General features: G+C 64.8%; 52 protein-coding genes (2 of these 52 running past the window's edge). 42 read left to right on the forward strand and 10 right to left on the reverse strand.

The window, feature by feature from the left end:
- The 15 genes from trpS to BRA1417_RS0103845 all read left to right on the forward strand — a co-directional run.
- A protein-coding gene (gene trpS / locus BRA1417_RS0103775) for a tryptophan--tRNA ligase (RefSeq protein WP_027514676.1) crosses the window boundary here: on the forward strand, positions 1-1,048 show its 3' portion. Its footprint begins 5 nt before the window's first position; the window shows 1,048 of its 1,053 coding nt (coding positions 6-1,053); its start codon lies off the left edge, out of view; the stop codon is at positions 1,046-1,048.
- Between the two features lie 106 nt (positions 1,049-1,154).
- Positions 1,155-1,649 (forward strand): universal stress protein, encoded by a 495-nt coding sequence (locus BRA1417_RS0103780; RefSeq protein ID WP_007598307.1) that lies wholly within the window; start codon positions 1,155-1,157, stop codon positions 1,647-1,649.
- Positions 1,650-1,821: 172 nt separating this feature from the next.
- On the forward strand, positions 1,822-2,391 hold the full coding sequence (locus tag BRA1417_RS0103785; RefSeq protein WP_027514677.1) for a NifU family protein: 570 nt from the start codon (positions 1,822-1,824) through the stop codon (positions 2,389-2,391).
- Between the two features lie 85 nt (positions 2,392-2,476).
- The gene (tsaB, locus tag BRA1417_RS0103790) at positions 2,477-3,172 is read left to right on the forward strand and encodes a tRNA (adenosine(37)-N6)-threonylcarbamoyltransferase complex dimerization subunit type 1 TsaB (protein WP_027514678.1); all 696 of its coding nucleotides are present in this window, start codon (positions 2,477-2,479) and stop codon (positions 3,170-3,172) included.
- Entirely contained in the window at positions 3,169-3,654 is a 486-nt protein-coding gene (rimI, locus tag BRA1417_RS0103795) for a ribosomal protein S18-alanine N-acetyltransferase (RefSeq protein WP_027514679.1), read from the forward strand. The genes tsaB and rimI overlap by 4 nt, the downstream gene beginning before the upstream one ends.
- A gap of 38 nt (positions 3,655-3,692) precedes the next feature.
- Positions 3,693-4,148 carry a Fur family transcriptional regulator gene (locus BRA1417_RS0103800; protein WP_007598312.1) on the forward strand — a complete coding sequence of 152 codons (456 nt, stop codon included), beginning with the start codon at positions 3,693-3,695 and terminating at the stop codon, positions 4,146-4,148.
- Positions 4,149-4,829 (forward strand): HAD family hydrolase, encoded by a 681-nt coding sequence (locus BRA1417_RS0103805; protein WP_027514680.1) that lies wholly within the window; start codon positions 4,149-4,151, stop codon positions 4,827-4,829.
- A 191-nt stretch (positions 4,830-5,020) separates the two neighbouring features.
- Complete coding sequence (gene miaB, locus BRA1417_RS0103810) at positions 5,021-6,409, forward strand: tRNA (N6-isopentenyl adenosine(37)-C2)-methylthiotransferase MiaB (protein ID WP_027514681.1); 1,389 nt, start codon at positions 5,021-5,023, stop codon at positions 6,407-6,409.
- Positions 6,410-6,413: 4 nt separating this feature from the next.
- Entirely contained in the window at positions 6,414-7,472 is a 1,059-nt protein-coding gene (locus tag BRA1417_RS0103815) for a PhoH family protein (protein ID WP_081747794.1), read from the forward strand.
- Positions 7,473-7,533: 61 nt separating this feature from the next.
- On the forward strand, positions 7,534-8,043 hold the full coding sequence (gene ybeY / locus BRA1417_RS0103820; protein WP_018455806.1) for an rRNA maturation RNase YbeY: 510 nt from the start codon (positions 7,534-7,536) through the stop codon (positions 8,041-8,043).
- A 1-nt stretch (position 8,044) separates the two neighbouring features.
- Positions 8,045-9,163 carry a hemolysin family protein gene (locus tag BRA1417_RS0103825; protein ID WP_027514682.1) on the forward strand — a complete coding sequence of 373 codons (1,119 nt, stop codon included), beginning with the start codon at positions 8,045-8,047 and terminating at the stop codon, positions 9,161-9,163.
- On the forward strand, positions 9,160-10,773 hold the full coding sequence (gene lnt / locus BRA1417_RS0103830; RefSeq protein ID WP_027514683.1) for an apolipoprotein N-acyltransferase: 1,614 nt from the start codon (positions 9,160-9,162) through the stop codon (positions 10,771-10,773). The genes BRA1417_RS0103825 and lnt overlap by 4 nt, the downstream gene beginning before the upstream one ends.
- Positions 10,774-10,983: 210 nt before the next feature.
- Complete coding sequence (locus BRA1417_RS0103835; RefSeq protein ID WP_007598327.1) at positions 10,984-11,397, forward strand: helix-turn-helix domain-containing protein; 414 nt, start codon at positions 10,984-10,986, stop codon at positions 11,395-11,397.
- 85 nt (positions 11,398-11,482) lie between these two features.
- Positions 11,483-12,640, forward strand: coding sequence for a M20 family metallopeptidase (locus BRA1417_RS0103840; protein ID WP_027514684.1), 1,158 nt, complete (start codon positions 11,483-11,485; stop codon positions 12,638-12,640).
- Positions 12,637-13,347 (forward strand): tRNA (guanine(46)-N(7))-methyltransferase TrmB, encoded by a 711-nt coding sequence (locus tag BRA1417_RS0103845; RefSeq protein WP_027514685.1) that lies wholly within the window; start codon positions 12,637-12,639, stop codon positions 13,345-13,347. Before BRA1417_RS0103840 ends, BRA1417_RS0103845 begins: the two co-directional genes overlap by 4 nt.
- Here the strand turns inward: BRA1417_RS0103845 and BRA1417_RS0103850 are convergent.
- Positions 13,344-14,426, reverse strand: coding sequence for a DUF2336 domain-containing protein (locus BRA1417_RS0103850; protein WP_027514686.1), 1,083 nt, complete (start codon positions 14,424-14,426; stop codon positions 13,344-13,346). The genes BRA1417_RS0103845 and BRA1417_RS0103850 overlap by 4 nt on opposite strands.
- A 364-nt stretch (positions 14,427-14,790) precedes the next feature.
- Between BRA1417_RS0103850 and rimP the strand changes: the two genes are divergently transcribed.
- From rimP to pnp, 8 genes are all read left to right on the forward strand, one after another.
- Positions 14,791-15,570, forward strand: a complete 780-nt coding sequence (gene rimP, locus BRA1417_RS0103855; protein ID WP_027514687.1) for a ribosome maturation factor RimP — start codon at positions 14,791-14,793, stop codon at positions 15,568-15,570.
- Between the two features lie 2 nt (positions 15,571-15,572).
- Positions 15,573-17,183 carry a transcription termination factor NusA gene (gene nusA, locus BRA1417_RS0103860; RefSeq protein ID WP_027514688.1) on the forward strand — a complete coding sequence of 537 codons (1,611 nt, stop codon included), beginning with the start codon at positions 15,573-15,575 and terminating at the stop codon, positions 17,181-17,183.
- Between the two features lie 22 nt (positions 17,184-17,205).
- Entirely contained in the window at positions 17,206-17,889 is a 684-nt protein-coding gene (locus BRA1417_RS0103865; protein ID WP_027514689.1) for an RNA-binding protein, read from the forward strand.
- A 70-nt stretch (positions 17,890-17,959) separates the two neighbouring features.
- Positions 17,960-20,662 (forward strand): translation initiation factor IF-2, encoded by a 2,703-nt coding sequence (gene infB / locus BRA1417_RS0103870; RefSeq protein ID WP_027514690.1) that lies wholly within the window; start codon positions 17,960-17,962, stop codon positions 20,660-20,662.
- 157 nt (positions 20,663-20,819) lie between these two features.
- Complete coding sequence (gene rbfA / locus BRA1417_RS0103875) at positions 20,820-21,251, forward strand: 30S ribosome-binding factor RbfA (RefSeq protein WP_027514691.1); 432 nt, start codon at positions 20,820-20,822, stop codon at positions 21,249-21,251.
- Positions 21,248-22,366: a tRNA pseudouridine(55) synthase TruB gene (truB, locus tag BRA1417_RS0103880; RefSeq protein ID WP_027514692.1), complete on the forward strand. Its 1,119-nt coding sequence runs from the start codon at positions 21,248-21,250 to the stop codon at positions 22,364-22,366. The genes rbfA and truB overlap by 4 nt, the downstream gene beginning before the upstream one ends.
- A gap of 3 nt (positions 22,367-22,369) precedes the next feature.
- A complete protein-coding gene (rpsO, locus tag BRA1417_RS0103885; RefSeq protein WP_007598346.1) occupies positions 22,370-22,639 on the forward strand; it encodes a 30S ribosomal protein S15 in 270 nt (89 codons plus the stop codon).
- Between the two features lie 462 nt (positions 22,640-23,101).
- On the forward strand, positions 23,102-25,255 hold the full coding sequence (gene pnp / locus BRA1417_RS0103890; RefSeq protein ID WP_007598347.1) for a polyribonucleotide nucleotidyltransferase: 2,154 nt from the start codon (positions 23,102-23,104) through the stop codon (positions 25,253-25,255).
- 76 nt (positions 25,256-25,331) lie between these two features.
- Here the strand turns inward: pnp and katG are convergent, their stop codons facing one another.
- On the reverse strand, positions 25,332-27,500 hold the full coding sequence (gene katG, locus BRA1417_RS0103895) for a catalase/peroxidase HPI (protein WP_027514693.1): 2,169 nt from the start codon (positions 27,498-27,500) through the stop codon (positions 25,332-25,334).
- A 114-nt stretch (positions 27,501-27,614) separates the two neighbouring features.
- Between katG and BRA1417_RS0103900 the strand changes: the two genes are divergently transcribed.
- The 5 genes from BRA1417_RS0103900 (at position 27,615) to BRA1417_RS39490 (ending at position 30,891) form a co-directional block, all read left to right on the forward strand.
- Complete coding sequence (locus tag BRA1417_RS0103900; RefSeq protein WP_027514694.1) at positions 27,615-28,541, forward strand: hydrogen peroxide-inducible genes activator; 927 nt, start codon at positions 27,615-27,617, stop codon at positions 28,539-28,541.
- A 7-nt stretch (positions 28,542-28,548) separates the two neighbouring features.
- The gene (locus tag BRA1417_RS0103905; RefSeq protein ID WP_027514695.1) at positions 28,549-29,013 is read left to right on the forward strand and encodes a GNAT family N-acetyltransferase; all 465 of its coding nucleotides are present in this window, start codon (positions 28,549-28,551) and stop codon (positions 29,011-29,013) included.
- 211 nt (positions 29,014-29,224) lie between these two features.
- On the forward strand, positions 29,225-29,941 hold the full coding sequence (locus tag BRA1417_RS0103910) for a hypothetical protein (protein WP_245286137.1): 717 nt from the start codon (positions 29,225-29,227) through the stop codon (positions 29,939-29,941).
- Between the two features lie 72 nt (positions 29,942-30,013).
- On the forward strand, positions 30,014-30,409 hold the full coding sequence (locus tag BRA1417_RS45275) for a hypothetical protein (RefSeq protein WP_245286138.1): 396 nt from the start codon (positions 30,014-30,016) through the stop codon (positions 30,407-30,409).
- Between the two features lie 8 nt (positions 30,410-30,417).
- Positions 30,418-30,891, forward strand: coding sequence for a hypothetical protein (locus BRA1417_RS39490; protein ID WP_245286139.1), 474 nt, complete (start codon positions 30,418-30,420; stop codon positions 30,889-30,891).
- An 88-nt stretch (positions 30,892-30,979) separates the two neighbouring features.
- Here BRA1417_RS39490 and fabI read toward each other — a convergent pair whose 3' ends face one another.
- The 3 genes from fabI to fabA all read right to left on the reverse strand — a co-directional run bounded on the left by fabI (position 30,980) and on the right by fabA (position 33,739).
- Positions 30,980-31,780 (reverse strand): enoyl-ACP reductase FabI, encoded by an 801-nt coding sequence (gene fabI / locus BRA1417_RS0103920; protein WP_027514697.1) that lies wholly within the window; start codon positions 31,778-31,780, stop codon positions 30,980-30,982.
- Between the two features lie 174 nt (positions 31,781-31,954).
- Complete coding sequence (gene fabB / locus BRA1417_RS0103925) at positions 31,955-33,178, reverse strand: beta-ketoacyl-ACP synthase I (RefSeq protein WP_026233025.1); 1,224 nt, start codon at positions 33,176-33,178, stop codon at positions 31,955-31,957.
- A gap of 39 nt (positions 33,179-33,217) precedes the next feature.
- Positions 33,218-33,739 carry a bifunctional 3-hydroxydecanoyl-ACP dehydratase/trans-2-decenoyl-ACP isomerase gene (fabA, locus tag BRA1417_RS0103930; protein WP_007603915.1) on the reverse strand — a complete coding sequence of 174 codons (522 nt, stop codon included), beginning with the start codon at positions 33,737-33,739 and terminating at the stop codon, positions 33,218-33,220.
- Between the two features lie 354 nt (positions 33,740-34,093).
- On the opposite strand from fabA, the gene irrA reads away from it, so the two are divergent.
- Positions 34,094-34,585, forward strand: coding sequence for an iron response transcriptional regulator IrrA (gene irrA, locus BRA1417_RS0103935; protein ID WP_018455787.1), 492 nt, complete (start codon positions 34,094-34,096; stop codon positions 34,583-34,585).
- A gap of 108 nt (positions 34,586-34,693) precedes the next feature.
- Here the strand turns inward: irrA and BRA1417_RS0103940 are convergent, their stop codons facing one another.
- A complete protein-coding gene (locus tag BRA1417_RS0103940; protein ID WP_007603917.1) occupies positions 34,694-35,224 on the reverse strand; it encodes an SH3 domain-containing protein in 531 nt (176 codons plus the stop codon).
- A gap of 325 nt (positions 35,225-35,549) precedes the next feature.
- Here BRA1417_RS0103940 and BRA1417_RS0103945 point away from each other — a divergent pair, with 325 nt between their 5' ends.
- On the forward strand, positions 35,550-36,551 hold the full coding sequence (locus tag BRA1417_RS0103945) for a D-glycerate dehydrogenase (RefSeq protein ID WP_027514698.1): 1,002 nt from the start codon (positions 35,550-35,552) through the stop codon (positions 36,549-36,551).
- A gap of 133 nt (positions 36,552-36,684) precedes the next feature.
- Here BRA1417_RS0103945 and BRA1417_RS0103950 read toward each other — a convergent pair whose 3' ends face one another.
- Positions 36,685-37,596 carry a LysR family transcriptional regulator gene (locus tag BRA1417_RS0103950; protein WP_027514699.1) on the reverse strand — a complete coding sequence of 304 codons (912 nt, stop codon included), beginning with the start codon at positions 37,594-37,596 and terminating at the stop codon, positions 36,685-36,687.
- A 115-nt stretch (positions 37,597-37,711) separates the two neighbouring features.
- Between BRA1417_RS0103950 and BRA1417_RS0103955 the strand changes: the two genes are divergently transcribed.
- A complete protein-coding gene (locus BRA1417_RS0103955; protein ID WP_027514700.1) occupies positions 37,712-38,719 on the forward strand; it encodes an aldo/keto reductase in 1,008 nt (335 codons plus the stop codon).
- Between the two features lie 9 nt (positions 38,720-38,728).
- Here the strand turns inward: BRA1417_RS0103955 and BRA1417_RS0103960 are convergent, their stop codons facing one another.
- Positions 38,729-39,532, reverse strand: coding sequence for a molybdopterin-synthase adenylyltransferase MoeB (locus BRA1417_RS0103960; protein WP_027514701.1), 804 nt, complete (start codon positions 39,530-39,532; stop codon positions 38,729-38,731).
- Between the two features lie 235 nt (positions 39,533-39,767).
- Between BRA1417_RS0103960 and BRA1417_RS0103965 the strand changes: the two genes are divergently transcribed.
- Positions 39,768-41,123 (forward strand): serine protease, encoded by a 1,356-nt coding sequence (locus tag BRA1417_RS0103965; RefSeq protein WP_027514702.1) that lies wholly within the window; start codon positions 39,768-39,770, stop codon positions 41,121-41,123.
- A 55-nt stretch (positions 41,124-41,178) separates the two neighbouring features.
- Here BRA1417_RS0103965 and ggt read toward each other — a convergent pair whose 3' ends face one another.
- Positions 41,179-42,858, reverse strand: coding sequence for a gamma-glutamyltransferase (gene ggt, locus BRA1417_RS0103970; RefSeq protein ID WP_027514703.1), 1,680 nt, complete (start codon positions 42,856-42,858; stop codon positions 41,179-41,181).
- Positions 42,859-43,095: 237 nt separating this feature from the next.
- Here ggt and BRA1417_RS0103975 point away from each other — a divergent pair, with 237 nt between their 5' ends.
- A complete protein-coding gene (locus BRA1417_RS0103975) occupies positions 43,096-43,839 on the forward strand; it encodes a ParA family protein (RefSeq protein WP_027514704.1) in 744 nt (247 codons plus the stop codon).
- A 273-nt stretch (positions 43,840-44,112) separates the two neighbouring features.
- Here the strand turns inward: BRA1417_RS0103975 and mutM are convergent, their stop codons facing one another.
- Positions 44,113-44,994 carry a bifunctional DNA-formamidopyrimidine glycosylase/DNA-(apurinic or apyrimidinic site) lyase gene (gene mutM / locus BRA1417_RS0103980; protein WP_027514705.1) on the reverse strand — a complete coding sequence of 294 codons (882 nt, stop codon included), beginning with the start codon at positions 44,992-44,994 and terminating at the stop codon, positions 44,113-44,115.
- An 81-nt stretch (positions 44,995-45,075) separates the two neighbouring features.
- On the opposite strand from mutM, the gene ubiE reads away from it, so the two are divergent.
- The 9 genes from ubiE to addB all read left to right on the forward strand — a co-directional run.
- Positions 45,076-45,837, forward strand: coding sequence for a bifunctional demethylmenaquinone methyltransferase/2-methoxy-6-polyprenyl-1,4-benzoquinol methylase UbiE (gene ubiE / locus BRA1417_RS0103985; RefSeq protein WP_027514706.1), 762 nt, complete (start codon positions 45,076-45,078; stop codon positions 45,835-45,837).
- Positions 45,834-47,408, forward strand: a complete 1,575-nt coding sequence (gene ubiB, locus BRA1417_RS0103990; protein WP_027514707.1) for a 2-polyprenylphenol 6-hydroxylase — start codon at positions 45,834-45,836, stop codon at positions 47,406-47,408. The genes ubiE and ubiB overlap by 4 nt, the downstream gene beginning before the upstream one ends.
- 56 nt (positions 47,409-47,464) lie before the next feature.
- A complete protein-coding gene (gene coaBC / locus BRA1417_RS0103995; RefSeq protein WP_027514708.1) occupies positions 47,465-48,943 on the forward strand; it encodes a bifunctional phosphopantothenoylcysteine decarboxylase/phosphopantothenate--cysteine ligase CoaBC in 1,479 nt (492 codons plus the stop codon).
- Positions 48,940-49,398: a dUTP diphosphatase gene (gene dut, locus BRA1417_RS0104000; protein WP_027514709.1), complete on the forward strand. Its 459-nt coding sequence runs from the start codon at positions 48,940-48,942 to the stop codon at positions 49,396-49,398. Before coaBC ends, dut begins: the two co-directional genes overlap by 4 nt.
- Before the next feature lie 366 nt (positions 49,399-49,764).
- Positions 49,765-52,281 (forward strand): PAS domain-containing sensor histidine kinase, encoded by a 2,517-nt coding sequence (locus BRA1417_RS0104005; protein ID WP_027514710.1) that lies wholly within the window; start codon positions 49,765-49,767, stop codon positions 52,279-52,281.
- Positions 52,278-53,810: a tRNA (adenosine(37)-N6)-threonylcarbamoyltransferase complex ATPase subunit type 1 TsaE gene (gene tsaE / locus BRA1417_RS0104010; RefSeq protein ID WP_027514711.1), complete on the forward strand. Its 1,533-nt coding sequence runs from the start codon at positions 52,278-52,280 to the stop codon at positions 53,808-53,810. The genes BRA1417_RS0104005 and tsaE overlap by 4 nt, the downstream gene beginning before the upstream one ends.
- A gap of 116 nt (positions 53,811-53,926) precedes the next feature.
- On the forward strand, positions 53,927-54,244 hold the full coding sequence (locus BRA1417_RS0104015; protein ID WP_018455771.1) for a PilZ domain-containing protein: 318 nt from the start codon (positions 53,927-53,929) through the stop codon (positions 54,242-54,244).
- A 124-nt stretch (positions 54,245-54,368) separates the two neighbouring features.
- Positions 54,369-55,091, forward strand: coding sequence for a nucleotidyltransferase family protein (locus BRA1417_RS0104020; protein WP_027514712.1), 723 nt, complete (start codon positions 54,369-54,371; stop codon positions 55,089-55,091).
- A gap of 212 nt (positions 55,092-55,303) precedes the next feature.
- Positions 55,304-57,088: the 5' portion of a double-strand break repair protein AddB gene (gene addB, locus BRA1417_RS0104025; RefSeq protein ID WP_027514713.1), read on the forward strand. Its footprint extends 1,362 nt past the window's final position; the window shows 1,785 of its 3,147 coding nt (coding positions 1-1,785); the start codon lies at positions 55,304-55,306; the stop codon falls past the right edge of the window.

The raw sequence follows: 57,088 nt of genomic DNA on the forward strand, positions 1-57,088 counted from the left end.
ATTCGTTGAACGGGTTTTTTCGGGCGTCCAGCCGACGGGCAATCTGCACCTCGGCAATTATCTCGGCGCGATCGTCAACTTCGTGAAGATGCAGGAAACCCACAACTGCATCTATTGCGTCGTCGACATGCACGCGATCACGCAGGGCGTGGACGTCTGGGGTGGACCGGTCGAGCTCGCGCGCAATACCCGCGAGGTGACCGCGGCGTTCATCGCCAGCGGCATCGACCCGAGCAAGCACATCGTGTTCAACCAGAGCCAGGTCTCGGGCCACGCCGAGCTCGCCTGGATCTTCAACTGCGTCGCGCGCATGGGCTGGCTGGGCCGCATGACCCAGTTCAAGGAGAAGGCCGGCAAGGACCGCGAGAACGCGTCCGTCGGGCTGTTCGACTATCCCGTGCTGATGGCGGCCGACATTCTGCTCTACCGCGCCACCCACGTGCCGGTGGGCGAGGACCAGAAGCAGCATCTCGAGCTGTCGCGCGACATCGCGCAGAAGTTCAACAACGACTTCGCCGACTCGATCCGCAGCCAGGGCGCCAATGACGGCCTGTTCTTCCCGTTGCCGGAACCCTTGATCACGGGCCCGGCGACGCGCGTGATGAGCTTGCGCGACGGCACCAAGAAGATGTCGAAGTCGGACGCGTCGGACAATTCGCGCATCAATCTGACCGACGACGCCGACACCATCGCGCAGAAGGTGCGCAAGGCCAAGACCGACCCGGAGCCGCTGCCGACCGAAGAGAAGGGTCTGGAAGCGCGCCCCGAGGCCGACAATCTCGTCGGCATCTTCGCCGCGCTCTCCGGCCGCTCGAAGGCGGACGTGCTCAGGGATTTCGGCGGCGGCCAGTTCTCCAGCTTCAAGAATGCGCTGGTGGATTTGTGCGTCACCAAACTCGCGCCGATCGCCGGCGAGATGAAGCGCCTCGTCGCCGACCCCGGCCATATCGACGCGATCCTGAACGACGGCGCCGACCGCGCGCGTGTGATCGCCGACGAGACCATGAAGCTCTCGAAGGACATCGTCGGCTTCATTCGCCGGCGCTGAGGCGCGCTCGCGAAACCGCGGCCGACGCCACGCGCCGGCCGCTTCTGCTCTCCCCAAGCACGACGGAGTGTGGCAGCATGTCAGCCGTGCACATTCCGGGATATGCATGACCAGCAAGCGACTTTGCTTCGAGCCGGGTCACAAGCCCAAATGCCTCGTCATCGTCGACGACACCGCCGAATGGGATCGCGCGGTCTATTACGCCAGCCGCTGGGCGATCCGCGCCGGCGGCGGCGTGGTGATGCTCCGCATCATCGAGCCCGAGCAGCAGAGCCAGGAATGGCTGGGGGTCGCCGACATCATGCGCGCCGAAGCGCAGGAGGCGGCGGAAGCCGCGCTCGACCGTGCCGCCGGCCGCGCCAACGGCATCGCCGCGATCACGCCGGAACGGGTGATCCGCGAGGGCGCCGCCATGGAACAGCTGCTGGCGGTGATCGACGAGGACCCCGACATCGCCATGCTGGTGCTCGCCGCGAACCCGGGCGCGGAAGGCCCGGGGCCGCTGGTCTCGCTGCTCGCGCACGCGCTGGGCACGTTCCCCGTGCCGGTGACGGTCATTTCCGGCGCGCTGAGCGACCAGAGCGTGGATTCGCTGTCCTAGACCGCTGCTCTTCACCTCGCCTCGTTGGCCGGGAGAGGGATAAGCGGACACCCTAACCCGCTGATTTGACAGGTGAACAGCCAACTTACCCCTTGACCGTGCGTTCGCCGTCGCCATCTGCTAGTGGATAGAGCACGCGCCGGCCTTGAACCGGCGACGTCTGGAGAAAACCATGTTCATTCAAACCGAAGCCACTCCCAATCCCGCCACGCTGAAGTTCATTCCCGGCCGCGTCGTGGTCGACGGCGGACCGATGGAATTTGCGAGCCGCGAATCGGCTGCACGCTCGCCGCTTGCCGAAAAGCTGTTCGAGGTCCCCGGTGTCACCGGCGTGTTCTACGGATCGGACTTCATCACCGTGACCAAGGCGAACGGTGAATGGCAACAGCTCAAGCCCGCGATCCTCGGCGCCATCATGGAGCACTACATGTCCGGCGCGCCGCTGCTCGCCGACGGTGCTGCCGCGAGCGATGTCGATCTCAACGACGAAGACGAATTCTTCGACGAGGCCGATGCCGAGACGGTCGACATGATCAAGGATCTGATCGAGACCCGTGTGCGCCCGGCGGTCGCCAGTGACGGCGGCGACATCACTTTCCGCGGCTTCAAGGACGGTATCGTCTATCTCAACATGAAGGGCTCCTGCGCCGGCTGCCCGTCATCGACCGCGACGCTCCAGCACGGCATCCAGAACCTGCTCAAGCACTTCGTCCCCGACGTGGTCGAAGTCCGGCCGATGTAGGCTGGGGCCGCAAAGGCGTGGATGGCCGGGACAAGCCCGGCCATGATGGCGAGCATTCCATGACGGATGGTGCTACGATCGCTCCATGCTGATCCTTGCCATCGATACCGCGCTGGAAGCGTGCGCGGTTGCCGTTCTCGACACCGATTCAGGCCAGCTCCTCGCACAGGAGCAGCTTCTGATGAAGCGCGGCCACGCCGAAGCGCTGATGCCGATGATCGCGCGCGTGATGCAGTCAGCCGATCTCGCCTTCACCGTGCTCGACCGCATCGCGGTCACCATGGGCCCCGGAAGTTTCACCGGCCTGCGTGTCGGCATTTCGGCGGCCCGCGGCCTTGCACTTGCTGCGAAGCGGCCCGCCGTCGGCCTGACCACCTTGTCGGCCTATGCCGCCGCCGTCGTCGGCCAGAGCGGAGCGGCACCGGTGATCTCGGCGATCGACGCGCGGCATGACCACGTCTATTTCCAGATCGTGGCCGGTGACGGCAGTCAGCTGGTGCGGCCGGGGGTCGCTCCCATCGACGAAGCGATCGCGGCTTCGCAATTCGGCGCGCCGCATCTGGTCGGAAATGCCGCAAAGATCCTCGCCGAGCGCTGGCCGAAAGATATGCCGCAGCCGGTCGCGGTGGACGCGCAGCCCGCGCCCGACATCGGCTGGGTCGCATGGCTTGGCGCCGCGGCCGATCCCGCGACAAATCCGGCGCGGCCGTTCTACCTGCGAGCGCCCGACGCAAAGCCGCCCGCACAACTGCCGCTTGCAGCACAAGTCGCAAGCTCATGATGCAATGGTTCTCGGAATGGTGGCGCGGCGGGACGCCCGTCGTCGAGCCGGCTGTCGCGCGCGACGTCGCACGGCTCGCGCAGCTCCACGGCGCCTCTTTCGCGCGCGGTTGGGGCGAAGGCGAGTTCGAAAGCATGCTCAGCGAGCGCAACACGCTGGTGCACCGGTTGCGCCTCGGCCGCAAGATCGTCGGCTTCGCGGTGTCGCGGATCGGTGCGGACGAAGCGGAGATCCTCTCGATCGCGGTCGACCAGGACCATCGCGGCCGCGGCCTCTCTCGCACGCTGCTGATGACCCATCTCGGCCACCTGGCCGGCCGCGGCGTGCGCACAATATTTCTCGAAGTCGAGGAAAATAACCAGCCGGCGCGGCGGCTCTACGACCGAACCGGATTCATGGTGGTCGGACGCCGCGAACGCTACTATAAGCAGCCGAACGGGGAACAATTGAACGCACTTCTGATGCGACGTGACTTGTCGTAACATTGATGGCAGAAAGCGCCCCGTCAGGCGGACATCACATGACTGGTCTTAAACCTTCCCCCGCTTCCAAGGCATCCGGCATCGAGGCGCGCTGTGCCGCCACCGGCATGCGCATGACCGAGCAGCGCCGCGTCATCGCCCGCGTGCTCGCGGAGGCGGTCGATCATCCCGATGTCGAGGAACTGTACCGCCGCTGTGTCGCCGTCGACGACAAGATCTCGATCTCGACCGTGTATCGCACCGTCAAACTGTTCGAGGATGCGGGCATCATCGAGCGCCATGACTTCCGCGAAGGCCGCGCGCGCTACGAGCAGATGCGCGACAGCCATCACGACCACCTCATCAACCTGCGCGACGGCAAGGTGATCGAGTTCACCTCCGAGGAGATCGAGAAGCTGCAGGCGGAGATCGCGCGCAAGCTAGGTTACAAGCTGGTCGATCATCGGCTCGAACTCTATTGCGTCCCGCTCGACGACGACAAACCCACAAGTTAAGTGGCGATCGATCTCGTCATCTTCGATTGCGACGGCGTGCTCGTGGACAGCGAGGTGATCTCCTGTCGCGCGCATGCTGATGTGCTGTCCAGACACGGCTATCCGATCACGTCGGAGCAGGTGCTGGTCCGCTTTCTCGGCGTATCCGAGAAAGACGCACGGCGAATGGTCGAACAGGAGATCGGCCGCAATCTTCCCGACGATCTCGAGAGCCAAGTGAATGCGGCGACGCTGCAATTCTATGCCAGCGATTTGCAGCCGATCACCCATGTGGCCGCAGCGATTGGCGCAATCGATTTGCCCAAATGCGTTGCGTCGAGCGGCACGCCGGAGAAGATCCACCACGGCCTGACCTGCGCCGGTCTCTACGAGCTGCTCGCTCCGAACATCTTTTCCGCGAGCCAGGTTGCACGCGGCAAGCCCGCGCCCGATCTTTTTCTGTTCGCCGCCGTGCAGATGAAAGTCGCGCCGGAGCGGTGCCTCGTGATCGAGGACAGCGTCCCCGGGGTGACCGGCGCGCATGCCGCCGGGATGACCGTGCTGGGCTTTCACGGTGGCAGCCATTGCCCGCCAGGCCACGCGGAAAGACTACGGGCCGCCGGGGCCGGATTGACATTCGACGATATGCGGCAATTGCCGGAGCTGGTCCGGCGCGTCGCGGCGGAGACCCTGGCGGGCTGAATCCCTCCTCTCGGCGTCATTCCGGGGCGATGCGCCAGCATGGACCCGGGATCTCGGGCCAAAACCTCTGGATTCCGGGTTCGCGACTGCGTCGCGCCCCGGAATGACGACCGAAAAGACCCCCAATCGCTGGATTTCCGCGGCCCCAGCCTATATCTGAGGGCGGTCCTCCCACCTCATTCCCGGGTTCCATGACGCCGCCGCGCAAGCTGCACATCAAATCATATGGCTGCCAGATGAACGTCTACGATGCCCAGCGCATGGTGGACACGCTGGCCCCGGAAGGATTCGTGGAGACGGCCAGCGCTGACGACGCCGATCTCGTCGTCCTCAATACCTGTCATATCCGCGAGAAGGCCTCGGAAAAGGTCTATTCGGAGCTCGGCCGCCTGCGCGTCGCCAAGGACGCCGCCGCGCGCGACGGGCGCACCATGCAGATCGCGGTCGCGGGGTGCGTGGCACAGGCGGAAGGCGAGGAGATCGTGCGCCGTGCGCCCGCGGTCGACGTCGTGGTGGGACCGCAGAGCTATCATCATTTGCCGCAGCTGTTGAAGCGCGCCGGCCATGAAGGCCGCGCCATCGAGACCGAATTCCCTGCGGAGGACAAGTTCGGCTTCCTCGCCCAGCCCAAGCCCAACGCGATCCGCGCCCGCGGCATTTCCGCTTTCGTCACGGTGCAGGAAGGCTGCGACAAGTTCTGCACCTTCTGCGTCGTGCCTTACACGCGTGGCTCGGAAGTCTCGCGGCCGGTTGCAAAGATCGTCGACGACGTGAAGCGGCTCACCGAGAACGGCGTGCGCGAGCTCACGCTGATCGGACAGAACGTCAACGCCTATCACGGCGAGGGACCGGACGGAAAAAGCTGGCCGCTCGGCAGGCTGCTGGAGCACCTCGCGGCGCTCCCGGGGATCGCGCGGCTGCGCTATTCGACCAGTCATCCCCGCGACGTCGATGACAGCTTGATTGCAGCCCATCGCGATCTCGGCGCGCTGATGCCCTTCGTGCACCTGCCGGTGCAGTCGGGCTCGGACCGGATTCTGGCCGCCATGAACCGGAAACATACCGCCGATGATTATCGGCGTGTCGTCGACCGTTTCCGGTCCGCACGCCAAGACATTGCTTTTTCATCAGATTTTATCGTCGGCTTCCCGGGCGAGAGCGAGCAAGATTTTCTCGCCACCCTCGCGCTTGTCACGCAAATCGGCTACGCTGCGGCGTATTCGTTCAAATACTCCGCCCGGCCGGGAACGCCGGCCGCGGACATGCAGGAGACGGTGTCCCCTTCCGAGATGGACCAGCGATTGGAGCGGCTCCAGGAACTGATCGACAGCCAGCAATCGGCCTTCAACAAGGCTGCGATTGGCTCAACGGTCGATGTGCTGTTCGAGCGTCCGGCCCGCAAGGACGGCCAGATCGTCGGCCGCACCGCATTCCTCCAGCCCGCGCATGTGATGGCCTCGCCCGACATCATCGGACAAATCCTGCCGGTCCGGATCGACAGCCTTGAACGCTACAGCTTCCTCGGTGAGCTCGCCATGGCGCACGAGCCCGCTTTATCGCCCATCGCCACTGGAGCCTGAACCCTTGCCCAAAAGCGCATCGGATTCGTCTTCTTCCATCGCTCCCAGCCGCAAATTTGACCGCGACATGCAGGTTCCGCCCGAGACCCAGGTCGTCATCGACTTCGACGACAACCGCGCCGCGTCGGCGCTGGTCGGCCCTTACGGCCAGCATCTGGCGCAGATCGAACGGCGGCTCGGCGTCGTCGTCGATTCCAAGGGCAACCACATCACCATCGGCGGCTCGCGTGACGGCTGCGATGCCGCGCGCCGGGTGCTGGAGACGCTCTACGCCCAGGCCGTGAAGGGACAGGATCTCGACCAGGGCGAGGTCGAGGGCGCGATCCGTGCCGTGATCGCGCAGGGCTCGCTGTTCGAGTTCGACGCCAAATCGGCCAAATCCACCTTCGACAGCATCAATTTGCGCAAGCGCCCGGTGCGTGCGCGCACGGCGGCGCAGGATTCCTACATCCGCGCGCTGAAGCGCCACGAACTGGTGTTCGGCATCGGCCCCGCCGGCACCGGCAAGACCTGGCTCGCGGTCGCGCATGCCGCGCAGCTATTCGAGCGCAAGGAAGTCGACAAGATCATCCTGTCGCGCCCGGCGGTGGAAGCCGGCGAGCGGCTCGGCTTTTTGCCCGGCGATCTCCGCGAGAAGGTCGATCCTTATCTTCGCCCGATCTACGACGCACTCTATGACCTGATGGACGCGCGCATTGTCGAGCGCGCGCTGCAGACCGGCGAGATCGAGATCGCGCCACTCGCCTTCATGCGCGGTCGCACGCTCACCAACGCGGCCATCATCCTGGACGAGGCGCAAAACACCACGTCGATGCAGATGAAGATGTTTTTGACCCGCCTTGGCGAAAACAGCCGCATGATCGTCACCGGCGATCCCTCGCAGATCGACTTGCCGAACGGCCAGACCTCGGGACTCGCCGAGGCGACGCGCCTGCTGAGCGGCGTCGAAGGCATTGCGCAAGTTCATTTCAAGGCCGAAGACGTGATCCGCCACGAGCTCGTGGCGCGGATCGTCTCCGCCTACGAAGGGTCGCCGCAGCGGCCGGCCGCCGGTAAATCCTGACGAGGCAGCAACCGGACCATATGGGCACGGACACGGCGCCCCTTCGTTCGGAACAAGGACAATGTCACACCCCAACCTTCCCATTACCGAGGTCCTCGTTGTCGCCGATTGCTGGCAGCGAGAGCCCGAATCCGAAGCCGTGATCCAGCGCGCCGTGGCGGCCGCCGCCGAGAATGTCGACGAAGACGTTGCGGAGGCGGAAGTGGCGGTAATGCTGACCGATGATGCCGGCATCCGCACGCTGAACAGCAACTGGCGCGGCATCGACAAGCCGACAAACGTGCTGTCGTTTCCCGCGCTGCAGCCGGAAGGCGACTGGAAGCCAGGCGATGCGCCGCGCATGCTCGGCGACATTGCGATCGCCTACGAGACCATGCGGCGTGAGGCGGACGAGGAACAAAAACCGTTCGATCATCATTTGAGCCATCTCGCCGTGCACGGTTTCCTGCATCTGGTCGGCTACGACCACGAAAACGAAGACGACGCCGAGGAAATGGAAGCGCTCGAACGAGAGATCCTGGCTCATCTCGGCATTCCCGACCCCTATGCCGACCGCCCAGGGACGCATTGAGATGCCGGATTCGGACCCGATTCAGGACAATCCGCGCAACACGGCCAACTTACCGGTCGTGGTGACCTCAGGCGAGGTGATGCGCCCGACCGCCGATGGCTGGCTGCTGCGCGCCATCCGGACGTTGTTCGGCTGGAAGGCGGGTTCGGTGCGCGACGACCTCCAGGTCGTGCTCGACGCCACGACGCCCGACGACACCGGCTTCTCGACGGTCGAGCGCACCATGCTGCGCAACATCCTCGGCCTGCACGAGCGTCGCATCGCCGACGTCATGGTGCATCGCGCCGACATCGTCGCGGTGAAGCGCGACATCCCGCTCGGCGAGTTGATGGACCGCTTCGAGAGCGCCGGCCATTCGCGCCTCGTGGTCTACAACGAGACGCTCGACGATCCCGTCGGCATCGTCCATATCCGCGATCTGCTCGCCTTCATGACCGCGCGTGCGCGCGTGTCGGGGGTCACGAAAACCAAGCGCAAGAAACCGCTGCCGGCCGGGCTCGATCTGCGTACGGTCGATCTCGCGCTGCCGCTCGAGGAAGCGCGCATCATCCGCAAGCTGCTCTACGTGCCGCCGTCGATGCGGGCGATCGACCTGCTCGCGCAGATGCAGGCCACCCGCATCCATCTGGCGCTGGTGGTCGACGAATATGGCGGCAGCGACGGCCTGGTCTCGCTCGAGGACATCGTCGAGCAGATCGTCGGCGAGATCGACGACGAGCATGACAGCGACGAGCCGCCCTCGATCGTGCGGCTGCCCGACAACGCCTTCATCGCCGACGCCCGCGCCAGCCTCGACGACGTCCGCACCGTGATCGGCGAGGACTTCGTCACCGGGGAGGCCGGCGAGGAAGTGGAGACGCTGGGCGGCTATCTCGTCAGCTTCGTCGGGCGCCTGCCGGTGCGCGGAGAGGTGATCTCGGGCCCCGGCCATTACGAGATCGAGGTGCTCGATGCCGATCCGCGCCGGGTCAAGCGACTGCGGATCTCGACACGGAAGGAGCGTCCCGCGCCGCGCACCCAGCGCGAGAGCCGGCGCCGCGAGGCTGCGCCGGATGGCAGCCAGCCGACGGCCAGCGACACGCCCACCCCGCCGCCAAGCGACGGGACCGGTCCGCAGTGAGCCCTTTCCAGCGATTTCGCCAGATCGCACTTGCCATCATCCTGACCTGGGGATGGAAGCGCGCGCTCGTCGCCATGGCTGCCGGCGCGCTCTCGGTGCTGGCACTGGCGCCGTTCAACGCCTTCCCGGTGCTGTTCATTACTTTCCCGGTGCTGGTCTGGCTGATCGACGGCGCCGGCGCCGGACGATATCGCGGCGTCCCCGCCGCAGCGCTGACCGGCTACTGGTTCGGGCTCGGCTATTTCGTGCCCGGCCTCTACTGGATCGGCTACGCCTTCTTCGTCGACGCCGATGTATTCGCCTGGCTGACGCCGTTCGCCGTGCTGGGCCTGCCGGCCTATCTTTCCATATTCACGGCAATGGGCTTTGCGCTCGCCCGCCTGCTCTGGACCAAGAACGCGACGCGCGTGCTTGCGCTCGCGGCAAGCCTCACCATCACCGAATGGCTGCGCGGTCATGCGCTGACCGGCTTTCCCTGGAATGCGTTCGGTTATGCGCTGTCCGAGCCGCTGCCGCTGGCACAAACGGCGTCGCTGATCGGCCTGTGGGGCATGACGTTCCTGGCGGTTGCGATCTTCGCGAGCCCGGCGGCGCTGATCGACCGCACGCCCGATCGCCGCCTGGCGTGGCGCGCACCGGCCGCCGCCCTGGCGCTCCTGCTGGTCATGAGCATCTTCGGCGCGATCCGCCTGTCGCTGCATCCGACCACGATGGTCGCGGGCACCAAATTGCGCCTGATGCAGCCGAATCTCCAGCAGGACGCGAAATTCAATTACGCCGCCAAGGCGGAGGTGATGAAGAAATATCTGGCCTTGTCGGACCGCGCCTCCGGACCGCAATCGACCGGCGTGCGCGATGCCACCATCCTGATCTGGCCGGAATCCGCCTTTCCGTTCTTCCTCACTCGCGAAGCCGATGCGATGGCGCAAATCGCGGAGCTTCTGCCCAAGGGGACGGTGCTGATCACGGGCTCGGTCCGCGCGCCCGACCTGCCGCGGGGCACGCCGATCACCCGCGCCTATAATTCGATCTACGTGATCGACCACGACGCCAGCGTGCTCGCGGTCTACGACAAGCTGCATCTGGTGCCGTTCGGCGAATTTCTTCCCTACCAGGGGTTGATGGAGAAGCTCGGGTTCGAGCAACTCACGCGTGTGCGCGGCGGCTTCATTGCCGGCACCGTGCGGCATGCGCTGCCGGTCCCCGGCGCGCCGTCCGCGCTGCCGCTGATCTGCTACGAAGCAATCTTTCCCGGCGAGGTGGCTGGACGCAATGAACGTCCGGGCTGGATCGTGAATCTCACCAATGACGGCTGGTTCGGAATCTCGACCGGCCCCTACCAACACCTCGAACAGGCGCGTATGCGCGCGATCGAGCTCGGATTGCCGCTGGTTCGCTCCGCCAACACCGGCGTTTCCGCAGTGGTCGATCCGGTGGGACGTATCGTCGCCAGCCTCGGTCTCGGGGTCGAAGGCATTTTGGATGCAAATCTGCCCGCCGCGATCCCGCCGACCATCTATGCGCGCGTGGGCGATGTACCCGCGGCCATGCTTGTCGCGCTCGCCGTGTTTCTGGCGATCCGCCGACGTGTTGCCAAACGGCATCCCTGATCACGCAGCCGCGGCCGATAACTTTTGACAACCGTAGTCCCACGGTTGACAGACTGCACGCGGCCTCCTCATTCTGCACCGGCTGCAAAAGACAGTGGGCATTGCTAAATTTCTCCGCAATGTTTTCCAATAACAGGGTCTGATTTTGACGTTGCTTACACCTGAGGCATTCCTGATTGCGCCGAAGGTGATGTTTGGAGGGCTGAGGAAATGTCGAAAGCGCCCAACCCTGTTGACAAATACGTCGGCAGTCGCGTGCGGATGCGCCGCATCATGTTGGGCATGAGCCAGGAAAAGCTCGGTGAAGCTTTGGGCCTGACTTTCCAACAAGTTCAGAAATACGAGAAGGGCACAAATCGGGTCGGCGCGAGCCGCATCCAGCAAATTGCCGAAATTCTCCAGGTGCCGGTGTCCTTCCTGTTCGAGGGCGGTCCGAGCGGCGTGGCGGGGCCGGACGGCTTCGCAGAAGGCGCATCGCCGTCTTACGTCTCGGATTTCCTCGCGACTTCCGAAGGACTCGCCTTGACCAAGGCGTTCACCCGAATCACCGATTCGAAGATGCGCCGCTCGATCGTCGATCTCGTCGAGCAGATCGCGGCCCGCGAAGGCCCCGACAAGCGCTGAGGTGCCGTCTCAATCCGATTTGAGACTGCGTCAAATCTGGCCTATGTCGTCATTTGCGGCCGCGCTTTGATGCGCGTCTTCCTCGATGATGCGATTCAAAGGCACAGATGCGCTCATGACCGGCTCCAATTGGTTCGATTCTCAAACTATTCTCGATGACATCCGCCGCTGGGTGGAGGTCGAGACGCCAACGGACGCACCTGAACAGGTCAACAAGCTGGTCTCAATGGTCGCGGAGCAATACCGCGATCTCCCTGTCACGCTGGAGCGCATCGCCGGCGTCGATGGTTGCGGCGATCATCTCGTGGCGCGCTCGACGTGGGGCCAGGACCGGCCCGGCATCCTGGTGCTGAGCCACCTCGATACCGTTCATCCCATGGGATTTATCGAGCGCCTGCCGTTCAAGGTCGAAGGCGACAGCGCGTTCGGTCCCGGCATCTACGACATGAAGGGCGGCGCCTACATCGCCCACCACGCCTTTCGCGCGCTTTGCGCCACGGCCGATCGCTCGCCGCTCGGCATCACCCATCTGTTCACCTCCGACGAGGAGATCGGCAGCCCCACCTCTCGCGCACTCATCGAGACCGAAGGGCGCAAGGCGAAGTACGTGCTGGTGACGGAGCCGGCCCGCGATGGCGGCAAGATCGTCACCGGCCGCAAGGGCGTCGGGCGATTCGAAGTGTTCATCAAAGGCGTGCCCGCGCATGCCGGCACGCGGCCCCAGGATGGCCGCAGCGCGATCCGCGAGCTCGCCAACGTCATCCTGGCGCTGGAAGCGATGAACGATCTGGCGCGCGGCGTCACCGTCAATGTCGGCGTGGTGCGCGGCGGCACGCGGCCCAATGTGACGCCGGAAGAAGCCCATGCCGAAATCGATCTGCGCGTGCTGAGCCTCAAGGACGCGGATGAATTCGTCGGCAAGATCCTCGCCCTGACATCAAGGACGGATGGCGTCACGGTCAAGGTCACGGGCGGGCTCAATCGTCCGCCTTACGAGAAGAGCAATGCAGGCGCCTCGCTGTACGAACATGCAAAGACGGTTGCTACCGAGATGGGTTTCGAGCTGCTCGACGTTCACACCGGCGGCGGCTCGGACGGTAATTTCACCGCCGCCCACACCGCGACGCTCGACGGGCTCGGCGTCGACGGCAAGGGCGCGCACACTCATTATGAGCAGCTCTATGTCTCGTCGCTCGAACCGCGCGCGCGGCTGCTCCATCGACTGTACCAGACGCTACGATGAATGAGCGCAAAACAGATCCCGATCGCGAGGACAGCGAGCGCGCTTTCTTCGGACGCCGCAAGGGCCACAAGCTCAGGCAGCACCAGGCCGAGCTGATCGATCATCTGCTGCCGCGTCTTGCGCTCGCGATCGACCGCGAAGCACCGGCGGATGCCCGCGAGATCTTCGGCCCCGCAGCCGGCGATTTGCGGCTCGAGATCGGCTTCGGCGGCGGCGAGCATCTCGCGGCCGAAGCGCAAAGCTTCGCCACAACAGGCTTCATCGGCTGCGAGCCTTACGTCAACGGCATGGCGAAGATCCTCGCGCAGATCGAGGCCGCCGACATCGGCAACATCCGCCTGTTCGCAGGCGATGCCGCCGAGCTCCTCGCCTGGCTGCCGAGGGCTTCGCTGTCGCGGATCGACCTGATCCATCCCGACCCCTGGCCGAAACGGCGACACTGGAAGCGGCGCTTCGTCCAGGACCGGACCATCGCCGCGATGGCGCGCGTGTTGAAAGCCGGCGGCGAATTTCGTTTCGTCTGCGACATCGACGATTACTGCGCCTGGACGCTCTCGCATCTGTCGCGCTCGACGGATTTTGTCTGGCTCGCGGAGCGCGCCGATGATTTTCGCCTGCCGTGGGACGGATACACGATGACGCGCTACGGCCGGAAGGCAACGCGCGAAGGCCGCAAGGCGGCGTATCTGCGGTTTCGACGGGTCTAGATCGTCTGCCGGTTGCGCCAGAAATTCACGACGCGCTCCGCGGTCGTCGGCATCAGCCGCGTGAAGTTCGCGCGCGCCTGCTCAAGATCGGCGTCGGCTGGCGTGCGATTCGGGCCGTACCACATCAGGATCAGCGCCCGCACCGTCGGCCAGCTGACATTCAGCACACGCCCCAGAACCAGAATTGGATCGTAGCGGTCACCCGTGATCAGGCGGTCGAGGACCGAGAGGCGGACTCCGGACATCGCCGAAAGCGAAGCGATCGCCTCCTCGTATTTGTAGGCCTTCGCGAAGCCAAACAGCGCGCTCTCGCCAAGATGACCCCCACGATGCAAGGCCAGCACCGTACGTTGGGCTCCCGAGAAATCGCGACGCGGGCCCGGCGGGAGCGTAGCTTCCTCGATGGCCTCCATGGCGCGCTTGATCTCGACCTGGCGCACGGGATTGACCACGCTCGAGAGGCGACGGCGGATGACGTCGAGCGTACCGTCGAGAAGCTGTTTCAGGTTCTCACCCGAAAGATCGCTACGCTGGCCGATCCTGAGCGTCAGCACGCCATCCTGCGCGGCACGCTTGATCAGCTCGGAATAGCTGCCAGGCGAGAACTCCGCGCCGGAATTGCCCGCGGCGCGGCGCACCACGTCGCGATCGCCGCGCTCGACCAGCACGTCGGTGATGACAGCCGACAGCGTGGGTCGCTCGCTCATCGCCAGCAGATGGCCCTGGCCCTTCAGTCGCGCGATCTCGACGAGAGCGTCGTCGTCGAGCACGGGGGAATGGCGCAGCACGGGGCCCGCCACCGCGATTTCGTTTTCGCGCGCGAGCTGACTCACGAGATGCCGCGGCGCGTTGTTCAGGCGCGAGAAGCGTTCGGCGAGATCGACGCGCGAGGCAAGCTCGGCATGCGGGACGAGATCGATCAGCAGGTTGTCGAAGAGATCGACGACATCGGGCCGGAGGTTCTCGGCGTCCTGAAAGAACAATTGGGAGATGGCGTGCGCGATCTCGCCGCGACGCCGCGGGTCGCCGCGTTTGACGATATCGTCCAGTCCGGGAATGAGCGACGTGGCAACGGTCATGAAAACGCAAACTCGTAGGGGGCACGCCGCGGGTACGCCCTGGTCCAAGCCGCCCCACAATCAGGGAATCTATGCCTTGGAGGTGAAGGAAGCGTTGCGGGGGCGGGCCGCCCAGCGGGCGCAAAAAGCCTCGCGCGCCCTGCAATGGGCCTTGTCCGAGAGGGCGGAAAGCGCTATATCACCGCCAATTCATCTTCTCATACGATCCGCGTAGTGAGAGTGGGCCCGAAAGGACCCGCTCTTTTTTATTACCTGAACGCGGCTTGGTGGAAGATGTGCGGCCCGCCGATCTGTCGGGAGAGTTCCGAAGCGGGCTTGAAAGCTTAACCAAGCCTTAACCATACCGAGCGCCTTGACCCCTGATATGACCGAACCGAACCCTGGTTCCACGGATGCCGAATTGCTGGCCGAGCCGAGGCTTGTGGTCGAGCCGGGCGTGGCGGCACGGGTGTCCGCGGTCGCGGGGCCGGTGCTCGAAGGCATGGGCTACCGCTTGGTGCGGATCCGCATTTCCGGCGAATCCGGCTGCACCGTGCAGGTTATGGCCGAGCGGCCGGACGGCTCGATGCAGATCGAGGATTGCGAGGCGATCTCGCGGGCGCTGTCGCCCGTGCTCGATGTCGCCGATCCCGTCGATCGCGCCTATCGGCTGGAAATCTCCTCACCGGGGATCGACCGCCCGCTGGTGCGCCGCTCTGATTTCGAGCGTTATGCCGGCCATCTGGTGAAGATCGAGATGGCGGTCGCCCATGAGGGGCGGAAGCGGTTCCGCGGCATGATCGGCCCCGTCGAAGGCGACCGCGTGCATCTGCATCGTGACGACGTCAAGGCGACCGAGGCTGCCGACGTTCTCCTGACGATGGAAGATATCGCCGAGGCGCGACTGGTGCTGACCGACGAGCTGATCGCGGAATCCATGCGCCGCGGCAAGGCCCAGGCACGCGAGATGCGCCGCAACCTCGGCCTGGAGCCGCCGGCGGCACCGCACGCCAGCATCAGCGAAAAAACGACCAAGAACACCAAGCCGGCTAAGAAGCCGGCGCCGGCAACGACGAAGAAGCCGGCTCCGACCAATACCAAGAAACATCGCCTGGCCGCCGAACGCGCGCGACGGGGCGAGATCGATCCTGACGAAGGAGACTAGCCATGGCAGTCAGCGCCAATCGACTTGAATTGCTTCAGATCGCCGACGCCGTTGCGCGCGAGAAATCGATCGACCGCGGCATCGTCATCGCGGCGATGGAGGATGCCATCGCCAAGGCGGCGCGGGCCCGTTACGGCAGCGAGACCGACGTTCACGCCGAGATCGACCCGAAGAAGGGCGAGCTTCGGCTGTCGCGCCACATGCTGGTGGTCGAGACGGTCGAAAACCATTCCAACCAGATCTCGCTGGTGGATGCGCAGCGCGCCAATCCCGGTGCCCAGGTCGGCGACACCATCGCCGACACCCTGCCGCCGCTTGAATATGGCCGCATCGCCGCGCAATCCGCCAAGCAGGTGATCGTGCAGAAGGTGCGCGAGGCCGAGCGCGACCGGCAATATATGGAATTCAAGGACCGCATCGGCGACATCGTCAACGGCGTCGTCAAGCGCGTCGAATATGGCAGCGTGATCGTCGATCTCGGCCGCGGCGAGGCCATCATCCGTCGCGACGAGATGCTGCCGCGCGAAGTGTTCCGCAACGGCGACCGCGTCCGCGCCTACATCTTCGACGTCCGCCGCGAGACCCGCGGCCCGCAGATCTTCCTCTCCCGCACCCATCCGCAGTTCATGGCAAAGCTGTTCGCGCAGGAAGTGCCCGAGATCTATGACGGCATCGTCGAGATCAAGGCGGTCGCCCGCGATCCCGGCTCGCGCGCGAAAATCGGCGTGATTTCCCGCGATTCCTCGGTCGATCCGGTCGGCGCCTGCGTCGGTATGCGCGGTTCGCGCGTGCAGGCGGTGGTGAACGAATTGCAGGGCGAGAAGATCGACATCATCCCCTGGTCGCCGGACATCGCGACCTTCGTGGTCAACGCGCTGGCGCCGGCCGAGGTCTCCAAGGTCGTCATCGACGAAGACCGCGAGCGCATCGAGGTCGTCGTGCCCGACACCAACAACCAGCTCTCGCTGGCGATCGGCCGCCGCGGCCAGAATGTGCGTCTGGCCTCGCAGCTCACCGGCTGGGACATCGACATCCTGACTGAGCAGGAGGAATCGGAGCGCCGCCAGGCCGATTTCGAGAACTCCACCCGCGTCTTCATGGAATCGCTCAATGTCGACGAAGTGGTCGGCCAATTGCTGGCGTCCGAAGGCTTCACCTCGGTCGAGGAACTCGCGATGGTGGACGTCAAGGAACTCGCCGGTATTGAAGGGTTCGACGAGGAGACCGCGCAGGAACTCCAGAACCGCGCCCGTGAATATCTCGAACAGCTGGAAGCCGAGCTCGAGGCCAGGCGCAAGGAGCTCGGCGTCGAGGACGCCGTGAAGGACGTGCCCGGCGTCACCTCGAAGATGCTGGTGAAGTTCGGCGAGAACGACATCAAGTCGGTCGACGACCTCGCCGGTTGCGCCACGGACGATCTGGTCGGCTGGACCGAGCGCAAGGAAGGCGGCGAGCAGACCAAATATCCGGGCGCGCTCGATGGCCTCGAAATTTCCCGTGACGATGCCGAAGCAATGATCATGCAGGCCCGTGTCAAGGCCGGCTGGATCACCGAGGCCGATCTCGCTAAGCCCGCCGAAGAGGCCGAGGCGACCGAAGATCAGCCGGCTTAAGGCGAAGGAGGATGTCACCCGGATGCTCGCCGATACTGACCCCGAACTCGACCATGGGCCGCGGACCGAAAGGTCCGCGACCATGCGGATGTGTGCGGTCAGCCGCGAGGTCCGGCCGATCGACGAGCTGATCCGCTTCGTCGTCTCGCCGCAAGGGCACATAGTTCCCGATCTCAAGCGCAAGCTTCCCGGACGTGGCATGTGGGTCACCGCCTCGCGCGAGGTGGTTGCGGAAGCCGTTCGGCGTCACCATTTTACCAAAGCCTTCAAGCGCGAGCTGCGCATTCCTCAAACGCTTCCCGCCGAGATCGAGGCGCTCCTGGTCCGGAGCGTGGTCGAATCCCTTGGGATTGCTGCCAAGGCGCGCCAGATCGTGGCCGGTTTCGGCAAGGTCGAAAGCGCGCTTCGGGAAGGTACGGTCGAGGTCCTGATCCATGCCAGCGACGGGGCCGCGGACGGAATCCGCAAATTGGACATGCTGGCGCGTCAAAATGAGGGAAATCGCGGCGCCAGGCCGCAGATTCCCGTCGTCACCGCACTAAAATCGACAGAATTGGATTTGGCACTTACCCGGTCAAATGTGATACATGCTGCCCTGCTCGCGGGCCCGGCGAGCAAGTCATTCCTGTCACGTAGCCAGATGCTGGTCCGATACCGGATGGCGGACGCTGACAGGACTGCCGAAAAGCCCGGCCAGGATTTCTGAGAGACAACGACCACCCGATAGCACGGTGCGGCAACGCACAAGACAACAAGATCAGGATTAGGACTGCTTAATGGTTGATACCAAGACCCCTGGCGACAAGAAGCTGAGCGTTCCGAGCAAGACGCTATCGCTCAAGCCGCGCGTCGAAACGGGCACCGTGCGCCAGAGCTTCAGTCATGGCCGTAGCAAGCAGGTCGTGGTCGAGAAGCGTGGCAAGCGCCGTGTCGACGGCAGCCCCGAGCCGCAGGTCGCCGAGGTGGCGAAACCCGCGCCGGCCGCCGCGCCCAAGCCCGCTCCGGCCCGCCCCGCGCCGCCGCGCAACGCCGGCTCCGGCGTGGTGCTGCGTACGCTGACCGAGGACGAACGTTCCGCCCGCGCCAGCGCGCTGGCCGATGCCAAGGTGCGCGAAGTCGAAGAGCGCCGCCATGCCGAGGAAGAGGCCCAGCGCCGCGCGGTCCGCGAAAGCGCCGAGCGTGCCGATCGCGAGGCCGCGGAAGCCCGCCGCAAGGCCGAGGAGGAGCGTCACCGCCACGAAGAGGAAGCCAAGCGGAAGGCCGAAACCGAGGCCAAGAAGCGTTTTGGCGAAGGCGAGCAACCGCAATCCGCGGCGCGCCCTGCAACGGCGACCTCGGCCGCTCCTGCAGCGCGGCCCGGAGCGCCCACGGCGCGACCCGGCACAACCACCACGGCACGCCCGGGAACAACGACCGCGCGGCCGGGAACGACCACGCAGCGCCCGGGAGGCCCGGTGGGCCGCGCCCCCGCTGTCGCAGCCGGACCGGACGAGGACGAGGGTCCGCGCCAGATCCGTCGCGGCCCCGGCGGCGCTGCGCGGCCTGTGGTCGCTCCCAAGCCCACCCACAAGCCCGGCCCGCAGAAGGAGCGCGGCCGCCTGACGGTCGTCACCGCCTTCAACGCCGACGACGTCCGCGAGCGCTCCATCGCCTCGTTCCGCCGCCGCACCCAGCGCCTGAAGGGCCATGCCGCGAACGAGCCGAAAGAAAAGCTCATCCGCGAGGTGGTCATTCCGGAAGCGATCACGATCCAGGAGCTCGCCAACCGCATGTCGGAGCGCGCGGTGGAAATCATCCGCATGCTGATGAAGCAGGGCGCGATCCACAAGATCACCGACGTGATCGATGCCGACACCGCGCAGCTGATCGCCGAGGAGCTTGGTCACACCGTCAAGCGCGTTGCCGCGTCCGACGTTGAAGAAGGCCTGTTCGACGCCATCGATGATTCCACCGACACCGAGCCGCGCTCGCCGGTGGTGACCGTGATGGGCCACGTCGACCACGGCAAGACCTCGCTGCTCGACGCGCTCCGTCATGCCAACGTCGTCTCCGGCGAAGCCGGCGGCATCACCCAGCATATCGGCGCCTATCAGGTGCTGTCGCCCGAAAGCGGCAAGAAGATCACCTTCATCGACACGCCCGGCCACGCCGCGTTCACCGCGATGCGCGCCCGCGGCGCCAAGGTGACCGACATCGTCGTGCTGGTGGTTGCGGCCGACGACGGCGTGATGCCGCAGACGATCGAAGCCATCAACCACGCCAAGGCGGCGCGGGTGCCGATCATTGTTGCCATCAACAAGATCGACAAGCCCGACGCCAAGCCCGAGCGCGTGCGCACCGAGCTGCTCCAGCACGAGGTGCAGGTGGAATCCTTCGGCGGCGAAGTCGTCGACGTCGAAGTGTCGGCGAAGAACAAGACCAATCTCGACAAGCTGCTCGAGATGATCGCGCTCCAGGCCGACATCCTCGACCTCAAGACCAATTCGGATCGTCCGGCCGAAGGCACCGTGATCGAAGCCAAGCTCGATCGTGGCCGCGGCCCGGTCGCGACCGTTCTGGTCCAGCGCGGCACGCTCCGTGTCGGCGACATCATCGTCGCCGGCGCCGAAATGGGCCGCGTCCGCGCGCTGATCTCGGATCAGGGCGAGACGGTGCAGGAGGCAGGTCCATCGGTGCCGGTCGAGGTGCTCGGCTTCAACGGTCCGCCGGAAGCCGGCGATCGTCTCGCCGTGGTCGAGAACGAAGCCCGCGCCCGCCAGGTCACCAGCTACCGCGCGCACCAGAAGCGCGAGAACGCGGCTGCCTCGATCTCCGGCATGCGCGGCTCGCTCGAGCAGATGATGTCGCAGTTGAAGACGGCGGGCCGCAAGGAATTCCCGCTGATCATCAAGGCCGACGTGCAGGGCTCGCTGGAAGCGATCCTCGGCTCGCTGGAGAAGCTCGGCACGGACGAAGTCGCCGCGCGTATCCTGCATGCGGGTGTCGGCGGCATCTCGGAATCGGACGTAACGCTTGCGGAAGGCTTCAACGCCGCGATCATCGGCTTCTCGGTTCGTGCGAACAAGGAGGCCGCTGCGGCCGCCAAGCGCAACGGCATCGAGATCCGTTACTACAACATCATCTACGACCTCGTGGACGACGTGAAGAAGGCCATGAGCGGCCTGCTCGCGCCGACCCTGCGGGAAACCATGCTCGGCAATGCCGCGATCCTGGAGATCTTCAACATCTCCAAGGTCGGCAAGGTCGCCGGCTGCCGCGTCACCGACGGCACCGTGGAACGCGGCGCCAACGTGCGCCTGATCCGCGACAACGTCGTCGTGCACGAAGGCAAGCTGTCGACGCTGAAGCGCTTCAAGGACGAAGTGAAGGAAGTCCAGTCCGGTCAGGAATGCGGCATGGCCTTCGAAAACTATCACGACATGCGCGCCGGTGACGTCATTGAGTGTTACCGCGTGGAGACGATCCAGCGCTCCCTGTAAGTCCAAATCTTACCGAAGCGCCTGGATCTTTTTTGAACTGAATTGCGGGAGTGCGATGGCCGGAATTTTTTCCGGCCATCCACCCCTCTTCGTTTCAGCAGGACAAATGACAGTGCCAGTGCCCCAAACGCGGGCATGACGAGGTGATTTTCAGACCATGCCCCGCCATCATCAGAAAAAGAGTTCCGCGTCCGGCGGCTCGCAACGTCAGTTGCGGGTCGGCGAGCAGGTTCGCCATGCGATAGCCGAGATTCTGGCGCAAGGCAGCGTGCATGATGCTGACCTCGAAGGCCACATCATCACCGTGCCGGAGGTGCGGATGTCGCCCGACCTGAAGCTCGCGACAGTCTACGTGATGCCGCTCGGTGGTCGCGACACCGAGATCGTCCTCGCTGCGCTCGAGCGCAACAAGAAATTCCTGCGCGGCGAGGTCGCGCGGCGCGTTAACCTGAAATTTGCACCTGACCTTCGCTTCCGCGTCGACGAACGATTCGACGAAGCGGAACGGATCGAGAAGCTTTTGCGAACACCCGCGGTGCAGAAGGACCTGGAACAGGATCCGGATTCGGATCGGGAAGAAGAACGATGACGATGGACCCGGCTCACGGCACGATCGGCGGCGAAGAGGCCGATCAGCTCGACGTGCAGAAAAATAGTTTTGCGGACATGAGCGGCAATTCTCAGCCGCCTCAGGAGCCGCGCCGCGTCAACAACGATCCGCGCGCCAACAAGCAGAAGGGCAACCAGCCGCGCCGCGACCGCCGCGACGTTCACGGCTGGGTGGTGCTCGACAAGCCGATCGGCATGACCTCGACGCAGGCCGTTGCCGTGCTCAAGCGCCTGTTCAACGCCAAGCGCGCCGGCCATGCCGGCACGCTCGATCCGCTCGCCTCCGGCGGCCTGCCGATCGCGCTCGGCGAGGCCACCAAGACCGTTCCCTTCGTCATGGACGGCCGCAAGCGCTACCGGTTCACGGTATGCTGGGGCGAGGAGCGCGACACCGACGACATCGAGGGCCGGGCGACCGCAACCTCGGACCAGCGCCCGACCCGGGAGGCCATCGAGGCCCTGCTGCCCCGTTTCACGGGGGTGATCCAGCAGATCCCGCCGCGCTATTCCGCGATCAAGGTCCAGGGCGAGCGCGCTTACGACCTGGCCCGCGACGGCGAGATCGTGGAACTGGCCCCCCGTCCGGTCGAGATTCATCGTTTAAGCCTTGTAGATCAACCGGATAGCGACCGGGCCGTGTTCGAGGCCGAGTGCGGCAAGGGCACCTATGTCCGCGCGCTGGCCCGCGATATGGGCCGGATTCTCGGCACTTACGGTCATATCTGCGCGCTGCGGCGGACCCTGGTCGGCCCATTTGGCGAGAACGACATGATTCCGCTGGATCAGTTGGAGGCTTTGTGCGATAGAGCCGCGTCCGGCGAGGGTAGCCTCGCCGACGCGCTTATGCCCGTTGAGACCGCGCTGGACGACATCCCGGCACTGGCCGTCACTCGGGCTGATGCGGCAAGGCTCCATCGGGGCCAAGCCGTTTTGTTGCGCGGACGGGATGCGCCCACTTGTAGCGGCACAGTCTATGTCACGGTGGCAGGCCGGCTTCTCGCGCTTGCCGAAGTCGGCAATGGCGAAATCATCCCCAAGCGTGTGTTCAACCTGACCGGCCTGACTGCCAGCGCCGATCGCAACGAGAGAAATTGACCGATGTCGATTGCCGCAGAACGCAAAGCGGAAGTCATCAAGACGAATGCCAACAAGGCCGGCGATACCGGCTCGCCAGAGGTTCAGGTCGCGATCCTGTCGGAACGCATCGCCAACCTCACCAACCATTTCAAGACCCACGTGAAGGACAACCATTCGCGTCGCGGTCTCTTGAAGCTGGTCTCGACCCGCCGCTCGCTCCTCGACTATGTGAAGAAGAAGGACGAGGCGCGTTACAAGGCGCTGCTCGAGAAGCACAACATTCGTCGTTAAGAGTTCTTGCGCGCGCCAAACGGCGCGCGTTTTCGCGCGTGATTTCGAACGAAAGCGTTTGTTTAAAGGTTTTTCGTCGAGGCCGCGTGCGCGTCGGATGCGAGCCCAAAGCGCGATAAAATCGCACTTTGGATTGTTGTTTGAGCATGATCTTGTCGGAAAACCGCTTTGCACTTTCCGGATCATACTCGAGTGACGGCAAGCATCCGGGGCATGATGGGCGAATACCGCGCTTCGGTGTTCGCGTTCGTGCCGACTGACAGTCCAGCAGCAATCCGGCGGCTGGGCACAACGGGCAAGGCGCCCGTATGACCCGAAGGGATGGACGCCATCCGAAATCCAAAAACCATGGCAGGATCGCAGGACGCTGATCGCCCGCTTCGATCAACGTCCCGCAATCTTGCGCATGGTTTTTGTTTTTCGAGCCGTCCTTCTTTCGAGAACCCATGAAAGAAGACCTCTATGTTCAATAAGCATTCAGTCGAGATCGACTGGGGTGGACGCCCTCTCAAGCTCGAAACCGGCAAGATCGCCCGCCAGGCCGATGGCGCAGTCGTCGCGACCTACGGCGAGACCGTGGTGCTCGCCACCGTCGTTGCCGCGAAGTCGCCGCGCGAAGGCGTCGACTTCCTGCCGCTGACCGTCGACTACCAGGAGAAGACCTACGCGGCCGGCCGCATTCCCGGCGGCTATTTCAAGCGCGAGGGTCGTCCGACCGAGAAGGAAACGCTGGTCTCCCGCCTGATCGACCGTCCGATCCGTCCGCTGTTCGTCGACGGCTGGCGCAACGAGACCCAGGTGATCGTCACCGTGCTCTCGCACGACATGGAGAACGATCCCGATATCGTCGCGCTGGTGGCCTCGTCGGCTGCGCTGACCTTGTCGGGCGCTCCCTTCAAAGGCCCGATCGGCGCCGCGCGCGTCGGCTTCGCCAATGACGAGTTCATCCTCAACCCGACTCTCGACGAGATGGTCGACACCCAGCTCGACCTCGTCGTCGCCGGCACCGCGGACGCGGTGCTGATGGTGGAATCGGAGGCCAAGGAGCTGAACGAAGAGATCATGCTCGGCGCCGTGATGTTCGGTCACCGCCACTTCCAGCCGGTGATCAACGCGATCATCGAGCTCGCCGAGAAGGCTGCGAAGGAGCCGCGCGAGGTCACCACGATCGACAATTCGGCGCTCGAAAAGGAAATGCTCGGCATGGTCGAGCAGGAACTGCGCGCCGCCTACGCCATTCCGGTCAAGCAGGATCGCTACGCCGCGGTCGGCAAGGTCAAGGAAAAGGTGATCGCGCACTACTTCCCCGAAGGCCAGGAGCCCAAATACGACAAGCTGCGCATCGGCGGCGTGTTCAAGGAGCTCGAAGCCAAGATCGTTCGCTGGAACATTCTCGACACCGGCAAGCGCATCGACGGCCGCGATTCCAAGACCGTGCGCAACATCGTCGCCGAAGTCGGCGTGCTGCCCCGCGCTCACGGCTCGGCGCTGTTCACCCGCGGCGAGACCCAGGCGCTGGTCGTGACCACGCTCGGCACCGGCGAGGACGAGCAGTACATCGACGCGCTGTCGGGAACGTACAAAGAGACGTTCCTGCTGCACTACAACTTCCCTCCCTACTCGGTCGGTGAGACCGGCCGCCTCGGCGGCACCAAGCGCCGCGAGATCGGCCACGGCAAGCTCGCCTGGCGCGCGATCCACCCGGTGCTGCCGCCGCACCACGAATTCCCCTACACCACGCGCGTGGTGTCGGAGATCACCGAATCCAACGGCTCCTCGTCGATGGCATCGGTCTGCGGCGCCTCGCTCGCGCTGATGGACGCCGGCGTGCCGTTGAAGCGGCCGACCGCGGGCATCGCAATGGGCCTGATCCTCGAAGACAAGCGCTTCGCGGTTCTCTCGGACATCCTTGGTGACGAGGACCATCTCGGCGACATGGACTTCAAGGTCGCCGGTACCGAGCAGGGCATCACCTCGCTCCAGATGGACATCAAGATCGAGGGCATCACCGAGGAGATCATGAAGGTCGCGCTCGGCCAGGCCAAGGATGGGCGTATCTACATTCTCGGCGAGATGTCGAAGGCGCTCACCAACGCGCGTGCCGAGCTCGGCGAATACGCGCCGCGCATCGAGACCTTCAAGATCGCCACCGACAAGATCCGCGAAGTGATCGGCACCGGCGGCAAGGTGATCCGCGAGATCGTCGAGAAGACCGGTGCCAAGGTCAATATCGAGGACGACGGCACCGTGAAGGTCGCCTCCAACGACGGCGAGGCCATGAAGGCCGCGATCAAGTGGATCAAGTCGATCGCCTCCGATCCGGAAGTCGGCCAGATCTATGACGGCACCGTCGTCAAGGTGATGGAGTTCGGCGCTTTCGTGAACTTCTTCGGCTCCAAGGACGGTCTGGTCCACATCAGCCAGCTCGCTTCGGCGCGCGTGCAGAAGACCTCCGACGTCGTCAAGGAAGGCGACAAGGTCAAGGTCAAGCTGCTCGGCTTCGACGACCGCGGCAAGACCCGCCTGTCGATGAAAGTGGTCGACCAGGAGACGGGCGAAGACCTCGAGGGCAAGGGCGAGAGCCAGCAGCCCGCGCGCGAAGCGGCCGGCGAGTAAATCTCGCTACCTGCCAGAAACACGAAGGGCGGCCTCGCGGCCGCCCTTTTTGTTGGTCGCTTGCTGAACTTTGGAATCAGGCCGCGATGTCGTAGCGATCGAGGTTCATCACCTTGGTCCAGGCCTTGGCGAAGTCCTTGACGAACTGCTCCTTGGAATCAGACGTGGCATAAACCTCGGCGTAGGCGCGAAGCTGCGAGTGCGCGCCGAAGATCAGGTCGACGCGCGTGCCGGTCCACTTCACCGCGTTGGTCTTGCGGTCGCGGGCCTCATAGGTGCCGTCGGTGCCGGCCGGCGACCACTGCGTGCTCATGTCGAGCAGGTTGACGAAGAAGTCGTTGCTCAGCGTTCCCACCTTCGAGGTGAGGACGCCGTTCTTCGAACCGTTCGCATTGGCACCGAGCACGCGCAGACCGCCGACGAGCACCGTCATCTCCGGGCCGGTAAGCCGGAGCAGCTGCGCACGATCGACCAGAGCCTCCTCGGGCATCATGAATTGCTGCCGCTTGCCGATGAAGTTGCGAAAGCCATCGGCCCGCGGCTCCAGCGGAGCAAACGAAGCGGCGTCGGTCTGCTCCTGCGAGGCATCCATGCGGCCCGGCGTGAAGCCGACCTTGACGTCGACGCCGGCATCCTTCGCGGCCTTCTCGACCGCGGCGGTGCCGCCGAGCACGATGAGGTCCGCCAGCGAGACCTTCTTCGCACCGGATGACGCGTTGAAGTCCTTCTGGATCGCTTCGAGCTTGCCCAGGACCTTCGAGAGCTGAGCCGGCTCGTTCACCTCCCAGTCCTTCTGCGGGGCGAGGCGAATGCGCGCGCCGTTGGCGCCGCCACGCTTGTCCGAGCCGCGGAACGTCGAGGCCGACGCCCATGCGGTCGAGACCAGCTCCGAGACCGACAGACCCGAGGCCAGGATCTTGGTCTTCAGGGAGGCGATATCCTGCTCGCTCGCCAGCTCGTGATTCACAGCGGGGATCGGGTCCTGCCAGATCAGCGTTTCCTTCGGCACCAGCGGGCCGAGATAGCGTTGGACCGGGCCCATGTCGCGATGGGTGAGCTTGAACCAGGCACGGGCGAAGGCGTCCGCGAACTGATCGGGATTCTCCAGGAAGCGGCGCGAGATTTTCTCATAGGCCGGATCCATACGCAGCGAGAGATCGGTCGTCAGCATCGTCGGCCGATGCTTCTTGGACTTGTCGAAGGCGTCGGGAATGACGGGGTCGGCGCCCTTTGCCGTCCATTGGTTCGCACCGCCCGGGCTCTTGGTCAGCTCCCATTCGAAGTTGAACAGGTTCTCGAAGAAGTAGTTGCTCCACTTGGTGGGGGTCTGCGACCATGTCACCTCGAGACCGCTGGTGATAGCGTCACCCGAGTGGCCCGAAGCGTGCTTGCTCTTCCAGCCGAGGCCCTGATCCTCGAGCGCGCCCGCTTCCGGCTCCGGTCCGACCAGAGACGGATCGCCCGCACCATGGGTCTTGCCGAAGGTGTGGCCGCCGGCGATCAGCGCGACGGTCTCTTCGTCGTTCATCGCCATGCGGGCGAAGGTCTCGCGAATGTCCTTGGCCGCGGCGACCGGATCCGGCTTGCCGTTGGGGCCTTCCGGATTGACGTAGATGAGGCCCATCTGCACCGCGCCCAGCGGCTCGGCGAGCTGGCGTTCGCCGCTGTAGCGCTCATCGCCCAGCCACGTCCCTTCGGGACCCCAATACAGCTCTTCCGGCTCCCAGACGTCGACGCGGCCGCCGGCAAAGCCGAAGGTCTTGAAGCCCATCGACTCCAGCGCGACGTTGCCGGCCAGCACCATCAGATCGGCCCAGGAGATCTTGCGGCCGTATTTCTGCTTGATCGGCCAGAGCAGACGGCGTGCCTTGTCGAGATTGGCGTTATCGGGCCAGCTGTTGAGCGGCGCGAAACGCTGCTGTCCGGCGCCGGCGCCACCGCGGCCGTCGGTGGTGCGATAGGTGCCCGCGCTGTGCCAGGCCATGCGGATCATGAGGCCGCCGTAGTGACCGAAGTCGGCGGGCCACCATTCCTGCGATTCGGTCATCAGCGCGGTCAGGTCCTTGATGACCGCGTTCAGGTCGAGCGACTTGAATTCCTTGGCGTAGTCGAAGTCCTTGTCCATCGGGTCGGACTTGGCGGAATTCTTGTGCAGCATCTCGATGCTGAGTTGGGTCGGCCACCAATCGCGGTTCGCCGGCACACGTTTTCCACCCGAAAACGGGCACTTTGAAGTGTCGTCCATGAATACCTCCTCTGGTGGCGTCGAACTCGCGCCTTTGACCAGGTAGAAGCACTCTAAGCTTCGCGTTCGATCAGGGGAAGTTGACTTTAATGATCGCAGCGATAAGATTTTCTGATGCTAAACCTCACGCTACGCCAACTCCGCTATTTCGACGCCTTGGCGCGTCACAGTCATTTCGGCCGCGCGGCTGAGTCCTGTTCGATCTCGCAGCCTGCCCTGTCGATGCAGATCAAGGAGCTGGAGGAGGCGCTCGGCGGGCTGCTGCTGGAGCGCAGCGCCCGGCAGGTGGCGCTGACCCGATTTGGCGAGGAGCTCGCGCAGCGCGTCCGCGACATCTTGCGCTCGGTCGACGAACTCGGCGATTTCGCCCGCGCCTCGCAGGACCGGTTCTCCGGACGGCTGCGCATCGGCATGATTCCGACGATAGCGCCCTATCTGCTGCCGACAATCACCAAGAATCTGACGCGCATGCATCCGGAGCTCGACATCCGCGTGCGCGAGACGATGACACCGCGGCTGATCCAGGAACTGGTGGAAGGCCGGCTAGATACCGCCATCGTTGCGTTGCCGGTGTCCGAGCCCTCGCTCACCGAGGTCGCCCTGTTCGAGGAAAAATTCCTGCTGGTGCGGCCGAGCGCCGATGAGGGAACGCCGGCACCATCGCGGGAGATGATGCGCGAGATGCGGCTGCTGTTGCTCGAAGAGGGGCACTGCTTCCGCGATCAGGCGCTGTCATTCTGCAACATGCAATCGGCGCCGCCGCGCGAGATGCTGGATGCCAATTCGCTGTCGACGCTGGTCCAGATGGTCAGCGCCGGCATCGGCGTCACCTTGATCCCGGAGATGGCCGTGTCGGTGGAGACGCGATCGGCCTCGGTCTCGCTCGCGCGCTTCCGCGACCCGCAGCCGTCGCGCACCATCGGCATGGTCTGGCGCAAGACCAGCCCGCTGGCGCGGCAACTCCTGCAAATCTCCGAAGTGGTGTGCCTGTCGGCGGGCAAGGTGCGCGCACGTCCATCCGTGCGCAGCAAGCCGATTTGAGGCCTCGATGTCGCATCCCCTCATCCGCCCGGCCCGCACGGACGAATACGACGAGATCGGCCGTGTCTGGATGGAGAGCTGGGTCTCGACCGGGCTCGGCGAGGCGAGCGAGTTTCTGCTGGCAAACCTGCGTGCACGCATCCGGCGCGAGATCGAGGACGGCTGGAGCCTGTTCGTTGCCGACGACAACGGCACGATCGCCGCGATGCTGGCGCTGCATTTGCCAAAACTCTATCTCGACATGCTGTTCGTCGCACCCGCCTATCAAAGCCAATCGCTCGGCCGCCAATTGCTCGCCTTCACGCGCACGCAAATGCCGGATGAGATGTCTCTGCGCTGCGTCCGCGAGAACGAAAAAGCCTGGCGCTGGTACGAGCGCGAGGGCTTTGTGTTCGAGAAGCAAGAGGTCGAGCCGTCGAACGGGTTCATGATGAAGTATTATCGGTGGCGGCGGCAGCGGCCCGCCGGATAGGCAGTGGTCGCCTGGTGCAGCTTGCGGTTGTCACGGTTCCAATTTACTGTGGCGTATCCGCCGTCCTCCTGCCCCTGATCTCCCGGAATCGATGTTTCGAATTGCTGTCTCGCTGATCGCGTTGCTGTCCCTGCTCACTGCGGCAGCCGCGCAGACCCCTCCCGCAACCACCGCGCCTCCCGCTCAGACGGCGGCGCCGGCCAAGAAGGCAGTGAAGAAGGCGGCGCCGAAGGCCAAACCGGCTGCACAACAGCCAGTCGGGGCGGAGAGCGGCCCCTGTCAGATCGGTGTCATTTCCGCGATCGGAGACCAGTTGTCGGTGCAACATGTCGGCCTCACGATGCTCGGAAACGAGTACATGGAGGCGCCGATCGAGACGTGGGGTATCGATGATCTGTTCGTCGCGAGGGTTCGCGCCGCGGCGCCCGGCACCGCTGTCCGAAAGATCGCTTACGCAAGCGGAGCCTTCAAGCCTTACTATCATCCGGAAGCGAAACTGTTCCGCAATGACCGCGACGACCTGACGGCGCTGGTGCGGCAGATCGCCGGAACTGCAAATTGCGAGCGTTACGTCGTAGCCACGAAAGCCCGCGTTTCGGTTGATGGCACCAATCAATCAATCGAGGGCCTCGGGGTCTACAAGAATTGGGCGAGCCCTTCCGGGCGCGGCGTCGTGGTTTCCTATTTCCGCATCAACGTTTTTGACGGACGGACTTTCGACATCCATCGGGCGCCTACCCGCAGCTTCGGCGATGTGATTGCTTCGAGCTTCTCCAACAAGAACGACAATATGCAAATCCTCAACAATCTCGAATTTCCCAAAACTCCGGAACAGGTGACCAGCAGTGCATTGCTGCGTGACAGCACACGCAGCCTGCTCACGGCCCAGTTGGACAGGTATCTACCCGCATACATCAAGGGCGAGTAAGCGCCTTTGCCGAGGGGGCGCGACAAAGGCTATCGCTCGTCCGCTTCCTGCGGCTGGGCTGCATTTGAGGTCATGGCCCGGCTGCTCGTGGTGGTGGCTGTCGTGTGGTGCTTTTCGACATCTGCTTGGGCGCAGACCAAATCGGGACCACCAGGGACGGAGACGGCAGGATCAGCCGTCAAGCCAGCCAACGGCAAGACAACCACGCGGACGGCCAAGCCTGCTCCCGTGGTCGGCGGCCCATGCGACTTCGGTGTGGTCGTCACCACCGGCGATGAGTTCACCGTGTTGACGACCGGCCTGACCGTATTTCAGAACAAGAAGACGGTCGTCCCGATCCCGGGCTGGGGACTCAATGAACTGATCTTCGCGCGGACTCGCGCCGCGATCCCTGCCGGCGTGTCCGTTCTGAGAATCCCTATAACCCGGCGAAATTTCCTCCCCGCGATGAGTCCAAAGACACATTGAAGGACAGGTTGTTCCGCGATCTCAATGCGGAGCTGGCCCAATACATGCGCGAGGTCGTGAAAGGAACGAATTGCCGGCACTACATCCAGATCCTCAATTCAATCAGCCCTTTCGGGTCATCCAACTATACGGTCCGCGGCTTCGGCATCCTCAACCATGATGTGGTGCTCGGGCGTCGCATCTATCTCTACGCCCTGGCGTTTGTCCGCATCTTCGATGGGCGCGACTTTTCCGTTGTCGGACAGAGCTCTGCGCTGATCAACACGCATCATTCCCTTAGGGTGCAGAGGCTTCTGGGCGTGCAAATCGGCGGCCCCTATCGCGAACTACCCGCAGAATCGTTTCCAACCCGCCCTGAAGGTGCCGCCAACAATCCCGCACTGCGCGACGGCGTGCGCGCCATGCTGACGGAAAGCCTCGACAAGACGCTGCCGCTGCTGATCGGGGTTCAACGAGCGGCGCGCAACAGCGACGCGCGCTGATCGACACATTCTTCGCAGCAGGAACTGGTCTCGATTGTTGAGAAATCGTTGGCACGTCGCTTGCGCGCCATTGCCCACTCCACGAGAGCTAATCCTGCGCTTTCAAATCGTCCGGCCGCGGCATCAGGACGGTGTTGTAGCCGGAATCGACATAGTGGATCTCGCCGGTGACGCCGCCGGAGAGATCCGACAACAGATACAGCGCCGAGCCGCCGAGTTCGTCGAGCGTGACGCCGCGGCGGAGCGGCGAATGTTTTTGCATGAAGGCGAACATCGCGCGCGCCTCGCCGATGCCGGAGCCGGCGAGCGTGCGGATGGGGCCTGCGGAGATCGCGTTGACGCGGATGCCGCGCGGTCCGAAATCCGAGGCGAGATACCGCACCGAGGCTTCCAGTGCCGCCTTGGCCACGCCCATCACGTTGTAGTTCGGCATCGCGCGTTCCGAGGCGCCGAAGGTCAGCGTGATCATGCTGCCGCCCTCCGTCATCAGCTCGGCGGCGCGTTTTGCCACTTCCGTGAAGGAGAAGCAGGAGATCACCATCGTGCGCGAAAAATTCTCGCGGCTGGTGTCGGCGTAGCGGCCCTTGAGCTCGTTCTTGTCGGCGAAGCCGATCGCGTGGATCACGAAATCGAGCTTGCCCCATTTTTCGCGCAAGGCCGTGAATGTGGCGTCGACGCTGGCGATGTCCTCGACGTCGCAGGGCAGCACCATGTCGACGCCAAGTTGCTCCGCCAGCGGCTTGACGCGCTTGCCCAGTGCTTCGCCCTGAAAGGTGAAGGCAAGCTCGGCGCCATGGGCATGCAGCGTCTTCGCCATGCCCCAGGCGATCGAATGATCATTGGCGATGCCCATGATCAGACCGCGCTTGCCTTTCATCAAACCTTCCATTGCCTGATAGCTCCCTTTATTCCGGCGTCATCGCCCGCCTTGTGCGCACTTGCGCACTGGGCAGGCGATCCAGTATTTCAAGGCGATTACTGCAAATCGAGAAGTTGCGGCGTGCTGGATGCCCGCCCCCCGTGCGCAATTGCGCACTAGGCGGGGCATGACAGCGTGCCAAAATTACGCATCCAGGCGGCTGAACACCAGCGTGGCGTTGGTGCCGCCGAAGCCGAAGGAGTTCGACAGGACGGTGCCGATTTTGACGTTGTCGATGCGCTTGCGCACGATCGGCATGTCCGCGAACACGGGGTCGAGTTCCTGGATGTGCGCGCTCTCGCAGATGAAACCATTGTTCATCATCAGTAGCGAATAGATCGCTTCCTGCACGCCGGTTGCGCCCAGCGAGTGGCCGGTCAGCGCCTTGGTCGCCGAGATCGGCGGGCACTTCTCGCCGCTTCCGAACACCCTGCGGAGCGCGTCGATCTCCGGCGGATCGCCGGCCGGCGTCGATGTCGCGTGCGGATTGATGTAGTCGACCTTGGTCTTCACGGTCGACATCGCCATGCGCATGCAGCGCTCGGCGCCCTCGCCTGATGGTGCGACCATGTCGTAGCCGTCGGACGTCGCGCCATAGCCGACGATCTCGCCGTAAATGCGCGCGCCGCGCGCCTTGGCATGCTCGAGCTCTTCCAGCACCAGCACGCCGGCGCCGCCGGCAATCACGAAGCCGTCGCGGTTGACGTCGTAGGGACGCGAGGCCGTGGCGGGCGTGTCGTTGTACTTCGAGGACATCGCGCCCATCGCGTCGAACAAAACCGACAGCGACCAGTCCAGCTCCTCGCAGCCGCCGGCGAAGATGACGTCCTGCTTGCCGATCTGGATCGTCTCATAGGCATTGCCGACGCAATGGTTCGACGTGGCGCAGGCCGACGAGATCGAATAGTTCACGCCCTTGATCTTGAACCAGGTCGCAAGCGTTGCGGAGGCCGTGGAGGACATCGCCTTCGGCACTGCAAACGGCCCGACGCGCTTCGGTCCCTTGGTGCGGGTGATGTCGGCGGCTTCGACGATGGTGCGCGCCGACGGGCCGCCGGAGCCCATGATAATGCCGGTGCGAATGTTGGAAATTTCGTCAGGCGAAAGACCGGAATCCTGGATCGCCTGTTCCATCGCGACGTGATTCCACGCCGCGCCCTGACCGAGGAAACGCATGGCGCGACGGTCGACCACCGTCGAAGGATCGAGCGTCGGCGCACCTTGCACCTGCGAACGGAAGCCGAGCTCGGCATATTTCTCAGCCCGCGAAATGCCCGACTTCGCCTCGTGAAGGCTCGCAAGCACTTCCTGGGTGTTGTTTCCGATGGAGGAGACAATGCCCATCCCGGTGACCACAACCCGCCTCATGACAGCCTCGCCTCAATCGTTGTCTTCGTGGTGATGCGCTCAGCCCAGGCTCGTGCCCTGCTTGAACAGGCCGACCTTCAAATCCTTCGCGCGATAGATAATCTGGTCATCGACCGAAAGCCATCCGTCGGCGATACCGAGCACCAGCTTTGAACGCATCACGCGCTTGATATCGATGTTGTACACAACCTTGCGGGCCTCCGGCAGCACCTGACCGCTGAACTTCAGCTCGTTCAGGCCAAGCGCACGACCACGACCTTCACCGCCACTCCAGCCCAGATAAAAGCCGACCATTTGCCACAGCGCATCGAGCCCGAGGCAGCCGGGCATCACCGGATCGTTCTTGAAGTGGCAGCCGAAAAACCAGAGGTCGGGCTTCACGTCGAGCTCGGCGCGCACCACCCCCTTGCCGAATTCACCGCCGGTCTCGCTGATGTCCGTAATGCGGTCGAACATAAGCATCGGTGGCAGCGGCAATTGCGCATTGCCAGGGCCGAACATCTCGCCGCGGGCACATGCCAGCAGATCTTCATATTCGTAACCGTTGCGCCTGTTCAGCATGCGGAAGCCTTTGTGTTCTAACCCCGACTGAGCGGCGTTTCCGGCGAAAATGGGCCCCATCCTGTTCGAAAAGCAACATCTGTTGCCATTGTCAGACGAGAATACCGAAGGACCCCGGATGGATAGCGAGCGGCCCTCAATGCCGGGTCGCGCCAAAATCGGTTAAGCGGAACCGCGGGCTCTCTAACACAGGCCATTTCGGGTAGCAAAGCGCTCTCATGAAGGTAAAATGACGGGCCGCCAGGCCGGTTCCCTCGCTAATTAGAACCAGTCTAGTTGCGAGAAACTTGCATCTGCATCTATCTCTCCATATATGTTGCAGATCACAGTGTTCACGCGTGCCCGAAGCTGGAAATGAACGAAAATAACGCGCCCCATCGCGACGAAGAGGCCCATGCGGCGGCTCTTATGTCCGGCCGCCAGCCGGCTTTGACCGGGTGCCCGTGGCACGACGTCAACGAAATGCTCCAGTCCGCAGGGCTTCGCCCGACGCGCCAGCGCATGGCGCTCGGCTGGCTCTTGTTCGGCAAGGGTGCACGGCACCTCACGGCTGAAATGCTCTACGAGGAAGCGACGCTGGCCAAGGTGCCGGTCTCGCTGGCAACCGTCTACAACACGCTGAACCAGCTCACCGATGCCGGTCTGCTGCGTCAGGTCAGCGTCGACGGCACCAAGACCTATTTCGACACCAACGTCACGACTCACCATCACTACTATCTCGAAAACAGCCACGAGCTGGTCGACATCGAGGATCCGCATCTGGCGCTGTCCAAGATGCCTGAGGTACCGGCGGGTTACGAGATCGCCCGCATCGACATGGTCGTGCGGCTGCGCAAGAAGCGCTGAGCTCTATCCTGAACTGCTGATTTGATCGTCATGGCCGGGCTTGTCCCGGCCATCCACGTTCTTGCGTCAGGCATGACGGTAGAGCAACAGCTCCGCTCCCGCGCGACGTCAGTTCACCTGCTCGTCCGAGTAGACGCCCCAGAGGCGCTCCTGCTGGATCCAGCCGTCAAAGCCGTTACCGCTGACGCGGCACCAGTTTGCGCTGCACTTCTTCACCTGCGTGACGACGCCGGCCTGGAGCCTGGCCGCAACCGCGCTGTCGGGGTCGGCGCGATCGTAGATGGGCGCGAGTTCGTCCTTGTGCTTCATGGTGACGACAGCGGTACGGCGGCCCGACAGCAGCGAGTGATAGACCCAGCCCTCGGCACCCTCGGAATCTCGGACCCGGCGCCAGTTCTCGAACTCGGCCGTGATTTCGACCGGCAGGCCGGAACGGGTGTAGACCCAGGCGACGTCATTGTCCTTGGTCGGGCCGGCGCGGACGTTGACGTGATCCGATTTCAGGCTGACGTAGCGCGGCACCGGGAGCCCCGAGGCCGTCTGGGGTGTGCTGTCCTTTGCCGAATGCCCGGGACTGACCGAAGCGCTCAACCAGGTGCAAACGAGCGCCATCACCGAACAAAAACGCCCCAACGCCATCAACCCGTCTCCTGTCGAAGGTCCGGCCGAGCCGGGCCCTCGCCCCAAAATTCCAAAACCAGGCCGCTGCCGCCCCTGACCCGCCCCACGCGGGTGTTCCCGAGCCCTTTACCCGTGGTTCTTGTCTTGGCCCGGCCTTCTGCTAGAGAGGACGGACATCTGAACAACCGGTTTGTCCCGATTTCCGGCCGGAAATGTCGGGAGAGCTTGAAGGAAACGCCGGGGACGACACGGCAAGCGCAGTGTCGAACAACCGGGTTAATGAGGCCTCAACGGCCGGCCTTTGGCGACAGAGGCGGCTCGCAACGCCTCATGAGGGCAGGACATGTCGGTGAAGAAAAAGCCCCTCGTCGTCGTGACGCGCAAGCTTCCGGACTCGATCGAGACCCGGATGCGCGAGCTGTTCGACGCGCGGATCAATCTCGACGACGCGCCGATGTCGGCCGAGCAGATCGCGGAAGCCGCCCGCACCGCGGACGTGCTGGTCCCGACCGTGACCGATCACATCTCCGCCGACATCGTCAACCAGCCCGACTGCAGGCTGAAACTGATCGCGAATTTCGGCAACGGCGTCGACAACATCGATGTCGAGGCCGCGCATGCCCGCGGCATCACCGTCACCAACACGCCCAAAGTTTTGACCGAAGACACCGCCGACATGACCATGGCGCTGATCCTCGCCGTGCCCAGGCGGATGATTGAAGGCGCCTCGATCCTGACGGAGGGAAAACCCTGGCCCGGCTGGTCGCCGACCTGGATGCTCGGCCATCGCATCGGCGGAAAGCGCCTCGGCATCATCGGCATGGGGCGTATCGGCCAGGCGGTCGCACGCCGCGCCCGCGCCTTCGGCTTGCAGATCCACTACCACAACCGCCGGCCGGTGGCGCCGAAGATCGCCGAAGAGCTGGGCGCGACCTATTGGGAAAGCCTCGACCAGATGCTGGCGCGGATGGACATCATCTCAGTGAATTGTCCGCACACGCCGGCGACCTACCATCTGCTGTCGGCGCGCCGGCTGAAGCTCATTCGCAAGGACGCCTACATCGTCAACACCGCGCGCGGCGGGGTCACCGACGAGGACACGCTGATCAAGCTGATCGAAGGCGGGGAGATCGGCGGCGCCGGCCTCGACGTCTACGAGCACGAGCCCGCGGTGAACCCGAAGCTGGTGCGGCTCGCCAAGGCCGGCAAGGTGACGTTGCTGCCGCATATGGGCTCGGCCACGATCGAGGGTCGCGTCGAGATGGGCGAGAAGGTGATCATCAACATCCGCACCTTCCTCGACGCCCACAAGCCGCCGGATCGCGTGCTGCCGAGCATGCTCTGAGTCAACTTACTGCGCGATAAGCTCTCCTGCCTCATCCTGAGGAACGCGGAACGCGCGTCTCGAAGGATGGCCGCGGGCGAAGTGGGGCCTGCATGGTTCGAGACGGCGCTTCGCGCCTCCTCACCATGAGGGTCTAGGGTCGCGGCGTTTCGCGCTTGCGCCAGTCGGCAACGAAATCGATGAAGGCCCGCAGCGCCGGCGGCGTCTGGCGTCGGCTTGGATAGTACAGGAACGGGCCCGGAAACGGCTCGCACCAGTCTTCGAGCAGCCTGACCAGCGCGCCCGACTTCAGGGCTTCGCCGACATAACCATCAAGCGTCGCCCAGACACCGGCGCCGTCGAGCGCGGCGCGCATCGAGAGGCCCATGTTGGTCGAGATCAGCTTTGCCGGCGGATCGACTTTCACCAGCTGGCCGGCCTTCTCGAACTCCAGATCATGCATGACACCGCTGGAGTAGCGGGCGCGGATGCAATCATGGTCGAGCAGATCCTTCGGATGCTCAGGCTTGCCGCGGCGCGCGAGATAATCGGGCGAAGCGACCACGACATAGCTCTGCGGACCGCTGAGCGAGATCGCGACCATGTCCTGCGCGAGATGCTCGCCATAGCGCACGCCGGCATCGAAGCCCGCGCTGACGATATCGACGAACCCGCTCTCGGAGACGATGTCGAGGTCGACCTGCGGATAGGCCTGAAGGAACGGCCCGATCATCGGCGCCAGCACGAGATCGACCGCAGGCGGCGGCGCGTTGATGCGCAGCCGGCCCGAGGCCACTTCGCGCAGGCCGCGGACTTGATCGAGGGCATCGCCGACATCGCGCAGCGCCGGCGCCACGCGCGACAGCAGCAGCTCGCCCGCCTCGGTCAGAGCGACGCTGCGGGTGGTGCGGTTCATCAGGCGGACGCCGAGGCGCTCTTCGAGGTCCCGCAATCGTTGGCTAAGGCTCGACACCGACACGCGAATTTCGACCGCCGCGCGCCGGAAATTGCGGGTGCGGGCGACCGCCACGAAGACGTCGAGATCACGCAGGTCGGGCTCAGCCATTGTTCGCCAATGTGAACAAGCCATTCTCGATTGTCCAGCTTATCGGCGCAATCGATCAGGCGCATATCAGGCCTCGTCACGCGGCGCAGTCAGCGCCTTTTCGAGGAGAGCCATCATGGAACAGCGCAAACTCGGTTCAACCGGTCCCACCGTCTCCGCTCTCGGTCTCGGCTGCATGGGCATGTCCGAGGTCTACGGCCCCGCCGATCGCGGCGAGAGCATCGCCACGATCCACGCGGCGCTGGATGCCGGCATCACCCTGGTCGACACCGGCGATTTCTACGCCATGGGCCACAATGAAATGCTGGTGCGCGAAGCGCTCAAGGACGTGCCGCGCGAGAAGGTGCAGATCAGCGTCAAGTTCGGTGCGCTGCGCGGTCCTGCCGGCGAATTCACCGGCATGGACACGAGGCCGGCCGCAACGAGGAACTTCCTGGCCTATTCACTGCAGCGGCTCGGCACCGATTACATCGACATCTACCGCCCGGCGCGGCTCGATCCCAACATCCCGATCGAGGAGACCATCGGCGGCATCGCCGATCTCGTGAAGGCCGGCTACGTCAAACATATCGGCCTGTCTGAGGTTGGCTCCGACACCATCCGCCGCGCGCATGCCGTGCACCCGATCGCCGATCTCCAGATCGAATATTCGCTGATCGAACGCGGCATCGAGCGCGACATCCTGACGACCTGCCGCGAGCTCGGCGTCGGCATCACGGCTTACGGCGTGTTGGCACGCGGCCTGATCAGCGGCCATTGGTCGAAGGACTCCGGCAAGACAGGCAAGGACTACCGGCTGATGACGCCGCGCTTTCAGGGATCGAATCTCGATGCCAATCTCGCGCTGGTGGAGCAGCTGCGCGCCATCGCCGCCGAGATTGGCGCGACGCCGGCACAAGTCGCGATCGCCTGGGTGGCGGCGCAAGGGAAGGAGATCGTGCCGCTGGTCGGCGCCCGCACCCGCAACCGCCTCACCGAAGCACTCGGCGCGGCCGAGGTTACGCTGACGCCGGCTCATCTCGCGCTGCTGGCAAAGGCCTTCCCGCCCGATGTCGCAGCCGGTACGCGTTACGCGGCCGAGCAGATGGCACATCTCGACAGCGAGAAGCCGGCCACGATTTAACGGCTGCAATCAGGTGCGATGGGCACTCAAATCGGTCACGACCGGCCCATCGCCATTGAGCGGATTGGCCGGATCGCGCGCGTAACGCAGCGTCTCGAAGCGCATCGCGCGCGCATCGATCATCAGGAGACGGCCAACCAGGCCGTCGCCAAAGCCGACGATCTCGCGGATCGCCTCCAGCGCCATCATGGAGCCCATCACGCCCGCCAGCGCACCCATGACGCCGGCTTCGGCGCAGGCCGGCACGGTCCCGGGCGGTGGCGCCTCCGGGAACAGGCAGCGATAGGTCGGATTGAATTCGCCCTGCTCGTTCTTCTCATGCGCGCGGATGGTGGTGAGCGAGCCATCGAAGGTGCCGAGCGCCGCCGTGATCAGCGGCCTCTTGGCGAAGAAGCAGGCGTCCGAGGCCAGATAGCGGGTCGAGAAATTGTCGGAGCCGTCGAGCACGAGGTCATAGTCGCCGATCAGCGCCAGCGCATTGTCGGCATTGAGCCAGGTGGCGTGACCTACGAAGCGGACATGCGGATTGAGCGCCGAGATCCGTTCGGCCGCGCTCTCGACCTTGTGCCGGCCGATATCGGGCGTGGTGTGAATCACCTGCCGCTGGAGGTTCGACAGCGACACCACATCGTCATCGACCACGCCGAGCGTACCGATGCCGGCGGCCGCCAGATACATCAACGCGGGCGCACCGAGCCCGCCGGCCCCGATCACCAGCACGGAGGCCCGCTTCAGCGCTGCCTGGCCGGGACCACCGACATCGCGCAGCACGATATGGCGGGCATAACGTTCGAGTTCGTCCGGGCTCAGCATCGTTATCCTTCGTCCTCTCAACCCTCATGGTGAGGAGCGCGGAACGCGCGTCTCGAACCATGCAGGCCCCGATATCGCCCGGAGCCATCCTTCGAGACGCGGCCTTGAGGCCGCTCCTCAGGATGAGGGCCTGAGTCCGTGGCCTCTATCGCCGGTCTGAACCACCGCAACATTGTTCGCGACCAACGAGATGTGCTTCAATGGCATCGCATTCAATGGGCTGGCTGGATTTGTCATGAGATCGATGCTTGCGGCAACACTGATGTTTGCGGCTGCGACAGGCGCACACGCCCAGATGACGACACCGCAGATTCCCGGCACCAAGCCGAAGCCGGTCCAGACCGTTCCGATCCGGCCTCCTGCTTTGCAGACGCCGGCTGCGACGGCCGATGCCATGGCGCAGGCGGAGCGGTTGTCGCTGCAGTCCGACCTCGCCTGGGTCGGCCAATATAACGGCGCCATCACCGGCGACGTCAGCGCGCGCCTGGTCGAGGCGATCAAGGAGTATCAGAAGGTGAAGGGCGGCAAGCCGACCGGCGTGCTCAATCCGCAGGAACGCGCCGCGCTCGCCGAGACAGCGCGCCGCAAACAGGAGAGCGTCGGCTGGAAGATTGTGACGGAGATGACCAGCGGCGCGCGGCTCGGCATTCCCTCAAAACTGGTGCCGCAGCAGGCGACCGACGCCAACGGCTCGAAATGGACCTCTCCCACCGGAACGGTGCAGGTGCTGCTCAGCCGCCGCAAGGAGGCGAACCCGACCACAGCCAAGCTTGCCGAAGCGGAGAAGAAGGAGCCGGGTCGCAAGGTCGACTACACCGTGGTGAAGCCCGACTTCTTCGTGCTGTCGGGTCTGCAGGGTCTGAAGAAATTTTACATGCGCGGCACCTCCAGGGGTGATGAAGTCCGCATCATGACGATCCTCTACGATCAGGCGACCGAGAACACGGTCGAGCCGGTCGTCATCGCGATGTCGAGCGCCTTCAACGCGTTTCCGTCGGGGCCCCAAGCCGGGCCGCCGCCGCGCAAGACCGTCGAATACGGCACCGGCATCGTCGTCAGCGACGACGGCGCGATCCTCACCGACCGCCTCGTCACCGATTCCTGTCTCGCGATCACGGTCGCCGGCTATGGCAGCGCCGACCGTCTCGCCGAGGACAAGGAGCACGATCTGGCGCTGCTGCACATCTACGGCGCACGCGGCCTGAAGCCGTTCAGCCTCGGCAGCGGCGCGGCAAAGACGAGTGTCGATGTCGTCGGCATCGCTGATCCGCAGAGCCAGGGCGGCGCGGCCGGTGTGTCGACCCTCAAGGCAGCGCTGGCATCTATCGGCGGCGATTCCGCGCTCTCACCGCCACCGGCCGTTGGATTTTCCGGCAGCGCCGCCATCGACGGCGACGGCAAGTTCGCCGGCATCGCGTTGTTGAAGCCGGCGATGGTTGCGGGCGCCGCGACATCGGTACCGGCGTCGCAGGCGGTGATGGTCTCCGCGGAGACGGTGCGCGATTTCCTGAAGACGAACGGTGTCGCGGCGAACGGCATCTCGACGGATGCGAAAGCCGCCGTCGTGCGCGTGATCTGCGTGCGGAAGTAAGCTCGCCGAAGGTGCGCAACCTCTCCACAAGCGGAAGAGCTGACCCAGCGCGCCATTAGCTCAGCCTGAACCTGATACCGCCCTTCGCGAGGCCACCCGAGATCCCGACCGGCGTGCCGTCCGCACGCCAGCAAGCGGCGCCACTCATGGTACCGTCGTCGTGGAAGGCGATACCGTTCATGCCGCCGGCGACTGTCGCGACGGGCTGCACCTTGTGGCCGAGGCTCTCGAGTTTCGCGCGCACGCTCTCCGGCACCTTCTGCTCGACCTCGAGCGCATTGCCCTCGGTCCAGACCCGCGGAGCCTCGACGGCTTCCTGCAAGCTCATGCCGTGGTCGACTAGATTCACCAGCGCCTGCATCGCGCTCGGAAAGATTCGTTTTCCCCCGGGCAGGCCGAGCGCATAGCGCAGCTTTCCGTCACGCAGCGCCATCATCGGCGACATCGAGGTCGTCACCCGCTTGCCCGACGCCAGCGACAGGGCGTGGCCTGGCCGCGGATCGAACAGGTTCATGTAATTGTTGGCGATGGCGCCGAGGCCCGGGATCATGATCTTGGCGCCGAACAGATTGTTGATGGTCTGCGTGGTCGCAACCACGTTGCCGAACGCATCGGCCGCCGTCACGTGCGTGGTGTGCGCGCCTTCAAGCTGCGACACGCCGGCGCCCCAGCTCTGCGCCCGCGCCGGATCGATCGCAGCGCGGCGTTCCTCGGCATAAGCCTTCGAGGTCAGCCGCTCCACGGGGACCCCGACATAATCAGGATCGCCGCTGGCCGCAGCGCGATCGGCGAAGGCGATCTTCAGGACCTCGGCGAGATAGTGGATGGTCTCGGGCGTAGCGAAGCCGAGGCCTTCGATGTCGTAGCCTTCCAGGATGTTCAGCATCTGCGCGATATGCACGCCGGAGGCCGCAGGCGGCGGCGGGCCAAAGATGGTCCAGCCGCGGTAATCGGCGCGGATCGGCTGCCGTTCGACGGTCTTGTAGCTGGTGAGATCGTTGCGCCGGATGAAGCCGCTGGCCTTTTCCATGTAATTGACCAGGATGTCGCCAAGCGGGCCCTCGTAGAGCGCGATCTCGCCGTGATCGGCGATGTAGCGGAGCGTCTCGGCATATTCTGATTGCACCACGCGTTCACCGACCTTCAACGGCTCTCCATCAGGCAAGTAAATCGCCGCGATCGGCTTGTCCTTGCGCATCTCGGCGGCGCTCTCGCTGATGCATTCGTGCAGATAGGGTGTCGCCGCGTAGCCGCGCGCGGCGTGCTTGATCGCGGGCTGCATGACGTCGGCGAGGCTCATGGTGCCGAAGCGGCGCAGCGTCTCGCACCAGGCTTTCAGCGAACCCGGTGTAGCGACCGCCTTTGGGCCGTTGAGATTTTCATTGCCGACGGTGTCGAACACGTCATGCGCCGAGCCCGGCGTGGAGGTGTAGCTGGTGTCAAGCACCGCCGCGGGAACGGTGCTCTGCCCGTCGATGAAACGGTGGCTGCCGTCGGCGAGCCGGATGTGCGCTATGCCACCGCCGATGATGCCGACCATCATCGGCTCGACCACGGTCAGCGTGAAAAGGGTCGCGATCGCGGCGTCGATGGCGTTGCCGCCGGCGGCCAGCATCTCCGCGCCGGCGCTGGAGGCCAGGGGGTGATTGCTGACCACCATGCCGCGGCTCGATACCGCAGGCATCTTCTGGCATTCGAAATTCGTCGTCGTCCGATCGCGCCAGTTTCCGCCCATACCGCTTGTCCTTTTATTCACGACGGCAAGCACAGCACACGTACGAGTACGGGTCCAGTAATGCTACGGATTCGCTGCCATTTCCGATTGCGCCATCATCGTGACTGCTGATTCGGACCTCCGCGATCTCCTTTGGATCGGGCCGGCACGTCCTGAGCGAGAAGAGCTCAGCATCGAGATCGATGCACGTTCGCGTGGCGTTTCCCTGACCCGAGCACTCCAAAGGATTGATCTTCCATGCACACGATCGCACTGGCCACCCAAAAGGGCGGCAGCGGCAAGAGCACGCTCGCCATCGGCCTCGCGCTGGCAGCCAAGCAGGCCGGCTTCACCGTTCGCCTGATCGAAACCGACCCGCAGGGCACACTGTCCAACTGGCAGCGCCGCCGCACTACAGATGATCTCGTCGTCGAGCCGATCTATCACGCCGCCGACATCGAGCCGCGCCTGAAGATGCTGGCCGACAGCGGCCTGCAGCTCGCGATCGTCGATACCGCCGCCGGCCTCAGCGCCGCGACCACCGCCGCGATCCGCCATTCCGACCTCTGCCTGATCCCGGCCCGCCCGAGCGTCGCCGACATTGAAGCCACCGTCTCCACGCTCAGCGTCGCGCGTGCCTGGAAGCGGCCCTACAGCTTCGTGCTGAACCAAACGCCGATCCGCGGCCAGCGCATCGACAATGCCGCCAACAGCCTCGCCGAGGAAGCAGCCCTCGATCTCGCCGAGGTGCTCGCGCGTCCGCTGATCGTGATGCGCAACGACCACCAGGACTCGCTCGCGAGTGGCCTTGCTGTGAGTGAATTCGCGCCGAACGGCAAATCGACCGAGGAGATCCGCGGCCTCTGGCATTGGATCGAGACCCGGCTCGAGCTCGCCGCCACCACCAACGTCTTGATCGACCAGGTCATCGCGGCCGCGGACGGCATGTTGCACGTCGCCGCCGAGCTTGCGGCCGACGAGACCACGACACTGGCGTCCTGAGCGGGGCAATCGCTCAGACGCCAGCCGGCCCTTCGCCATCCGGAAGGGCCTTTAGCGACGAAGCAATCCGGCCACCAGCCCGGCCGGATTGCTTCGCTTCGCGTTTTTGGGAAACTCTATCGCCGCCATCATTGCGAGGAGCCCTTGCGACGAAGCAATCCAAGCTGTTTCGTCGGCAAGATTCTGGATTGCTTCGCTGCACTCGCAATGACCGTCGTGGTGGGCTCGTCAGCCTCGCAGAAGCTTACGGCCTCTCGGTTACGAGCCTAATTTTCACTTCTGACATTTCGAACACCAGAACGTCGACCGGCCGTTCTGCGTAAACCGCTTGACGGTGCCGCCGCAGCGCGGCGTCGTGCATTTCTCGCCCTCGCGGTCATAGACCTTGAACGAGTGCTGGAAATAGCCGAGCTCGCCCGAGGTCTGGCGATGATCGCGCAAGCTGGAGCCGCCGGCCTTGATGGCGTCGTTCAGCACGGTATGGATCGCGCCGACCAGTCGCTTCGCATGGTCGGTGGTCTCGCCCTTCTTGGTCGACAGCGTCGCGGCGATCCGGCGCGGCGACAGATGCGAGCGATGCAAGGCTTCGCAGACATAGATATTGCCGAGCCCGGCGACCACGCGCTGATCGAGCAGCGCGGCTTTCAGGCTCGTGGTCTTGCCGGCGCAGGACCGCGCCAGCATCGCTGCGTCGAATTCGTTGCCGAGCGGCTCGGGGCCGAGCCCGCGCAGCAGCGGCTCCTCGTCGAGCGCACTGCGCGCGATCACTTTCATGTAACCGAAGCGGCGCGGGTCGTTGAAGATGATGTCGGCGCCGGAGGACATCCGAAACAGCACGTGATCGTGCGTGGAGTCCTTGGCCTTCGGATAGTGAAACTCGCCGGGCGCTACCTCGTTGTCCGGCTTGATGACACGAAACGAGCCCGACATGCCCAGATGCATCAACAGCACGTCGCCGGAGGCGAGATCGGCCATGAGATATTTTGCACGGCGGCCGAGCCCCGTGACGACCTGCCCCTTCAGTCGGGCCACGAAGTCGGGCTGGAAGGGAAAGCGCAAATCGGGCCTGCGGGCCTCCGCGACCAGGATTTTCGCACCCTCCATGACAGGCTGAAGGCCGCGGCGGACGGTCTCGACTTCGGGCAATTCGGGCATGGTCAGGCATTCACCTTATGAGGGCGGTGTGATAGCGCCATTGCGGCGGGCGCGCTATGGTCCGCCTCGTGGAGTAGAGTAATGGATCGGCCGGGCGAAACCACGCATTTTGGCTTCAGGGACGTTCCCCTGGGCGACAAGCAGACGCTGGTGAACGACGTGTTTCACAGCGTGGCGTCGCGCTATGATTTGATGAACGATTTGATGTCCGGTGGCCTGCACCGGGTCTGGAAGGACATCATGATCACCGCGCTCGACCCGCCCAGAGGCGACCGGCCGTTCGCGCTGCTCGACGTCGCCGGCGGCACGGGCGACATCTCGTTCCGCGCCGCCAAGGCCGCAGGCGCGGGCTTCCATGCCACCGTCTGCGACATCAATTCCGGGATGCTGGAGGTCGGCCGCGAGCGCGCCGCAAAGCGGCATCTCGAGACCCAGGTCGATTTCGTCGAGGGCAATGCCGAAGCGCTCGCTTTCGCCGACCGCAGCTTCGACGCATATACGATCGCTTTCGGCATTCGCAACGTGCCGCGGATCGACCTTGCGCTGGCCGAGGCCTATCGCGTGCTCAAGCCAGGCAGCCGCTTCCTCTGTCTGGAATTCTCCACCGTCGAGATGCCCGGACTCGATCGTCTTTATGACCTGTTCTCGTTCAAGGTGATCCCGCCGCTCGGCCGCATGATCACGGGTGACGCCGAGTCCTACCAATATCTGGTCGAGTCGATCCGCAAGTTCCCAAGACCCAACGCCTTCGCCGACATGATCCGCGACGCCGGCTTCGCCCGCGTGAACTGGCAGATATTGTCCGGCGGCATCGTCGCACTGCATTCGGGCTGGCGTTTGTGATCTCTGCTATAACCCATAGTGCGCGCCTGATGCGCGCCGCGTTCGTATTCGCGCGCGAGGGCGTGTTCGGCGCCGTCGATCCGAGTCTGGTACCGCCGCACGGACAGCTCGCGCTGAAACTTGCGCGCATCATCGAGCGGCGCGGTCCGAAACAGGGCCCGCGGCTGTCGCGCGCGCTGACCCGGATGGGCCCGGCCTATCTCAAGCTCGGACAATTTCTGGCGACTCGCCCCGATGTGGTCGGCGTCATCATGGCGCGCGACCTCGAAAGCCTCCAGGACCGCCTGCCGCCGTTCTCGCAAGCCGAAGCGGAAGCTGCGATCTCGACCTCGCTGGAACGGCCGCTGACCGATGTGTTCGCGAGCCTCAGTGCGCCGGTCGCGGCCGCCTCGATCGCACAGGTGCATCGCGGCGAAGTCCTGCGCGACGGCATCCGCAAGGCGGTCGCCGTGAAAGTGCTGCGCCCCAACGTGGCCGCTCGCTTCCGCCGCGACCTCTCCGACTTCTTCTTCGTCGCATACAGGGCCGAATCCTATTCGTCCGAGGCGCGGCGCCTGCGCCTGATCGAAGTCATCAACACCATGTCGCGCTCGGTCGCGATGGAGATGGACCTGCGCCTCGAGGCCGCGGCGTTGTCGGAGATGGCGGAGAACACGCGCGACGATCCTGATTTCCGCGTACCGACCGTGGACTGGGACCGTACGACGCACAACGTGCTGACGATGGAGTGGATCGACGGCATCGCGCTGAACGACCACAAGCGCCTGGCCGAGTCGCAGGTCGACCTGCCCGATCTCGGCCGCAAGGTGATTCAGAGCTTCCTGCGCCACGCGTTGCGCGACGGCTTCTTCCACGCCGACATGCATCCAGGCAATCTGTTCCTGGACGACGCGGGTCGCCTTGTCGCGGTTGATTTCGGCATCATGGGCCGGCTCGGCATGAAGGAGCGGCGCTTCCTCGCCGAAATCCTGCTCGGCTTCATCACCCGCGACTATCGTCGTGTCGCGGAAGTGCATTTCGAGGCCGGCTATGTGCCCGCACATCACTCGGTCGAGAACTTCGCGCAAGCGATCCGTGCCATCGGCGAGCCCATTCACAACCGCACGGCGGAAGAGATCTCGATGGCGCGGCTGCTGACGCTGCTGCTCGAGGTTACCGGCCTGTTTGACATGACCACGCGGCCCGAGCTGATCCTGCTGCAGAAGACCATGGTGGTGGTCGAAGGCGTGGCACGCGGCTTCGATCCCAAGCTCGACATCTGGAAGGTCGCTGACCCCGTGGTGCGGGAATGGATCGAGCGCAATCTCGGCCCGATCGGCCGGGTCCAGGGCGCGATCTCCGGCACCGGCGATCTCGCGCGCATCCTGATGCGTCTGCCTGATATCGCCGAGCGCTCGGTTGCTGTGCTCGAACAGCTGGAGACCATGACCCGGGAGGGCATCCGGCTGTCGCCGGAGAGCATCGCGGCGATGGGCCGCAGCGAGGGCCGCAAGAACCGTTGGCGCACCGTGGCGCTCTGGATCATCGCCGCGACCTTCATCGGCATCCTGATCGCGGTCCGGAATCTCTGATTGCAGTGCAATCATGCGAATGATAGCATCGCTATCATTTCGCGCCGGAGAGTGCCATGGCAAGTCTGACCATCCGCAAGCTCGACGAGAACGTCAAAACCTTCCTCCGCCTGCGCTCGGCCAAGAACCGCAGGTCGGTCGAGGAAGAGGTCCGGGTCATCCTCGGGGAGCTGATCGAAGGCCGCGAGGAGCCCCTGACGCCGTTCACGGCGCCGCCCGCGGCCTCGGCCACCCCGCAGCCTCAACGCACCGGCGCCGCTCCAGAAGCCAGCGTCACCCTGATCATCGGCGGCGGGATCGCGGCCTACAAATCGCTCGACCTGATCCGAAGGCTCAAGGAGCGGCGGATCGAGGTGCGTTGCGTGCTGACCAAGGCGGCGCAGCAATTCGTCACGGCGCTGGCCGTGAGCGCGCTCTCGCATGAGCGCGTCTACACCGACCTGTTCGATCCCCAGAGCGAGTTCGACGCCGGTCATATCCGCCTCGCGCGCGAGTGCGACCTGATCGTGGTGGCGCCCGCGACCGCCGATTTGATGGCCAAGATCGCCAACGGCCATGCCGACGATCTCGCCAGCGCCATTCTGCTCGCGACCAACCGCAAGGTCCTGCTCGCGCCGGCGATGAATCCGCTGATGTGGAACAACGCGGCGACGCGGCGCAACGTCGCGCAGCTTCAGCGCGACGGCGTGATGCTGATCGGGCCGAATTCCGGCGAGATGGCGGAAGCAGGTGAAGCCGGTATCGGCCGCATGTCCGAGGCGATCGAAATTGCGGCCGCCGCCGAGCGCCTGCTGCGGCCGCCAGTGCCGCGCCCCCTCGCCGGCAAGCGCGTGCTGATCACGGCGGGTCCGACCCACGAGCCGATCGATCCGGTGCGCTACATCGCCAACCGATCCTCCGGCAAGCAGGGCTTTGCGATCGCTGCCGCCGCACAAGCCGCAGGCGCCGAGGTGATCCTGGTCAGCGGCCCGGTCGAGCTTCGCGATCCCCAGGGCGTGACGGTCAAGCATGTGGAATCGGCACGGCAGATGCTGGAGCAGGTGCAGGCCGCGCTCCCCGCTGACATCGCGATCTTCGCCGCCGCCGTCGCCGACTGGCGGGTCGTAAACGAAGGGGAGCAGAAGCTGAAGAAGACTGCGGCCGGTATGCCGCCGCTCCAGCTGGTCGAGAACCCCGATATCCTCGCGACGATCTCGAAACTGACCGACAAGCGGCCGCCGCTGGTGATCGGCTTTGCCGCCGAGACCGAGCACCTCATCGACAACGCCAAGTCGAAGCTTGCCCGCAAGGGCTGCGACTGGATTGTCGCCAACGACGTCTCCCCCGCAACCGGCGTCATGGGCGGGGACCGCAACACCGTGCACCTCATCAGTCGCAAGAGCGGTGAGAAGAACGATGAGAAGGATGGCGGGATTGCAGTTGATTCCTGGCCGGCGATGACCAAGGAACAGGTCGCCATTGAACTGGTCGCGCACATCGCAACGAGCGTGACCGGCAAATCCTTGAACGACAAATCCCGGGAGCCCGCATCTTGAGCACCAAAGTCACCGTCGAACTGCAACGCCTGCCCCATGCGGAGGGGCTGCCGCTGCCGGCCTATCAGACCAATGATGCCGCTGGTCTCGACCTGATGGCGGCGGTGGCCGAGAACGAGCCGCTGACGCTCGCGCCCGGCCAATACGCGCTGGTGCCGACGGGCCTCGCGATCGCGTTGCCGCCCGGCTACGAGGCGCAGGTGCGGCCGCGCTCGGGGCTAGCGGCCAAGCACGGCGTCACCGTGCTGAACTCGCCGGGCACGATCGACGCGGACTATCGCGGCGAGATCAAGGTGATCCTGATCAATCACGGCCAGACCGCCTTCGTGGTCAAGCGCGGCGAGCGCATCGCGCAGATGGTGATCGCGCCAATGGTGCAGGCCGCGCTGGTTCCCGTGGCGACCCTGTCCGCGACCGACCGCGGCGCCGGCGGATTCGGCTCGACCGGTCGCTAGCCGAGCTGAGCGTTGGATACACCTCTCCCGCTTGCGGGAGAGGTCGCGCCGAAGGCGCGGGTGAGGGTTCTATCCTCTAGGGGATTGTTCCACTGCGGAAGCACCCTCTCCCCAACCCTCCCCCGCAAGCGAGGGAGGGAGCGCACCGGCTTCTGGGCAAGCCATCCGACACGCGAACACGCGACACCCCCAACGAATCACCCGAGGAACTACGTGAATCGGAACACCCGCCCCCGCATTTTTTTGGGACCGCCTTTGCGTTCACGATCTGGACTCTTACCGGTGGAGTCACGGTGAGGGTATTGTCGTTTGATTCGCGCGCGACGGGGGTCGCCGCGCGCAAATTCGTGCGATCTTGGGGCAACTATGTCAGGCGTGATCGTGTCGATGCGTCGGACGCTGCTGTCGTGCACATCGCTCGTGCGCAACGGCTTGTTGGGAAGCGCTCTCGCAGCGCTGTTGCCGGCTGCGCCGGCCAAAGCAGCCGACAAGGCCGCCGACCTCGTCGACACACTCTCAACGTTGCTGGATTTCAACCGGCAGGAGCTCGCGGTGCTGGCCACCGCGCTGGCCTTGCTCGGCTTCTCGGTGGTGGCCGCGATCCTCCTGATGCGCACGCGCGTTCGCACGGCGAAGAACGAGGCGCGGCTGCGCGCCCGGATCGGGGAACTCCAGCTCCAGGCCGACCGCTTCGGCGCTTTGCTGTTTGCCGAGCCGCAGATCCTGATCTCCTGGCCGGCCGGCGACAATCGCGCGCAGATCTCCGGTGACACCTCCATGGTGCTGCCCCGCGACTCCTCTCCACAGCGCGTGCTGGCGTTTGGAACCTGGTTGCCGCCGGAACCGGCGCTCCGGATGGATCACGCCGTCGATGCGCTGCGCGACCGCGGCGACGGGTTCCAGCTGACGCTCACCACCGCGCATGGCCACACGCTGGAGGCTATCGGCCGCGCCATCGGCGGCCAGGCCATCGTCAGGATTCGCGAACTCTCAGGGCTCCGCCGCGATCTGGCTGAGACCAATCTGCGTTACAAGGCCCTCTCCGACGAGACGGAGATGCTGCGCGGCTTCGCGACCGCCGCACCCTGGCCGATCTGGGCCAAGGGCGAGAACGGCGCGCTGGCCTACGCCAACCCCGCTTATGTCCGTGCGACCGAGGCGGCCAGCATCACCGACGCTCAGGAGCGCAAGCTCGAGCTGCTCGACAGCGCCGACCGGAGCGCGATGGAGCGGCGGCTGAAGGAAGCGGCCAATTTCACTTCGCGGCTGCCGATCGTGATCGGCGGCGAGCGGCGCATCTATGACGTGCGCGCCGTCAATGTCGGAGGTGGCAATGTCGGCGTTGCCATCGATGCCAGCGAGGCGGATGCGTTGAGCTCGGCGCTGGTGCGGATGGCGGAAGCGCATCGCCGCACGCTCGACCAGCTCTCCTCCGGCGTTGCCGTGTTCGACGGCCAGCGCCGGCTCGCCTTCTACAATGATTCCTACCGCCAGCTGTGGGACCTCGACCGCACCTTTCTCGACGCCAACCCCGATGATTCCAGCGTGCTCGACAAGCTCCGCGCCGCGCGCAAATTGCCGGAGCAGCCGGACTTCCGCGCCTGGAAGGCCAAGCTGCACGAGGCCTATCGCGCGGTCGAGGCCGCCAAGGACACCTGGTACCTGCCCGACGGCCGCGCGCTCTCCGTCGTCACCACGCCGAACCCCGAAGGCGGCGTCACCTATCTGTTCGACGACGTCACCGAGAGCCTGGAGCTTGCCCGCCGCTTCGACGGCATGATCCGGGTCCAGCGCGAGACGCTGGACAGCCTCGCCGAGGGCGTCGCGGTGTTCGGCAGCAACGGCAAGGCGCAGCTGTTCAACCCAGCCTTCGTCCGGATGTGGAAGCTGTCCGTTGACGCCATGCGCGACGAGCCGCACATCCAGACGGTCGAGGGTTGGTGCCATCAGCTGTTCGACGACGCGATCGTCTGGCGGCAGATCCGCGAGGCCGTCACCTCGATCGAGAGCCGCGCCGACATTCCGCTCAAGCTGGAGCGCAAGGACGGCAGCGTGCTCGACGGCATGATCCGGCCCCTGCACGACGGCGCCACGATGCTGACCTTCCAGGACATCACTGACACCGAGAACGTCGAGCGCGCGCTGCGCGAGCGCAACGAGGCGCTGGAGGCGGCCGATCAGATGAAGGTGGATTTCGTCCACCACGTCTCCTACGAGCTGCGCTCGCCGCTCACCACCATCATCGGGTTCGCGCATTTCCTCAGCGATCCCTCGACCGGGCCACTGACGCCGAAACAGGCCGAGTATCTCGACTACGTCACCAAATCGACCAATGCGCTGCTAGCGCTGACCAACAACATCCTGGATCTCGCCACCATCGACGCCGGCGCCATGAAGCTGGAACTCGGCCCGGTCGACGTCAGCAAGACCATCGAGCTCGCGGCCGAGGGTCTCCAGGACCGGCTCGCCACCGACCGCATCCGCCTCAAGGTCGAGATCGCGCCCGATGTCGGCAGCTTCACCGGCGACGAGAAGCGCGTGGTGCAGGTGCTCTATAACCTCCTTGCCAACGCCGTCGGGTTTTCTCCACCGGATTCCACCGTCGGCATCAGCGCCCGCCGTACCGAACGCAGTGTGGTCTTCACCGTGACAGATTCCGGGCCTGGAATACCTGCCGACATGAAAGACAAGGTGTTCAACTGGTTCGAAAGCCGCTCCCAAGGCTCGCGTCACCGCGGCGCCGGGCTCGGCCTGTCGCTGGTGCGCTCCTTCGTCGAGCTGCATGGCGGCAATATCCGGGTCGATTCGATCGTGGGCAGGGGCACGGTCGTGATCTGTGATTTCCCGACCGACCAGGCGGCGCATCGCGACGCCGCCGAATGACTGCGCCAACCACATTCTCCGTCGCGCTCCACAACGAGACGGCCACCGCGCAACTGATGGCCGACCTCGCGCTGCTGGTCGGCCCCGGCGATGTCATCACGCTCACCGGCGATCTCGGGGCCGGCAAGACCGCGGCGGCGCGTGCCATGATCCGCTACCTCGCCGGCGACGATGCACTGGAAGTGCCGAGCCCGACCTTCACGCTGGTGCAGGGCTACGAGCTGCCGCCATTCCCGGTCATGCATGCCGACCTCTACCGCGTCGAGGACGAGAGCGAGCTCGAAGAGATCGGGTTGGCGCCGCTGCCGGAAGCAACCCTCGTCCTGATCGAATGGCCGGAGCGCGCGCCGTCGGCGATGCCTCAAGACCGCATCGACATCGCGCTGACGCACCGGCCGGCGCTGGGCTCGAATGCACGCGCCGCCGACATCACCGGCCATGGCAAGGCTGCCGCCACCGTCGCGCGGCTGCAGGCGTTGCGCGAATTCCTCGATGCATCCGGCTACATGGAGGCAACGCGCAAACGCATGGCGGGCGACGCCTCGACCCGCTCGTATGCGCGGCTGCTGCGCGACGACGAGATCGTCATCCTCATGAATTCTCCGCAGCGCCCCGATGGTGCTGCCATGTACGACGGAAAATCCTACAGCGCCGCGGTGCATCTCGCCGAAAACATCAAACCCTTCGTCGCCATCGACGAGGGCCTGCGCGCGCAGGGAATCTCCGCGCCCGCGATCCATCATTGCGACCTCGACCACGGATTCCTGATCAGCGAAGACTTCGGCAGCGAAGGCGTGATCGAGGGCAATCCGCCGCGCCCGATCGCCGAACGCTACGAAGCCGCGGCCGATTTGCTTGCCATGCTGCACGGCAAGACGCTGCCGGAGACGCTGCCGCTCGCGGGGCAGACCTACGCCATTCCCGTCTTCGATACCGAGGCGCTGCTGATTGAAATCGGCTTGATGCCGGAATGGTACCTGCCCGATCGCAATGCGCCGCTGGACGAGGGGAAGCGCGCCGAGTTTCTCGCGATGTGGCGCGAGCTGCTGCGGAAGCCGCTGGCCGCGCCGAAGACCTGGATCATCCGGGACTATCACTCGCCGAACCTGATCTGGCTCGGGAATCGCACCGGCATCGAACGCGTCGGCGTGATCGACTTCCAGGACACCGTGCTGGGGCCGCAATCCTACGACGTGGTGTCGCTGCTCCAGGACGCCCGCATCGACGTGCCCGAGGCGATCGAACTGACGCTGCTGTCGCGCTACATCAAGGCACGCCGGGCCAGCGATGCGAGCTTCGACGCGGCCGGCTTCGCCGAGCTCTACGCCATCATGTCGGCGCAGCGGAACACGCGTCTGCTTGGCACCTTCGCCCGCCTCAACCGCCGCGACGGCAAGCCGCATTATCTGCGTCATCAGCCGCAGATCTGGACCTATCTCCAGCGCTCCCTGGCGCATCCCGCGCTCGCTCATCTGCGCGACTGGTATCTCGCCAATGTCCCGCCGCCCCAAGGCCCAGCCCAAGGCTGATAAGGCTATCGGGAGCTGAAAAGGCTGATTCTGGGCCCGATTTACCGGCTGTTAGCCAAGACGCCGGTAATCTGGCGGCGGAGCAGCCGGATGAATACGGGGCTGGAGCAGGGCAGATGGCGGTGAAGACGGACCAGCGCGGCAACAGCCGGGTTGTTTTCGAGCGCGGGATCGCGGCCCAGATGATGGGTATCGACGGCACCTGGCGGCGCGACTGCACCATGGAGGACGTCTCCGACAGCGGCGCCAAGCTGACCATCGACGGCTCGGTCGAAGGCTTGCATCTGAAGGAGTTTTTTCTGCTGCTGTCGTCCACCGGACTTGCGTATCGGCGCTGCGAGCTCGCCTGGGTCAATGGCGACCAGATCGGCGTCAACTTTCTCAAGCTCGGCGACAAGAAGAAAAAGGCGCGTTCCACATCCATCGGGGCGTAACGGCAACACCCGTCGTACAAGCGTCACGGCAGGTGGTTAAGGCGGTTAAGACGCGGTGCGGTCAGTCGAACCTCGTGTTAAGATTGCTGCGCACGCGAGATCAGTAGGTCCGAGAAAGCGAAGGATGTCCGTCAAACCGACCAAAGCCATGGTGCTCGCCGCGGGGTTCGGCCTGCGCATGCGTCCGTTGACGGACAAGATGCCGAAACCGATGGTTCCGGTCGCCGGCCAGCCGCTGCTCGACCACGTGCTCGACAAGCTCGGCCAGGCCGGCGTGAGCGAGGCGGTGGTCAACGTGCACTATCTGCCGGACCAGATTATCGATCACACCGCATCCCGCCAGCATCCGCGCGTGACCATCTCGGACGAACGCGACCAGGTGCTCGGCACCGGCGGCGGCGTGGTCAAGGCCCTGCCGCTGCTCGGGGACGCACCGTTCTTTCACGTCAATTCCGACACGCTGTGGATCGACGGCGTGCGCTCGAACCTGACGCGGCTCGCCGAAAACTTCGATCCCGCGCGGATGGACATTTTGCTGCTGATGGCGCCGACGGCGACCAGCATCGGCTATAGCGGCCGCGGCGATTACGGCATGCTGGCCGACGGCGCCCTGCGCAAGCGCAAGGAAAAAGAGGTCGTTCCGTTCGTCTATGCCGGCGCTGCGATCCTGTCGCCGTCGATCTTCGCCGGTGCCCCCGCGGGCGAGTTCTCGCTGACCAAGATGTTCGATCGTGCCAATGAGCAGGAGCGGCTGTTCGGACTTCGCCTCGACGGCGTCTGGATGCATGTCGGCACGCCTGATGCCGTCCACGCGGCGGAAGAGGCGTTTCTGGAGAGCGTGGCGTAGGGCCGCACCGTCATGCCCCGCGAAGGCGGGGCATCCAGTACGCCGCGCCTTCTCGGCTGAATCTCCACCGTCTCTGGAATACTGGATCATCCGCCTTCGCGGATGATGACACCGGTCCAGGTGCAGCGAACAGCGGGGACTATCTCCCTCCACCCATATCCATTTGACTCCGCCTCCCTATATTGGCGCCTGATTCCCGAATCAGGCAGCTCATGCGCGTTTTCAGCGTTCCCATCTCAGTTCCGTTCCTGCGCACCGTCGTCTCAAGCCTGCTCGACGGCCGGCTGGTCGACGGCTTTGAGGCGCGCAAGGAGCCGGCACGGCTGGCGGATGCCACCCTGTATCTGCCGACACGGCGCGCCATGCGCGTTGTCCGCGAGATCTTCCTCGACGAGATGAAGGCGGACGCCGTCGTGCTGCCGCGCATCGTCGCGCTCGGCGATATCGACGAGGATGAGCTCGCTTTCGCCGATGAAGGCGAACAGTTTTCCGGCGCAACGCCGCTCGATATTCCGCCGCGGCTCGGCGAGCTCGAACGGCGGCTGACACTGGCGCAGCTCGTCGCGGCCTGGGCCAAGGGCCCGGTGCTGTCTCCGCTGGTCGTCGGCGGCCCCGCCTCGACGCTGGCACTGGCGTCAGATCTCGCGCGGCTGATCGACGACATGGTCACGCGCGGCGTCGACTGGAGCGCGCTCGACGGCCTCGTGCCCGATATGCTCGATCGGTATTGGCAGCACTCGCTTGAATTCTTGCGCATCGCGCGCATCGCCTGGCCCGGTCATCTCGCCGAAATCAAACGCATCGAGCCCGCTGCCCGCCGCGACCTCCTGATCGATGCCGAAGCCAGGCGGCTGACCGCGCATCCCCATGGCCCCGTGATCGCGGCCGGTTCGACCGGCTCGATGCCGGCCACGGCAAGATTTCTCCACGCAGTCGCCTCGCTGCCGCATGGTGCCGTGGTGCTGCCCGGCCTCGACACCGATCTCGACGATGATGCCTGGCGCAGCATCGGCGGCGTACGCGACTCGCTCGGCAAGTTCGCGGAGCATCCGGTCTCGAACCATCCGCAATACGCCATGCACGCGCTGCTGGATCGTTTTGGCATCAAGCGCAGTGACGTCGATAGTCTCCAGCCACCGGCGGAAGGCGGTCGTGATCTGCTGGCGTCGGAATCGATGCGGCCCTCGGCCAAGACCGAGATCTGGCACGACCGGCTGAAGCAGCCGGATGTGGCCTTAAAGATCACCGGCGGCATGAAGAACCTCGCGGTGGTCGAAGCTCCCAACCCTGAAATGGAAGCGCTCGCGATCGCCATCGCGATGCGCGAGGCGAGGCATCTCGACAAGTCGGCAGCGTTGGTTACGCCCGATCGCGCGCTGGCGCGGCGCGTGATGGCCGCGCTGAGCCGATGGGATCTCGCATTCGATGATTCCGGCGGCGACGTCTTGATGGAAACGTCCGCCGGCGTCTTTGCGCGACTGACAGCGGAGGCGGCGACCAAAGGACTGGAGCCGGCGACGCTGCTGGCGATGCTGAAGCATCCGCTGTGCCGGCTCGGCCGGGTGCCTGGCGCATGGAGGGCGGCGATCGAAGACCTGGAGCTCGCTTTGTTGCGCGGCACGCGCCCGCCTGCAGGCACCGCCGGCCTGTTGCGCGAATTCAATCGCTTCCGCGAGGAGCTGGCAAAGCTGTGGCGCAGCGAGGTCTCCGCGCTACATAAGGCCGAGCCGCGTGCACGTCTCAACGCGGAAGACCTCGATCGCATCGAGGCGCTGATCGACGGCCTGCGAAAAGCCTTGGCGCCGATCGAGAGTCTTGCATCATCAAAACCGTATGACTTCGCCGAGCTCGCGCATCGGCATCGCGAAATCCTGATCGAGCTGTCGCGCGACGAGCAGGGCGTCCCGCTGGCGTTCGAGGAGCGCGAAGGCCTCGCGCTCGCGAGCGCCTTCGACGATCTCCTGCGCGGCGGCACCACCAGCGGACTGATGGTCACG

This window comes from Bradyrhizobium sp. WSM1417 (assembly GCF_000515415.1).
GTDB lineage: Bacteria > Pseudomonadota > Alphaproteobacteria > Rhizobiales > Xanthobacteraceae > Bradyrhizobium.

Excerpts from the sequence above, each read along its gene's own strand:
- pnp (WP_007598347.1), top strand. The coding sequence starts at position 23,102 with ATGTTCAATAAGCATTCAGTCGAGATCGACTGGGGTGGACGCCCTCTC.
- rpsO (WP_007598346.1), top strand. The coding sequence starts at position 22,370 with ATGTCGATTGCCGCAGAACGCAAAGCGGAAGTCATCAAGACGAATGCC.
- BRA1417_RS0103835 (WP_007598327.1), top strand. The coding sequence starts at position 10,984 with ATGTCGAAAGCGCCCAACCCTGTTGACAAATACGTCGGCAGTCGCGTG.
- BRA1417_RS0103785 (WP_027514677.1), top strand. The coding sequence starts at position 1,822 with ATGTTCATTCAAACCGAAGCCACTCCCAATCCCGCCACGCTGAAGTTC.
- truB (WP_027514692.1), top strand. The coding sequence starts at position 21,248 with ATGACGATGGACCCGGCTCACGGCACGATCGGCGGCGAAGAGGCCGAT.
- BRA1417_RS0104015 (WP_018455771.1), top strand. The coding sequence starts at position 53,927 with ATGGCGGTGAAGACGGACCAGCGCGGCAACAGCCGGGTTGTTTTCGAG.
- BRA1417_RS0103840 (WP_027514684.1), top strand. The coding sequence starts at position 11,483 with ATGATGCGATTCAAAGGCACAGATGCGCTCATGACCGGCTCCAATTGG.
- BRA1417_RS0103965 (WP_027514702.1), top strand. The coding sequence starts at position 39,768 with ATGAGATCGATGCTTGCGGCAACACTGATGTTTGCGGCTGCGACAGGC.
- irrA (WP_018455787.1), top strand. The coding sequence starts at position 34,094 with ATGAACGAAAATAACGCGCCCCATCGCGACGAAGAGGCCCATGCGGCG.
- ybeY (WP_018455806.1), top strand. The coding sequence starts at position 7,534 with ATGTCACACCCCAACCTTCCCATTACCGAGGTCCTCGTTGTCGCCGAT.
- mutM (WP_027514705.1), bottom strand. The coding sequence starts at position 44,994 with ATGCCCGAATTGCCCGAAGTCGAGACCGTCCGCCGCGGCCTTCAGCCT.
- BRA1417_RS0103950 (WP_027514699.1), bottom strand. The coding sequence starts at position 37,596 with ATGGCTGAGCCCGACCTGCGTGATCTCGACGTCTTCGTGGCGGTCGCC.
- BRA1417_RS0103940 (WP_007603917.1), bottom strand. The coding sequence starts at position 35,224 with ATGGCGTTGGGGCGTTTTTGTTCGGTGATGGCGCTCGTTTGCACCTGG.
- ubiE (WP_027514706.1), top strand. The coding sequence starts at position 45,076 with ATGGATCGGCCGGGCGAAACCACGCATTTTGGCTTCAGGGACGTTCCC.
- tsaE (WP_027514711.1), top strand. The coding sequence starts at position 52,278 with ATGACTGCGCCAACCACATTCTCCGTCGCGCTCCACAACGAGACGGCC.
- BRA1417_RS0103905 (WP_027514695.1), top strand. The coding sequence starts at position 28,549 with ATGTCGCATCCCCTCATCCGCCCGGCCCGCACGGACGAATACGACGAG.
- tsaB (WP_027514678.1), top strand. The coding sequence starts at position 2,477 with ATGCTGATCCTTGCCATCGATACCGCGCTGGAAGCGTGCGCGGTTGCC.
- BRA1417_RS0103865 (WP_027514689.1), top strand. The coding sequence starts at position 17,206 with ATGCTCGCCGATACTGACCCCGAACTCGACCATGGGCCGCGGACCGAA.
- BRA1417_RS0103955 (WP_027514700.1), top strand. The coding sequence starts at position 37,712 with ATGGAACAGCGCAAACTCGGTTCAACCGGTCCCACCGTCTCCGCTCTC.
- katG (WP_027514693.1), bottom strand. The coding sequence starts at position 27,500 with ATGGACGACACTTCAAAGTGCCCGTTTTCGGGTGGAAAACGTGTGCCG.
- BRA1417_RS0103960 (WP_027514701.1), bottom strand. The coding sequence starts at position 39,532 with ATGCTGAGCCCGGACGAACTCGAACGTTATGCCCGCCATATCGTGCTG.
- BRA1417_RS0103900 (WP_027514694.1), top strand. The coding sequence starts at position 27,615 with ATGCTAAACCTCACGCTACGCCAACTCCGCTATTTCGACGCCTTGGCG.
- BRA1417_RS0103975 (WP_027514704.1), top strand. The coding sequence starts at position 43,096 with ATGCACACGATCGCACTGGCCACCCAAAAGGGCGGCAGCGGCAAGAGC.
- BRA1417_RS0103780 (WP_007598307.1), top strand. The coding sequence starts at position 1,155 with ATGACCAGCAAGCGACTTTGCTTCGAGCCGGGTCACAAGCCCAAATGC.
- BRA1417_RS0103825 (WP_027514682.1), top strand. The coding sequence starts at position 8,045 with ATGCCGGATTCGGACCCGATTCAGGACAATCCGCGCAACACGGCCAAC.
- nusA (WP_027514688.1), top strand. The coding sequence starts at position 15,573 with ATGGCAGTCAGCGCCAATCGACTTGAATTGCTTCAGATCGCCGACGCC.
- BRA1417_RS0103850 (WP_027514686.1), bottom strand. The coding sequence starts at position 14,426 with ATGACCGTTGCCACGTCGCTCATTCCCGGACTGGACGATATCGTCAAA.
- coaBC (WP_027514708.1), top strand. The coding sequence starts at position 47,465 with ATGGCAAGTCTGACCATCCGCAAGCTCGACGAGAACGTCAAAACCTTC.
- BRA1417_RS0103945 (WP_027514698.1), top strand. The coding sequence starts at position 35,550 with ATGTCGGTGAAGAAAAAGCCCCTCGTCGTCGTGACGCGCAAGCTTCCG.
- rimP (WP_027514687.1), top strand. The coding sequence starts at position 14,791 with ATGACCGAACCGAACCCTGGTTCCACGGATGCCGAATTGCTGGCCGAG.
- ggt (WP_027514703.1), bottom strand. The coding sequence starts at position 42,858 with ATGGGCGGAAACTGGCGCGATCGGACGACGACGAATTTCGAATGCCAG.
- fabB (WP_026233025.1), bottom strand. The coding sequence starts at position 33,178 with ATGAGGCGGGTTGTGGTCACCGGGATGGGCATTGTCTCCTCCATCGGA.
- fabI (WP_027514697.1), bottom strand. The coding sequence starts at position 31,780 with ATGGAAGGTTTGATGAAAGGCAAGCGCGGTCTGATCATGGGCATCGCC.
- infB (WP_027514690.1), top strand. The coding sequence starts at position 17,960 with ATGGTTGATACCAAGACCCCTGGCGACAAGAAGCTGAGCGTTCCGAGC.
- BRA1417_RS0103845 (WP_027514685.1), top strand. The coding sequence starts at position 12,637 with ATGAATGAGCGCAAAACAGATCCCGATCGCGAGGACAGCGAGCGCGCT.
- BRA1417_RS0103800 (WP_007598312.1), top strand. The coding sequence starts at position 3,693 with ATGACTGGTCTTAAACCTTCCCCCGCTTCCAAGGCATCCGGCATCGAG.
- miaB (WP_027514681.1), top strand. The coding sequence starts at position 5,021 with ATGACGCCGCCGCGCAAGCTGCACATCAAATCATATGGCTGCCAGATG.
- BRA1417_RS45275 (WP_245286138.1), top strand. The coding sequence starts at position 30,014 with ATGGCCCGGCTGCTCGTGGTGGTGGCTGTCGTGTGGTGCTTTTCGACA.
- fabA (WP_007603915.1), bottom strand. The coding sequence starts at position 33,739 with ATGCTGAACAGGCGCAACGGTTACGAATATGAAGATCTGCTGGCATGT.
- rimI (WP_027514679.1), top strand. The coding sequence starts at position 3,169 with ATGATGCAATGGTTCTCGGAATGGTGGCGCGGCGGGACGCCCGTCGTC.
- rbfA (WP_027514691.1), top strand. The coding sequence starts at position 20,820 with ATGCCCCGCCATCATCAGAAAAAGAGTTCCGCGTCCGGCGGCTCGCAA.
- BRA1417_RS0104020 (WP_027514712.1), top strand. The coding sequence starts at position 54,369 with ATGTCCGTCAAACCGACCAAAGCCATGGTGCTCGCCGCGGGGTTCGGC.
- BRA1417_RS0104005 (WP_027514710.1), top strand. The coding sequence starts at position 49,765 with ATGTCAGGCGTGATCGTGTCGATGCGTCGGACGCTGCTGTCGTGCACA.